This is a genomic window from Gilvimarinus sp. F26214L (assembly GCF_054401055.1).
Map to the genome: position 1 here is coordinate 228487 of NZ_JBTIYG010000004.1, position 57671 is coordinate 286157.

General features: G+C 60.0%; 49 protein-coding genes and 2 tRNA genes (2 of these 51 only partly in view). 20 read left to right on the forward strand and 31 right to left on the reverse strand.

What is annotated here, in order from left to right; genetic code table 11:
- Positions 1-1142, reverse strand: the 5' portion of a protein-coding gene (locus tag ACURWW_RS06485; protein WP_458618450.1) for an acetyl-CoA carboxylase biotin carboxylase subunit. 274 nt of this gene lie to the left of the window's left edge; the window shows 1142 of its 1416 coding nt (coding positions 1-1142); its start codon is at positions 1140-1142; its stop codon lies beyond the left edge, outside the window.
- Positions 1143-1414: 272 nt separating this feature from the next.
- On the opposite strand from ACURWW_RS06485, the gene ACURWW_RS06490 reads away from it, so the two are divergent.
- The 4 genes from ACURWW_RS06490 (at position 1415) to ACURWW_RS06505 (ending at position 5335) form a co-directional block, all read left to right on the forward strand.
- Entirely contained in the window at positions 1415-2356 is a 942-nt protein-coding gene (locus ACURWW_RS06490) for a LysR family transcriptional regulator (RefSeq protein ID WP_445615822.1), read from the forward strand.
- Positions 2357-2563: 207 nt separating this feature from the next.
- On the forward strand, positions 2564-3217 hold the full coding sequence (locus tag ACURWW_RS06495; protein WP_445615821.1) for a class I SAM-dependent methyltransferase: 654 nt from the start codon (positions 2564-2566) through the stop codon (positions 3215-3217).
- Between the two features lie 10 nt (positions 3218-3227).
- Positions 3228-3956: a ZIP family metal transporter gene (locus tag ACURWW_RS06500; protein WP_445615819.1), complete on the forward strand. Its 729-nt coding sequence runs from the start codon at positions 3228-3230 to the stop codon at positions 3954-3956.
- 191 nt (positions 3957-4147) lie between these two features.
- Positions 4148-5335 carry a glycosyltransferase family 4 protein gene (locus tag ACURWW_RS06505; protein WP_445615817.1) on the forward strand — a complete coding sequence of 396 codons (1188 nt, stop codon included), beginning with the start codon at positions 4148-4150 and terminating at the stop codon, positions 5333-5335.
- Between the two features lie 72 nt (positions 5336-5407).
- Here ACURWW_RS06505 and ACURWW_RS06510 read toward each other — a convergent pair whose 3' ends face one another.
- The 4 genes from ACURWW_RS06510 to ACURWW_RS06525 all read right to left on the reverse strand — a co-directional run bounded on the left by ACURWW_RS06510 (position 5408) and on the right by ACURWW_RS06525 (position 8641).
- On the reverse strand, positions 5408-6499 hold the full coding sequence (locus tag ACURWW_RS06510; RefSeq protein ID WP_445615816.1) for a glycosyltransferase: 1092 nt from the start codon (positions 6497-6499) through the stop codon (positions 5408-5410).
- A gap of 224 nt (positions 6500-6723) precedes the next feature.
- Entirely contained in the window at positions 6724-7686 is a 963-nt protein-coding gene (locus tag ACURWW_RS06515; RefSeq protein ID WP_445615815.1) for a hypothetical protein, read from the reverse strand.
- A 754-nt stretch (positions 7687-8440) separates the two neighbouring features.
- A tRNA-Asp gene (locus ACURWW_RS06520) sits at positions 8441-8517 on the reverse strand.
- A gap of 48 nt (positions 8518-8565) precedes the next feature.
- A tRNA-Val gene (locus ACURWW_RS06525) sits at positions 8566-8641 on the reverse strand.
- A 122-nt stretch (positions 8642-8763) separates the two neighbouring features.
- Here ACURWW_RS06525 and ACURWW_RS06530 point away from each other — a divergent pair.
- Together ACURWW_RS06530 and trmA are read left to right on the forward strand one after the other, a co-directional pair.
- Entirely contained in the window at positions 8764-10434 is a 1671-nt protein-coding gene (locus ACURWW_RS06530; RefSeq protein ID WP_445615814.1) for a two-component system sensor histidine kinase NtrB, read from the forward strand.
- A gap of 35 nt (positions 10435-10469) precedes the next feature.
- Positions 10470-11564, forward strand: coding sequence for a tRNA (uridine(54)-C5)-methyltransferase TrmA (trmA, locus tag ACURWW_RS06535; protein WP_445615813.1), 1095 nt, complete (start codon positions 10470-10472; stop codon positions 11562-11564).
- Positions 11565-11573: 9 nt separating this feature from the next.
- Here trmA and ACURWW_RS06540 read toward each other — a convergent pair whose 3' ends face one another.
- Positions 11574-12305: a hypothetical protein gene (locus tag ACURWW_RS06540; RefSeq protein ID WP_445615811.1), complete on the reverse strand. Its 732-nt coding sequence runs from the start codon at positions 12303-12305 to the stop codon at positions 11574-11576.
- A 167-nt stretch (positions 12306-12472) separates the two neighbouring features.
- Here ACURWW_RS06540 and ACURWW_RS06545 point away from each other — a divergent pair, with 167 nt between their 5' ends.
- On the forward strand, positions 12473-12838 hold the full coding sequence (locus ACURWW_RS06545) for a hypothetical protein (RefSeq protein WP_445615809.1): 366 nt from the start codon (positions 12473-12475) through the stop codon (positions 12836-12838).
- Between the two features lie 113 nt (positions 12839-12951).
- Here ACURWW_RS06545 and ACURWW_RS06550 read toward each other — a convergent pair whose 3' ends face one another.
- The 3 genes from ACURWW_RS06550 to ACURWW_RS06560 all read right to left on the reverse strand — a co-directional run bounded on the left by ACURWW_RS06550 (position 12952) and on the right by ACURWW_RS06560 (position 14757).
- Entirely contained in the window at positions 12952-13227 is a 276-nt protein-coding gene (locus tag ACURWW_RS06550; RefSeq protein WP_445615808.1) for a TFIIB-type zinc ribbon-containing protein, read from the reverse strand.
- A gap of 133 nt (positions 13228-13360) precedes the next feature.
- Positions 13361-14509 (reverse strand): NAD(P)/FAD-dependent oxidoreductase, encoded by a 1149-nt coding sequence (locus ACURWW_RS06555; RefSeq protein WP_445615807.1) that lies wholly within the window; start codon positions 14507-14509, stop codon positions 13361-13363.
- Positions 14509-14757: a YkoF family thiamine/hydroxymethylpyrimidine-binding protein gene (locus tag ACURWW_RS06560; protein WP_445615806.1), complete on the reverse strand. Its 249-nt coding sequence runs from the start codon at positions 14755-14757 to the stop codon at positions 14509-14511. The genes ACURWW_RS06555 and ACURWW_RS06560 overlap by 1 nt, the downstream gene beginning before the upstream one ends.
- Positions 14758-15268: 511 nt before the next feature.
- On the opposite strand from ACURWW_RS06560, the gene ACURWW_RS06565 reads away from it, so the two are divergent.
- The 8 genes from ACURWW_RS06565 to ACURWW_RS06600 all read left to right on the forward strand — a co-directional run bounded on the left by ACURWW_RS06565 (position 15269) and on the right by ACURWW_RS06600 (position 26578).
- On the forward strand, positions 15269-17149 hold the full coding sequence (locus ACURWW_RS06565) for an ATP-binding cassette domain-containing protein (protein ID WP_445615804.1): 1881 nt from the start codon (positions 15269-15271) through the stop codon (positions 17147-17149).
- A gap of 348 nt (positions 17150-17497) precedes the next feature.
- On the forward strand, positions 17498-17890 hold the full coding sequence (locus ACURWW_RS06570) for a MerR family transcriptional regulator (RefSeq protein WP_445615803.1): 393 nt from the start codon (positions 17498-17500) through the stop codon (positions 17888-17890).
- 157 nt (positions 17891-18047) lie between these two features.
- A complete protein-coding gene (locus tag ACURWW_RS06575; RefSeq protein ID WP_445615801.1) occupies positions 18048-19217 on the forward strand; it encodes an isovaleryl-CoA dehydrogenase in 1170 nt (389 codons plus the stop codon).
- Positions 19218-19547: 330 nt separating this feature from the next.
- A complete protein-coding gene (locus ACURWW_RS06580) occupies positions 19548-21158 on the forward strand; it encodes a carboxyl transferase domain-containing protein (protein WP_445615800.1) in 1611 nt (536 codons plus the stop codon).
- A gap of 69 nt (positions 21159-21227) precedes the next feature.
- Positions 21228-22031: an enoyl-CoA hydratase/isomerase family protein gene (locus ACURWW_RS06585; protein ID WP_445615799.1), complete on the forward strand. Its 804-nt coding sequence runs from the start codon at positions 21228-21230 to the stop codon at positions 22029-22031.
- Positions 22028-24010, forward strand: coding sequence for an acetyl/propionyl/methylcrotonyl-CoA carboxylase subunit alpha (locus ACURWW_RS06590; RefSeq protein WP_445615797.1), 1983 nt, complete (start codon positions 22028-22030; stop codon positions 24008-24010). The genes ACURWW_RS06585 and ACURWW_RS06590 overlap by 4 nt, the downstream gene beginning before the upstream one ends.
- Before the next feature lie 94 nt (positions 24011-24104).
- A complete protein-coding gene (locus ACURWW_RS06595; protein WP_445615796.1) occupies positions 24105-26093 on the forward strand; it encodes an acetoacetate--CoA ligase in 1989 nt (662 codons plus the stop codon).
- A 71-nt stretch (positions 26094-26164) separates the two neighbouring features.
- A complete protein-coding gene (locus ACURWW_RS06600; RefSeq protein WP_445615795.1) occupies positions 26165-26578 on the forward strand; it encodes a DUF2147 domain-containing protein in 414 nt (137 codons plus the stop codon).
- Positions 26579-26621: 43 nt separating this feature from the next.
- On the opposite strand, the gene ACURWW_RS06605 is transcribed toward ACURWW_RS06600, so the two are convergent.
- The 8 genes from ACURWW_RS06605 to ACURWW_RS06640 form a co-directional block, all read right to left on the reverse strand.
- The gene (locus ACURWW_RS06605) at positions 26622-27713 is read right to left on the reverse strand and encodes a 2Fe-2S iron-sulfur cluster-binding protein (protein ID WP_445615794.1); all 1092 of its coding nucleotides are present in this window, start codon (positions 27711-27713) and stop codon (positions 26622-26624) included.
- Between the two features lie 19 nt (positions 27714-27732).
- Positions 27733-28248 (reverse strand): 1,2-phenylacetyl-CoA epoxidase subunit PaaD, encoded by a 516-nt coding sequence (gene paaD, locus ACURWW_RS06610; protein ID WP_445615793.1) that lies wholly within the window; start codon positions 28246-28248, stop codon positions 27733-27735.
- A 5-nt stretch (positions 28249-28253) separates the two neighbouring features.
- Complete coding sequence (gene paaC / locus ACURWW_RS06615; RefSeq protein ID WP_445615792.1) at positions 28254-29015, reverse strand: 1,2-phenylacetyl-CoA epoxidase subunit PaaC; 762 nt, start codon at positions 29013-29015, stop codon at positions 28254-28256.
- Between the two features lie 37 nt (positions 29016-29052).
- Positions 29053-29337, reverse strand: coding sequence for a 1,2-phenylacetyl-CoA epoxidase subunit PaaB (gene paaB / locus ACURWW_RS06620; RefSeq protein WP_445615790.1), 285 nt, complete (start codon positions 29335-29337; stop codon positions 29053-29055).
- Entirely contained in the window at positions 29312-30304 is a 993-nt protein-coding gene (gene paaA, locus ACURWW_RS06625; protein WP_445615788.1) for a 1,2-phenylacetyl-CoA epoxidase subunit PaaA, read from the reverse strand. Before paaA ends, paaB begins: the two co-directional genes overlap by 26 nt.
- A 45-nt stretch (positions 30305-30349) precedes the next feature.
- Complete coding sequence (paaG, locus tag ACURWW_RS06630) at positions 30350-31138, reverse strand: 2-(1,2-epoxy-1,2-dihydrophenyl)acetyl-CoA isomerase PaaG (protein ID WP_445615787.1); 789 nt, start codon at positions 31136-31138, stop codon at positions 30350-30352.
- A 24-nt stretch (positions 31139-31162) separates the two neighbouring features.
- A complete protein-coding gene (paaZ, locus tag ACURWW_RS06635; protein WP_445615786.1) occupies positions 31163-33205 on the reverse strand; it encodes a phenylacetic acid degradation bifunctional protein PaaZ in 2043 nt (680 codons plus the stop codon).
- Between the two features lie 126 nt (positions 33206-33331).
- Positions 33332-36826, reverse strand: coding sequence for an indolepyruvate ferredoxin oxidoreductase family protein (locus tag ACURWW_RS06640; RefSeq protein ID WP_445615784.1), 3495 nt, complete (start codon positions 36824-36826; stop codon positions 33332-33334).
- A gap of 205 nt (positions 36827-37031) precedes the next feature.
- On the opposite strand from ACURWW_RS06640, the gene ACURWW_RS06645 reads away from it, so the two are divergent.
- Positions 37032-37484, forward strand: a complete 453-nt coding sequence (locus ACURWW_RS06645; RefSeq protein ID WP_458618453.1) for an Lrp/AsnC family transcriptional regulator — start codon at positions 37032-37034, stop codon at positions 37482-37484.
- 279 nt (positions 37485-37763) lie between these two features.
- Here the strand turns inward: ACURWW_RS06645 and rdgC are convergent, their stop codons facing one another.
- The 3 genes from rdgC to selD form a co-directional block, all read right to left on the reverse strand.
- Positions 37764-38720, reverse strand: a complete 957-nt coding sequence (rdgC, locus tag ACURWW_RS06650) for a recombination-associated protein RdgC (RefSeq protein WP_445615782.1) — start codon at positions 38718-38720, stop codon at positions 37764-37766.
- A 141-nt stretch (positions 38721-38861) separates the two neighbouring features.
- Complete coding sequence (gene mnmH, locus ACURWW_RS06655; RefSeq protein WP_445615781.1) at positions 38862-39962, reverse strand: tRNA 2-selenouridine(34) synthase MnmH; 1101 nt, start codon at positions 39960-39962, stop codon at positions 38862-38864.
- The gene (selD, locus tag ACURWW_RS06660; protein ID WP_445615780.1) at positions 39962-41002 is read right to left on the reverse strand and encodes a selenide, water dikinase SelD; all 1041 of its coding nucleotides are present in this window, start codon (positions 41000-41002) and stop codon (positions 39962-39964) included. The genes mnmH and selD overlap by 1 nt, the downstream gene beginning before the upstream one ends.
- A gap of 315 nt (positions 41003-41317) precedes the next feature.
- Here selD and ACURWW_RS06665 point away from each other — a divergent pair, with 315 nt between their 5' ends.
- Positions 41318-41527 carry a cold-shock protein gene (locus tag ACURWW_RS06665; RefSeq protein ID WP_445615779.1) on the forward strand — a complete coding sequence of 70 codons (210 nt, stop codon included), beginning with the start codon at positions 41318-41320 and terminating at the stop codon, positions 41525-41527.
- A 120-nt stretch (positions 41528-41647) separates the two neighbouring features.
- Here the strand turns inward: ACURWW_RS06665 and ACURWW_RS06670 are convergent, their stop codons facing one another.
- The 10 genes from ACURWW_RS06670 to ACURWW_RS06715 form a co-directional block, all read right to left on the reverse strand.
- Positions 41648-42055: a TM2 domain-containing protein gene (locus ACURWW_RS06670; protein WP_445615778.1), complete on the reverse strand. Its 408-nt coding sequence runs from the start codon at positions 42053-42055 to the stop codon at positions 41648-41650.
- Positions 42052-42285, reverse strand: a complete 234-nt coding sequence (gene yidD / locus ACURWW_RS06675; protein WP_445615776.1) for a membrane protein insertion efficiency factor YidD — start codon at positions 42283-42285, stop codon at positions 42052-42054. The genes ACURWW_RS06670 and yidD overlap by 4 nt, the downstream gene beginning before the upstream one ends.
- A 2-nt stretch (positions 42286-42287) precedes the next feature.
- Positions 42288-42509: a DUF4177 domain-containing protein gene (locus tag ACURWW_RS06680; RefSeq protein WP_445615775.1), complete on the reverse strand. Its 222-nt coding sequence runs from the start codon at positions 42507-42509 to the stop codon at positions 42288-42290.
- Positions 42510-42532: 23 nt separating this feature from the next.
- Positions 42533-43690: a S41 family peptidase gene (locus ACURWW_RS06685; protein WP_445615774.1), complete on the reverse strand. Its 1158-nt coding sequence runs from the start codon at positions 43688-43690 to the stop codon at positions 42533-42535.
- Between the two features lie 71 nt (positions 43691-43761).
- Positions 43762-44637, reverse strand: a complete 876-nt coding sequence (locus ACURWW_RS06690) for a dienelactone hydrolase family protein (RefSeq protein WP_445615773.1) — start codon at positions 44635-44637, stop codon at positions 43762-43764.
- Between the two features lie 185 nt (positions 44638-44822).
- Positions 44823-48443 (reverse strand): ABC transporter permease/M1 family aminopeptidase, encoded by a 3621-nt coding sequence (locus ACURWW_RS06695; protein ID WP_445615772.1) that lies wholly within the window; start codon positions 48441-48443, stop codon positions 44823-44825.
- Positions 48444-48466: 23 nt separating this feature from the next.
- Positions 48467-49351, reverse strand: a complete 885-nt coding sequence (locus ACURWW_RS06700; RefSeq protein ID WP_445615771.1) for an ABC transporter ATP-binding protein — start codon at positions 49349-49351, stop codon at positions 48467-48469.
- A gap of 114 nt (positions 49352-49465) precedes the next feature.
- On the reverse strand, positions 49466-52285 hold the full coding sequence (locus ACURWW_RS06705) for an AMP-binding protein (RefSeq protein WP_445615770.1): 2820 nt from the start codon (positions 52283-52285) through the stop codon (positions 49466-49468).
- Between the two features lie 184 nt (positions 52286-52469).
- The gene (locus ACURWW_RS06710) at positions 52470-52832 is read right to left on the reverse strand and encodes a hypothetical protein (RefSeq protein WP_445615769.1); all 363 of its coding nucleotides are present in this window, start codon (positions 52830-52832) and stop codon (positions 52470-52472) included.
- A 244-nt stretch (positions 52833-53076) separates the two neighbouring features.
- Positions 53077-54003 (reverse strand): alpha/beta hydrolase, encoded by a 927-nt coding sequence (locus ACURWW_RS06715; protein ID WP_445615768.1) that lies wholly within the window; start codon positions 54001-54003, stop codon positions 53077-53079.
- 228 nt (positions 54004-54231) lie between these two features.
- Between ACURWW_RS06715 and ACURWW_RS06720 the strand changes: the two genes are divergently transcribed.
- Positions 54232-55323 (forward strand): class I SAM-dependent methyltransferase, encoded by a 1092-nt coding sequence (locus ACURWW_RS06720; RefSeq protein WP_445615767.1) that lies wholly within the window; start codon positions 54232-54234, stop codon positions 55321-55323.
- Positions 55324-55658: 335 nt separating this feature from the next.
- On the opposite strand, the gene ACURWW_RS06725 is transcribed toward ACURWW_RS06720, so the two are convergent.
- Complete coding sequence (locus ACURWW_RS06725) at positions 55659-56828, reverse strand: AI-2E family transporter (RefSeq protein WP_445615766.1); 1170 nt, start codon at positions 56826-56828, stop codon at positions 55659-55661.
- A gap of 169 nt (positions 56829-56997) precedes the next feature.
- On the opposite strand from ACURWW_RS06725, the gene ACURWW_RS06730 reads away from it, so the two are divergent.
- Entirely contained in the window at positions 56998-57504 is a 507-nt protein-coding gene (locus ACURWW_RS06730; protein ID WP_445615765.1) for a DUF4112 domain-containing protein, read from the forward strand.
- Between the two features lie 74 nt (positions 57505-57578).
- Positions 57579-57671, forward strand: the beginning of a protein-coding gene (locus ACURWW_RS06735; protein WP_445615764.1) for a hypothetical protein. The gene runs 240 nt beyond the window's last position; the window shows 93 of its 333 coding nt (coding positions 1-93); it begins with the start codon at positions 57579-57581; its stop codon lies off the right edge, out of view.

A 57671-nucleotide genomic window follows, 5' to 3' on the forward strand; every position in this document is an offset into this window, starting at 1 on the left:
TCAAAGTACGGAGGAATGGTGTAACCGGTAAAGATGGCCGTGTCGGTGCGCACCCCCGGACCGCCCGGTGCGTAGTAGCGGGTGATGCGCCCGAAGCTGGGCAGGAAGTCGTTCTTCGGGTCCTCCGCATTGATGCGGAACTGGAGGGCGAAGCCCCGATGGCTGATGTCCTCCTGGCGGAAGCTTAAGGGCAGCCCGGCGGCAATGCGCATCTGCTCGCGCACAATGTCCACCCCGGTGATCTCCTCGGAGATGGTGTGTTCCACCTGCACCCGCGTGTTCATTTCCATAAAGTACACATCGTTGCCGCTGAGCAGAAATTCCACGGTGCCGGAATTTTCATAGCCCACGGCCTGGGCGGCGCGTACGGCCAGTTCGCCCACGTAGTTGCGCTGCTCCGGCGTCAACTGAGGGCTTGGGGCAATTTCGATGAGTTTCTGGTTGCGGCGCTGGATGGAGCAATCGCGCTCGTAAAGGTGGATGGCGTTGCCCTGGCTGTCCGCCAGGATCTGCACTTCGATGTGCTTGGGGTCAACGATGCATTTTTCGAGAAAGACTTCGGCCGAACCGAAGGCCTTGCTGGCTTCGGAAATCACCCGCGGGTACTGGGCCCGCAACTCGGCGGGGCTGTCGCAGCGACGAATGCCTCGCCCGCCGCCACCGGAGGTGGCCTTCAGCATCACCGGATAGCCAATCCGCCCCGCCACCTCGAGTGCTTCGTCGAGATCGGCCAGATTGCCTTCGGAACCGGGCGTGACCGGGACCCCTGCAGCGATCATGCTGGATCGCGCGGCGGTCTTGTCCCCCATTCGGGCGATGACTTCGGCAGATGGGCCGATAAAGGTGATGCCCCGCTCCGCGCATATGCGCGCGAACTCGGCATTTTCAGAAAGGAATCCGTAGCCTGGGTGGATGGCGTCGCAGCCAGTCTCTACGGCCAGGCTCACCAGCCGACGGGGGTCCAGATATCCCCCGAGAGGGTCCTCGCCGAGCCCGTAGGCTTCGTCCGCCCGCTTTACGTGGAGGGCGTGGCGATCAGGTTCCGTGAATACGGCCACGGAGCGGATATTCATTTCGGCACAGGCCCGAACGATCCGCACCGCAATTTCGCCGCGGTTCGCGATCAGCACTTTCTTCAACATCATTATTCTCCTTAGCCCGGAAATTCCGCGAACCCCAATCTGCCAGGGCGACGCCTCGCCTTGTGAGCGGGCTCGCCACTGCCAGCCTTGAACGTCCGTCCCCGTGACCAGCGTGTGAGGCCGATTCATCTGAGTCCTGAAATCGACCGATCAGCGCACAATAGAGCAGGCTGAGCTCGGAAAAAAATTGATATTCTTTGTTTCAGCTATAAGCTTAAACTTATAGGCGGTTGAAACCCGTGACAGCCCTGCCCGATTGGAGTCGTTTTTCTGTGCCATACACCTTTACTCAGTTACTGAATCGCCTGTCCTTCCGGCAATTGCAGATCTTTCGGACCGTCCACGAGCTCAAGAGTTACAGCAACGCAGCCCGGGAGCTGGGCCTGACCCAGCCCGCGGTGAGCGCCCAGATTCGCCAGCTCGAGCACTCTCTGGGCCAACCGGTATTCGAGTATGTGGGCAAGCAGCTCTACACCACTTCCGCCGGCGAGCAACTGCTGCGGACCGTGAATTCCATGTTCGCGGACCTGGAACGCTTGCAGATGGAGTTAGCGGAGTTGCAGGGCCAGGTCCGGGGAGAGCTGCGCCTGGCGGCCGTGAGTACAGCCCAGTATGTGGTGCCCTACCTGCTGGAAGGCTTTCTGCAGGAATACCCCAAGGTCAACGTGCGCCTGCAGGTGGTCAATCGGGCCCAGGCACTGGAGCGCCTCACCGCAAACCAGGACGACCTGGTGATCATGGGCATGGTCCCGGAATCCCGGGCCCTGAACATCATTCCGTTTCTCGACAACCTCCTGGTGCCGGTGGTGCGATCCGACGACCCCCTCCTGGATCGAAAGGACCTGAGCGCCGAGGAATTCTTCCAGGCGCGTCTGCTCATTCGTGAACCGGGTTCGGGCACCCGCTACGCCCTGGAAGACTGGTGCTCCCGCCATCGGCTCAGCCTGAACCCCTGCATGGAGCTGGGCTCAAATACCGCAATCAAACACGGCGTGCTCGCAGGGCTGGGCGTCGCTGTTCTGCCCCGGGTCTGCATCAACCCGGAGCTGCGGCTGGGCGACCTCGCCGTCCCGGAACTGAACGGGTTCCCCCTGCGCCGCTCCTGGTGCACCGTCCACCCTTCGGCCAAACACCCGACGCCGGTGATGCAGGCCCTGATGGATTACGTGCGGCGACGAACCACGGAGCTCCACGACCGCGTGTACCCGGGATAATCGCCACCTCCACGGGCTGTTGGCACCCCAGCTCTGCACCGATCGCCGCCCGCACCCACCTGTCGGCCCTGATCGTGCACATTGGGTTTGAGCCTGTCCCGCATCAACCCGGGTGTGACCGAGGCAGCGATACCCAGGAACTATTTGGTGTACGCGGCACACCGGAGAACCCGGCCACAATCACGTGCAGGCCTGCAGGTGGTCACCATGCCCAGAAGCGCACCGTTTGAGTCACATCACCAGCATTACGACGACTGGTTCGTGCGCAACGACCCGGCCTATCACTCGGAGCTGCTGGCGGTTCGCGCCCAACTGCCCTGGCACGGCCCCGGCTTGTCCATCGGAGTCGGAACCGGGCGCTTCGCCGCCCCGCTCGGAGTGCAGGTGGGTATCGACCCGGCCCATGCCGTGCTGCGCTATGCGGATCAGCGGGGCATCAGCACTGTGCAGGCAGTGGCCGAAGCACTGCCTTTCCCCGACAGTGTGTTCGAGCGGGCTTTGTGCGTGACCACCATCTGTTTCGTTGACGACGCCGCTGCCATGCTGAGTGAAGCCCGACGAGTGCTCAAAGACCGCGGGGTACTGGTCGTGGGGTTCATCGATCGCAACAGCGACCTGGGTCAACACTATCTGGCTCATCAGGCTGAGAATGTGTTCTACCGTGATTCGAATTTTTTCGCCGCTGCGGAAGTGAAGCAACTGCTCCACGACGCCGGCTTCGGCGAACTCCGGTGGGTCCAGACTCTGGTCAAACCGCTGGAGCAAACAAACGAGATTGAATGCTTGAGCAGCGGTTACGGTCGAGGAGCCTTTGTCGCCGTCAGAGCAGAGCGGCGGCAAACCCGACGGGAGAGCCTTTGAAGGAAGGCCCATGGAGACTGTATTCTGGACAACGTTCGGCGCCAGCTTGCTGGCGGCGCTCGTCACGGGCAGCGGGATCTACACGATCCGCCACTTTGAAGCCTGGGGCCGCAAGTACAGTATCTATTTTGTCTGCTTCGCTGCGGGCGTGCTGATTTCCGTCTCCTTCCTCCACATCATCCCCAAATCCTTTCAGCTGAGCTCACGCTCGCCCGTTTTCCTCCTCACCGGCTTCCTGCTGATGCACCTTTTCAATCGCTTTGTGACCACCTTCGTCTGCGAACGCGATCCCGATTCAGACTACGGCATCGGCCTGGTCCCCATGATCGGAATCGCCTTCCATTCGTTCATCGACGGCTTCGTTTACTCGATCACCTTCTCGGTGGACATCTTTACCGGCGCCCTGGCCGCCACCGGCATGGTGCTGCACGAATTTCCCGAGGGGATCATTACCTACATGCTGTTGCTGCGCGGGGGCTTCAGAAAGAAAACGGCGCTGGTCCTTGCGATTGTTGCCGCCTCGATTTCCACCCCGCTGGGCATGCTCGTCTCCTGGCCTTTCATCAGCCGCATCGATCAGCCCTTACTCGGCATTCTGCTCTCACTGTCCGCCGGCATGCTGGTTTACGTGGGCGCCACCCATTTATTGCCACAGGCGGAGCAGGAACATCGGCGTTACAGCCTGTGCGCCCTCGGCGCGGGCATCCTGGTTGCCGTGCTGATTGTTGTTTCCAAGTGATGGTGCATCGGCAGCACGGTGAGAGCCTTCTCACCCAAGATCCTGCATCGAACTTCGACACGTATCGCGTCGGTCAACGGCGGCCGCGATCGAAGTGCGGCTCGACGAAGAACTTAATGGGAACTTTGAAGACTAACCCGAAGCGACCGCCACACCCGCCATGCAAAACCACCTAAGAAGGAGCCCTCAACTTGCCTGGGATACTAGTGTTCTTCCATTGCGAGTCAAATCCTGGATATGCTGCTGCAAGCCATGAGATCACGTTCTATCAGGTCGCTAAGCGAATCGCAGGTTCAAATGAAAATATCCATTTCGCATATCCGACGCTCAGGAACGGGCTCTCTCCCACTCTTCCGAAGGAGCTGACAAATATCATAGAATTTGATGCTCGCTCCCGCTCCCGGGAGTATCTAAGCCACATAGAAACTTACGTCCGTGAGAACAATATTCAGATTGCATTTGGTTTCGATCAACCGGTGAACCGACTCTCGCATCGATATTTGCGCCGTGGCGGCGTACACACGATCATTTCTTATCTCGGGGCTCCCATGAGTAGCATAAATCACGGTCTGAAACTGGCAATGAAGAAGATGTACGTTCGCTTATGCAGGGATCGACCGGACCATTTTATTTTTCAATCGGAAGGGATGCGTCGAACTGCCACCCACGGCCAGGGCATCCCTGAAGCGGCCACCAGCGTCGTTCGAACCGGTATTGACGTTCAAAGATTCAGCCCTTCCTCTCAGCAAAGCTGGTATGCGCACCAACGATTCCAAATACCCCAAAACAGAAGAATCATCTTTTTCTCAGGGCATATGGAAGAACGCAAAGGAGTGGACGTTATCATTCGATGTGCCGTCCACATGATAGAGCACATGGGACATCGTGACATTCACTTCCTCATCGTTGGAAACAAGGAGGGGGAAGAGAAGCATTTTGAGCCTCTATATAAGGATTCTAAAGCGGCCGCCCACATCACCTTCGGCGGCTACCGTAGCGATATTCCTCATATTTTGAAATCCTGCACAGTCGGTTATATTGCCTCTACCGTATGGGATTCGTTCCCAATGTCTTCCATTGAAATGGCGGCAACCGGACTGCCACTCGTTGTTTCTGATCTGGACGGTCTCCGAGAAGTGATATCCCCCGAAACAGGATTCCTTTACCCTCCTGGCAATCACCGGGATGCGGCCGACAGGATACACACCTTGCTGGTTGACAAAGACCTGAGGGCACGCATGTCCCGGAAAGCACGACAGCGGGCGGTACGAGAGTTCGCGGTCGACCAGCAAGTTAGCGGCCTGGAAGCAATCATCCGGAAAGTCGCTGCTCAAAATCTAACGGATGGGTCGGGACTGGAGCCGGCGCCAGTTCATTGAACTGAGGGGTTTGGGGAAACCGTATCGCGGAATAACTCCCATGCATATTCCGCGAATTTGTATCACGCAGAGTTATCTGTGCTCTGCATCTCCAGATGCCTCTTCGACCGATAACGCCCCCGCAACTGAGTGACCAGCTACCAAAGTGACGCTATCCTCGCGCGGGAAGACAGGCACCGATTCGTCGGCCCGGAGCGAAACCTCAACGTCGGAACAACCGGCCCTGGTATCGCTTCGCCAAGCGTCGAACATTGATACAAGTCTTGCGTTGAAATAAACAAAATAAAGGACCACCCCGGCAGCACAGGAGACGATTCCCGCTTTCCAAAATTTCGCCAAACTTGCCAAACTGCAAAGCGCAAGAATGGCAGCAGCGCATGCGGCGCTCATGACTCGAAAACCGTCCCATGGATCATACCAAGCGAAGGGAAGCAGGATTAGAATCGCCAAGTAACAGCAACCAACAAGTGCGGTGATCTGCGCAACCTTCGATCGCAAAAAGTATGTCCAACTCGTGAAATCTCCCAGTCCGTGCCAGCGTTCACGCCGGAAGAAGCTTCTCAAATTTTTTGGAAATCCTTCATGGTAAACAACAAGCTCTGGATTCAAATCGACGCTTACACCCTCCTGCATAGCCCGCTCTGAAAAATCAACGTCTTCACCGGTTTCGAGATGCGGATTAAACCCGCCGATCGCATCAAAAGCGGACCTGGAGATAATCATATTAGCTCCGTTCAAAAATTTGCGACCTTGCCGAGCTAATGGTTGGAACCAATACTTTTCAATCCAAGAAGGGCGATCTGGAATTCGGCAACTTTCGCCCATCACGGACGATCCGCGCAGAAAGTTGTCATCGCAGATAACTCGTTCGACCTCCCGGGCCCACTGTGGTGTCACGATCACGTCGGCGTCGAGAAAGGCCAGAACCGGAGATCTACTGGATCTCGCGCCGATGTTTCGCGCCTGAGAGGGATACATCGGATTGGGCGATTGCACAACCTGACAACCGAGTTGTCTGGCAATCTCCCCAGTACCATCGTTGGAGCCATTATCAACAACAACTATCTCGAAGTTGATCTTCAGGTTGCTCTTGATGCTGTTGACTAGGTTCGGGAGATCTTCGGATTCGTTATAGGCGGGTATCACAACGGAAAGGTCGACCATGCACTCACCCCTTGTTCAGTAATCCTTCCTTGGATTTGCATGATTCATGTCGTCTGTAACGTTCGGGAGTTGACGACTGGCAACGTTCGAACTCGAATCTCGGACTCTTCTATTTTTTCTTTGTTCCGTTTTCCGCGTTAGCGGTCTTCAGGTCCGGGGATGTTGTACCTACTGCAAATCCCTTCGCGAGATCGGCAGCAGGGGTGTGATTAACATCCCAACCGTCAGTATAGCGGCATGAAGACTGTGGGAACCTGGGACGACACACATTCTCCCGGGTCGCCGGGCTGTGGAGCAGGTTCGGGTTCCGGCTCGGGCTCGGGTCCTTCAACATCCAGCAGGCTTGTTGTGGAGAGTACTACGTCGTCCATCAACCAGTCCGTATCTTCGGCGTACGCCGGGTTACTCCAACCCAGAAAATATCCCGCTTTCCAGCCGGCCGGGCCGCTTGTCGGGATGGCGATATCCGCTTGCCGGTGGTCATGTATCAGTGTGAATGACGACTCGTTCTCCCACCTCCTGTAGAATTGCATGATGCCATCATTCCTCGATGCGCCACTCGCGGCTTTTACGCGCATTACAATCTGCATCCATCGTCCCTGGTCTTCGGGATAACGAATGAAGGACTTGAGTTCCTTGGGCGCGTTCGCGGTTTTGTACCCTCCCGGACTGTAATGATAGGCGAGCTTACTGCCACTGGCGCCGTCATGCCAGAATGTCCAGAAGGCCGTGGGCCCCGCACCTTTTGCGGAGTATTGGTCCATCCACAGAGCAAATAGCTTGTTATTGGTGGGAGAGTTAGAAGAATGTTTGAAATTGATCGGGACCTTTAGCCAGAATCGGATCCACAGTTCGGGATATGGGCGCGAGAGGCTGAATCGCTGTTCGGACCAGAACTCTCCCGCTGGATAGTGAAACATCATCGAGATGTCGCCGTCTTTCGCTTGCCACTCGCGGTCGAAACCCTTTTGCTGTTCAACTTTACCTGTTTTGTCGTAAACGATCAGATCTCCCATCTGCGAGTCCCGTTTGACCAGGAAGGTCCGAACCGAATCATGCCAGTCGAAGACGCCGGAATTATTAGCCCCCATGTCACCCGACTCAAAAGAATCGGAGAAAATAGTCTGGCTGAATGCAGGCGCTGAAATTCCCAGCGCCAGAGAAACAATAGTTGCTACATACTTCATTATGCAATCTGTCCTAGTCAGAGATACGACGTGTTGAGAATGCGAAAAAGTATAGTAGTTGGGCTGGCGCACGCTCGACCACAAGCCTGTAATCGGAGTCCTTGGCGTCTAAATTTGCGAGTTTTGTGACGATTAGCACTCGGCGAACTCGAACTGTCACCACCAACCAGCCACTGAGGGCCACCCTCGTTTGCAGGTCCAACACGAATGCAAACCGCGCAAGCACAACCGCGACCATTTTTTACTGAGTCCACAGTACGGCCTTGGTTCCAAGGATCGCCTCCTACCGGAGGACTCGTCGCACTCAACTATCGCGCGCGAGACCTCCCACGACCTGTTGGGACGAGTATCATCTGCTTCGCTTTGTGGTGATGTGATTCTGGATGGCCGACTCACAGGCTGGCCCTGGGTATCGTCACGCAGTCCCCCAGCCGGCGATCCGGGCTTTTGAGGACCACAAACATGCGCCTGCCTATAAACGGTAGTGCGCGCCTTCGAACTGGAGCCAAGGAAATCCCGAGCGGATCGAGGCGATGCCGGCGAGCCGAAGCGGCTAAGTATCTGCGCAGCGCGCGCCGACCGTTGACGAGTTCATCAGGAGCGAAGGGGTGTACTCGGAAGAAATGTACTTCGAGCGTCCGATATAACAGAAAGAAAGTGCTGACTTGCCCCGTAGGAGTTGGACTGCCCCGTAGCGGCTGCGTCCAGGTCGGACAAGAAATGACCACTCCAACCAATTGGTCATTGAAGAAAATGGCGGACCGGACGGGACTCGAACCCGCGACCTCCGGCGTGACAGGCCGGCATTCTAACCAGCTGAACTACCGGTCCGCTGAAAATTGCGCGAATCCTGCCAGAGGCAACATTGCGGGCAATCTTTGGTGGGTGGTGCAGGGATCGAACCTGCGACCTACGGCTTGTAAGGCCGTCGCTCTCCCAACTGAGCTAACCACCCCCGGTGAAGAGCTGCGCATTCTACCCAAAAGTTTAGGCATGTCAAACGTTTTTGCTCAAGTTTGAAAGCACCCTATCGAGCCGATCAATTTTTCGCCGCAGGGACGTCGCGGAAAGTTTTGCATGGCAATACTTGCCCGCCGGGAGTCGCTACAATGGCGGCTCACCCCCAACCCCCGACGGAGCCGCATGCCCAGCACAGCCGAGTCCGCAACGCCCGATGGAAGCCGCCGAATCGCGCGGCTTCGCCACGCTCCGGCCCTCGCCTTCGCCGTGCTGGCCCTGACTCTTTCGGTGCCGGCGGCGTTGGCGCAATCCCCCCGGCCCGGCGCAGAAGAGCCAGCGCTGGCTCAGCAGGAGCCCCTGGAAGAGGACGAACGCAACTACCTGCTCGGCATCATTGTGGCTTTGCTTGTGCTGCAAACCGCGCTGATCATCGGTCTCCAGCACAGTCGCATTCGCTACAAGCATGCCAAGGAAAATCTCAAACGCTCCCAGCGAGCGCTCGAAGAGCGTGTCATCGAGCGCACCAATCGGCTGCGTACTATCAACAACCAGTTGTACGAGGAAATTGCCCGGCATGAGCTTACGGAAGAGCGACTGCAGGAGACCCAGAATTACCTGCAGAGCGTGGTGGACTCCATGCCCTCTGTGCTGATCGGCGTCACCCGGGAAGGCACCATCACGCACTGGAACTCGGCCGCAGAGGGAGCCACGGACATCTCCGCCGACAAGGCCATTGGCAGGAACCTCAACGATGTCTCGCCGGACCTGAACGTGGACATGGAGATGATCCGCAACGCCATTGATCAGGGAGTGGCCCAGGCCAAGGAAGCCATTCGCCACGAGTTTGGCGGACAGGTGGGATACACCGACCTGGTGATTTATCCGCTCATGGCCGAGGACATGACCGGCGCAGTGATCCGCATCGACGACGTCACCATGCGGGTGCGCTTTGAGAACATGATGATCCAGAACGAGAAGATGATGTCCCTCGGCGAGCTGGCGGCGGGAATGGCTCACGAGATCAACAACCCCCTCAGCGCCATCCTTCATGCAGTGCAGAACGTCTATCGCCGCACCTCTCCCGAGCTTCCCGCCAATGTGGAAGCGGCCAAAAAGGTAGGCATCAGCACGGAGCAGTTGCAGGCGTATTTGCAGGCCCGGGGCATCTACCAGTTCATCGACAGCATCAAGGAAGCGGGCGAGCGCTCCGCGAGCATTGTCACCAACATGCTGGAATTTTCCCGCAGCAACAGCCGCGGGCACGAATTGGTGGAGCTGGTGGAACTGCTGGAACAAAGTCTGGAGCTCTCCCACCAGAGCTTTGACCTGCGCACTGCCCAGGGGGGCAAACCGGTGCGAATCTTCAAGGAGTTTCAGCCGGACCTGCCGCGGGTGCCCTGCTCCCCGGCAGAGATTCAGCAGGTGATCCTGAACATTCTGCGCAATGCGGCCCAGGCATTCGTGAAAAGCGATGGCGACAAGGGCCCGCCGTCCATTACACTGCGCGCCTTCAGGGAAAACGGCATGGTCAAGATCCAGGTGGAGGACAACGGGCCCGGTATGTCGGAAGCCACCCGCCGCCATATATTCGAGCCCTTCTATACCACCAAGGAGGTGGGAAAAGGCACGGGGCTCGGATTGTCCGTGTCCTACTTCATCGTAACCGAACACCACAGTGGCCAGATCGAAGTGGACTCCACCGAAGGCCGGGGTACCGTCTTCACCATCAGCCTGCCCCTGACCGAAGGCGACAGCCTCCGGGAAGGCTCACCTACCCGACTCGCCTGAACCCGACCCCATTCCATATAGCAACGCAGCCCTACATGATTGCCATCAAACCCGACCCGAATCACTACGCCGCGCAACTGGCCCGGAAAGAGCAGGCTTTTGCAGACTTGCTGAAGCCCTTCGAGATGCCGCCGGTGGAAGTCTTTGATTCACCGCCCCTGCATTATCGCGTTCGCGCCGAATTCAAGATCTGGCACGAGGGGGACCGGTCTCATTATGCGGTCTTCGACAAGGGAGCCGGTGAACCACCGACCTTCGTCGACGACTTTCCCGTTGCCTCCAGGCGGATCACTGAGGTGATGCCGTCACTGTTGGAGCGCCTGCAAGGGGCCGAAATCCTGCGCCGCAAACTGTTCCAGGTGGAATTTCTGTCCACCCTGCACGGTGAACTGCTGGTGACGCTGGTCTACCACAAACCGCTCACCGATCCGTGGATCGAGGCGGCCAGGGCCCTTGAAGCGGCATTGGGGATTTTTGTCATCGGGCGCAGCCGCAAGCAGAAGGAGGTACTCAGCCGCGACTATGTGACCGAGGTATTTACCGTGCGCGGCCGCGAGTTTCGCTACCGGCAACTGGAGGGCTGCTTCTCCCAGCCCAATGGCAAAGTGTGCGAGCAGATGCTGAACTGGGCCAGTGCAGCGGTGGAAGGCAGCATGGGCAGTCTGCTGGAACTGTATTGCGGCAACGGTAATTTTACCCTGCCCCTCGCGCTCCACTTCGACAAGGTGCTGGCCACCGAAATCTCCAAGCCCCTGACCCGGGTGGCGGAACATAATTGTGAAGCGAATGATATACACAACATCGCATTCGCGCGCATGTCGGCCGAAGAGGTGTCCGAAGCAATCGCGGGAGTGAGGCCATTTCGCCGGATGCAGCACGTGAACCTGCCCGAGTACGATTTTCAAACCGTGTTCGTGGACCCGCCCCGGGCCGGCCTCGATCCGAAGACCCTGGCCATGGTGCAGGGTTTCGCAAATATTCTCTACGTTTCCTGCAATCCGCACACCCTTGCGGATAACCTGAAAACGCTGAACAAAACCCACCGGATCAAGCGAGCGGCCCTGTTCGACCAGTTCCCCTATACGGATCACATGGAATGCGGGGTTTATCTGCAGCGCAGATCGTCGTGAAGGCCGGAATCACCGCGCCAGGTAAAACTCCCGGTCCGGAATATCATCGAAGCTGACTTCTTCGATGATCACCCGGCTGGTTTGCTCCGGGGTAACTTCTGTCACCTCGGTGGCCAACCTGATTCCGTCGAATTCCTTGTACTCTTCAAAGTATTGCGTCACCTGCAGGCCGCCCATCTCCCGGGGCAAGCGCCAGGTGCCACCCAGCCAGAGACCGCTTTCTCGATCGAAGTACCAGGTGTCCTGCAGGCCGTTGTGACGGACCAGACGCAGAACATTGGCCTGCTTGCCATTGAATTCCGCGGTACCGCCCGCTTCCATGTGTCGGTAATAGCGGCGCAGATTTTCCAGCCGCTTGAAGTCCGACAATTCCTGCATGAACTCCAACTGGGCGCCGCCCAGCGACTGCAGTTCCGCATTCAACTCACGCGTCCAGCAGCGTCCTTCCGCACAGCTGCGAATCACTTTCTGCCCCATCACGTCCGACGCGAAGGATCGCTTGTCGGGCGCTTCCATCTTCATGACAACGGGCGCGTCTACATCGAACTCTTCGATCACCAGGCGCCCTTCCATGGTGATTGAAGATTGCGCATCCAATCCTTCGTCACCGTAGGCTGCCTGAATGTGACGCTGGATCATCTCCTCCGGCGACGGGGACCCGATGCCCACACCAGTGCAACCACTCAGCACTGCCGCAATACCGCTCAACAGCACAATCAGGCCACGACAGGATTGTTCCATGCTCTCTCCTTTGCTTTCCTTTACATGAAATCCGGACTTTGCTCGAATGGAGGGTTACCGCACACGGGATTAACGGTTCATCACAAAAAAGGTGACTCCTGTAGATTGTGCCGAGCGGGTACCGACATTTACAATCGCCGCTCCTGTACACCATTGAGGATTGAACAATGCAAGGAATCACCAAGCAAGCCACCCTATTCTGTTTTGCCATGCTGCTGAGCGGCGCCAGCCTCGCGGCGGACCTGAGCGGGACCTGGGTACTTAACGTCGACTCTCCCCAGGGCGCTTCTACTCCCACAATGACCCTTACCCAGGACGGCGACAAGGTCAGCGGCACCTATGAAGGCTCACTGGGCTCCTCGGACATTTCCGGCACCGTGGACGGCGATGAGTTCACTTTGGTGGCCAACCTGTCCATGCAAGGTCAGGATTTTGCCCTCACCTACACCGGCACCCAGAACGGCGACTCTGTCAGCGGCAACGTGGATGTGGCCGGCATGGGCGGCGCGCCCTTTACGGGCAAACGCCAGTAATCCGACCCGTGTTCCGATGTGTGGTCGCCTGGTTGACCACACATCTGCCCGCGCTTCGCCTGACTGATCCGCCCGCTCCACATCCTTTCACAACGCCTTCGAACCACTTCCACTCAGAAATCGAAAATCTCCGACAATATACTCTTGCGCTTTTTCTTCCGGTGGCTTGGAGAGGGCTCGCTGTAACCGTGTGAGTAATCGCCACCGACGGCGGGACCGCCTTGGGATTGTGGCGGGGCAGGCGACGCCTCGGATTGACTTCGCTCTATGATCTTGTCCAATTCGCCGCGATCCAGCCAAACGCCGCGACATTGAGGGCAGTAATCGATCTCGATACCCTGCCGTTCGGTCATCATCAGCTCCCGGTTCTTGCAGACGGGACAGTCCATACTTCATCTCCATTCGTGCTGCGGGTTCGACAGTGGGCAATGCATCAGAGCGGTCCTTCTGCTTGGGTTGGGCCAGGCGCCGCCCCTTGTGAGACCATCGAAGAGGAGAGAGGTTTTTGGAGCCGGATAAGCTTCAGGAGCGATACTGGCGCAGAAAACGCCGATCCAGATGATTCTTCAAAATCAGGGGGACGCGCCCGCCCCACCAGAGTCCGCCCCAAGTGGAAAGACCGGTGCCATCTCCCAGATTGAGAATGGAAAGGTAGCGCTGCTGGGGCCTATAAACTCGCAGAGCCTCGCCATCCAGACCGGCCAGCAGATTGCGATGAACATACTGGGCCTGGCGCACGCCGAACACCCCGAGCTTGGGCAAATCATGCCCCTCCATGCTCGCGCAATCCCCCGCCGCGAACACCCGGGCATCAGCCGGTGAATGCAGAAACCCATTGACGCGCAGGCCGCTGCTCCCATCCGCCGGCAGGCCCAGTGTTGTCACAAGGGGATTGGCTTTCAGGCCGGTTGCCAGAATCACCCAATCAGCCGGGATCTTCTCGCCCGTGTCCGTCACAAGTGCAGCCCCGTCACGCCTCACCACCCGAGTGGCGCAGCGCACCTCCAACCCGCGCCGGCGCAAGCGGCGCTCCATATAATCGGACGCCCTCTTCGGAGCCCCCGCTAACAGCGTCCCGCTACCGCTCACCAACGTAACCTTCAGCGCACGCTCTCGCCGCGCGCCCTGGTCCGCTCCCGCTTGCTGCTCCAGCCGCACCGACAGCGCCAGCAAATTTGCCGCCACCTCACAGCCCGAGGGGCCCCCGCCCAACACGGCAATCCTCGGCGCCTCACCATTGGCCACCGCGGATTCCAGATCCTGACGCAGCCGCCAGAGGTTCTCGATCGGTTTAATGGCCCAGACCGTCCTATCCTCCTCCGCACCCGGCAACGAGCCGCGATCAACAATGCTGCCCGCATTGAGCGAAAGAAAGTCATACCCCAACTCAGCGCCGCTGGCCAGACGAACCCGGCGCACACCCACATCCACCGCCACGACCCGGTCCCGGATAAACTCACCACCGCCGGCCTCCACCAGCGCCTTCGGATCCACCTGATCATCGGCAGCGTCATACATGCCGCCCAACATCCCCGTCGCCAGACCGGAATACCAGAACATCCCCGGATCAACCAGCACCAGCCGGCAACCCCGGCGCCGGAAATCCGCCGCCCGCGCCGCCACATACAGGTGCGCGTGCCCGGCTCCAATCAATACAACCGTGCGCTGCACTAATCCGCCACATGGCCAGGCAGGAGCTTGGCAACAAACACACCCTTGCCGTACTCCGAATAACTCCAGGCCACCACATCCTTGATGACCTCCATTACCCGCTCGAAATCACCCACCAGAATGGTAGCCGTTGGAAACGTCCGAACTTTAACGTCCGGGTAACTGTTGAGCTTCTTGACCGTGGCACGAATCACATCCAGGTAATCGTCCTTCAACGGATAGAAACTCAATTCCGCACTCATCTGCATAACTGCTCACCTCCAGATTGGAAACACAACGATAATGCCTGCAGCCGCCCCAGAGCTCAATCCACCCGACAAGCCAGAATTCCACTCCGATGCGAGTTCGCCGGGAGGGGGAAGGCCTTTCAAAACCCTCGCGCCATGGATGCCGCGCGGGAGCTATAGGGACATATTCATGCGTTTTTGAAAGGCCTTCCCCTTCCCGGCGAACGGATTAAGAACCCTTCCGCTCACCAAACAGAAGTTCAACCCCGGCATTCCAGTCCCACCACCACCCGACCCCATGAGCGAATCCACTCCGATAAGAGTTCGCCGGGAGGGGCAAGGCCTTTCAAAACCCTCGCGGCATGGATGCCGCGCGGGAGCTATAGGGACATATTCACGCGTTTTTGAAAGGCCTTGCCCCTCCCGGCGAACGGGTAAACAACTCCCAAATAACCCCCCGCACCAATCAACTGGACAACCCAACCCCAAACCGGTACAACACCCTCCCTTTGAAACATACGCCCTGCTTCCTATGCCACTGTACCGCCTCACCGACGTCCAACTCGCCTTCGGCCCCCAAATCCTGCTCGACAAAGTTCAACTGGCCGTGCGCGCCGGCGAACGCTTCGGCCTGCTGGGCAGAAATGGCGCCGGCAAATCCACCTTCCTGAAACTACTGGCCGGCGAAGTCCACGCCGACGACGGAGAAGTCTGGCGCCGCCCCGGCGTCCGGGTCAGCTACCTGTCCCAGGACCTCCCCGAAGCCCGCGACGAAAGCATCTACGACTTCGCGGCCCAAGGGCTGGGTGAAGCCGGCGCGGCTCTCAAGGAATTCCACCGCCTTACCCAATCCGGCGACAGCGCCTCCATGGACGCACTCAGCCAGGTTCAGCAAAAACTCGACGCCCTCGACGGATGGACCCTGCAACAGCAAGTGGAAACCGTCCTGAGCCGCCTGGACCTGGACGCCGATACCCGCCTGGCCGAACTGTCCGGCGGCTGGCGACGGCGCGCCGCCCTGGCCCGCGCCCTCGTGGGACAACCCGAACTGCTGCTGCTTGACGAACCCACCAACCACCTGGACATCGCCGCCATCGAATGGCTGGAAAACTTCCTGCGCGAATACCGCGGCGCCATCATCCTCATCACCCACGACCGCAGCTTCCTGCAAGCCGTGGCCAACGAAATTCTCGAACTCGACCGCGGGCAATTGCGCCACTGGCATGGGGACTACCGCGGCTTCCTGCAATTTCGTGAGCAGCAACTGGCCGCCGAAGAAACCGCCAATGCCGAGTTCGACAAAAAGCTCGCCAAGGAAGAAGCCTGGATTCGTCAGGGAATCAAAGCGCGCCGCACCCGCAACGAAGGCCGCGTGCGCGCCCTCAAAAAGATGCGCGAGGAACGAAGCCAGCGCAGGGAGCGGCAAGGCAGCGCCAACATCGAAGTGGAGCAAGGGCAGCGCTCCGGCAAGATCGTCGTCGAAGCCGAACACATCGCCAAATCCTACGAGGGACGGCCGGTGATCCGGGATTTTTCCACCACCATTATGCGCGGTGACAAAATCGGCGTGATCGGCCCCAACGGCGCGGGCAAGACCACCCTGCTCAAAATCCTACTGGGGGAACTGCCGCCCGACAGCGGCAAGCTGAAACTGGGCACAAAGGTGGAAGTCGCCTATTTCGATCAACTGCGCAGCGCCCTCGACCCCGAGCAGAGCGTCATCGACAACATTGCCGAAGGCCGGGAATTCATCACCATCAACGGCAAGCAGAGGCACGTCATCAGCTACCTCCAGGACTTCCTCTTTACCCCCGACCGCACCCGACAGCCGGTAAAATCCCTTTCCGGCGGAGAGCAGAACCGGCTCATCCTGGCCCACCTGTTCAGCAAGCCCGCCAACGTCCTGGTCCTGGACGAACCCACCAACGACCTGGACCTGGAAACCCTGGAACTGCTGGAGGAAATCCTCGTGGAGTTCAGCGGCACCCTGCTGCTGGTCAGCCACGATCGAAGCTTCATCGACAACGTAGTCACCAGCACCTTCGCCTTCGAGGGCGACGGTGTCGTGAATGAATACGTTGGCGGCTATGAGGACTGGCTGCGCCAGCGCCCGGAGCCGGGCAAGGCCGAAAAAGCGGGCAAGCCCCGGAACCCGGTGGAGAAGCCAAAGCCCGCGCCGGCGCCCAAAAAGCTCTCCTACAAGCTGCAACGGGAACTGGAACAACTGCCCCAACAGATCGAGCAAAAAGAAACAGCTGTCGCAGAGCTGGAGGGAAAGATCGCCGACCCGGGCTTTTACCAGCAGGACCAGACCGCAATGGACACAACGTTCAAGGAACTGGCCGCCCTGCAGAGCGAGTTGGAGGTTCTCTACGCCCGATGGGAGGAGTTGGAGTTGCAGTCTGGCAGTTGAAACCCACGAGCTGTTGGGTTACGGCCTGGCGGCCTAACCCAACCTACGGGGCAGAGCTCGCATTGGCGTGTTTTATTCGACGCGAGTAGGTTGGGTTAGCGCAGCGTAACCCAACAAAGGGGTTCAGCTCCGCTATGAACAGAGCTGTTGGGTTACGGCCTGGCGGCCCAACCCAACCTACGGGTACAGAGCTCGCATTGGCGTGTCTTTATCCGGCATGCGTAGGTTGGGTTAGCGCAGCGTAACCCAACACCAGGGTTCGGTACGGGCTGTGCGCGGCAATCCAGCCTTGTTCCCCGCCCGCATCCCCGGTAAAGTTTACGTAAACGTAAACCTCAGGACCCTCTCGTGAGCGCAACCGGACACAAGACCTTCTCCATCCGCGATCTGGCCGAAGAATTCGGTGTGACCACCCGGACCATCCGCTTCTACGAGGAGGCCGGCCTCCTTCAACCCCGGCGCGAGGGGCAAACCCGGGTGTACCGGGAGCAGGACCGGGTCCGCCTGAAGCTTATTTTGCGGGGCAAGCGTCTGGGCCTGAGTCTGGCTGAATCCCGCGAACTCATCGAGATGTACGACCCCGCCACCGGCAACCGCAAGCAGCTTCAGGCCCTGCTGGACAAGATCCAGCAACGCCAGGCCATGCTCGACCGGCAGCTGGCGGACATCAAGGCCATGCGCACCGAGCTGGACGAAGCCGCCCGGCGCTGTGTCGACGCAATGAACCAGAAAGCCCGCTAATCAGTCTCTGATGAACCCTCCTTTCTTACGGGTTGCCGGTTCGAATGTCAGCTTACCTTTACGTTAACGTCAACTTTGGGTAGATTATGGGCCAAAGGCCCCGGCCAGCCACTCGCCGGCCCAATCCGTCAATGCCACATTACAAGAGGCTCTCGCGATGAATAGCCAGTACCGCTCTCTCAATTTCAACCTGGGCGAAACCATCGACATGCTCCGTGACCAGGTGCGCAGCTTCGCGCTCAAGGAGATTGCTCCACTTGCCGCCCGAACGGATCGGGATAATCAATTCCCCAATGAGTTGTGGCCGAAGCTTGGTGAGATGGGTCTCCTGGGTATGACGGTCAGCGAGGAATATGGCGGCAGCGACATGGGTTATCTGGCTCATGTTGTGGCCATGGAGGAGATCAGCCGCGCGTCCGCATCCATCGGCCTCAGTTATGGGGCCCATTCCAATCTTTGTGTGAACCAGATTTTCCGCAATGGCAATGAAGAACAACGGGCCCGCTATCTGCCGAAGCTGGTGAGCGGGGAGCATATTGGCGCACTGGCCATGAGTGAGCCCAACGCGGGCTCGGATGTGGTGAGCATGAAGCTGCGCGCGGAAAAACAGGGCGATCGTTACATTCTGAACGGTAACAAGATGTGGATTACCAACGGGCCGGATGCGCACACCTATGTGATTTATGCAAAAACGGACACGAGCAAAGGCCCCCACGGTATTACGGCGTTTATTGTGGAGCGGGACTGGACGGGCTTTTCCCGCGGTCCAAAACTGGACAAGCTGGGGATGCGCGGGTCGAACACTTGCGAGCTTATTTTCGAGAATGTGGAGGTTCCCGCGGAGAATATTCTGGGCCGGGAGAATGAGGGTGTTAAGGTTTTGATGTCCGGGCTGGATTATGAGCGCGTGGTATTGTCCGGCGGTCCAACGGGGATTATGCAGGCCTGTCTGGATATTGTGGTTCCGTATGTTCATGAGCGCACTCAGTTCGATCAGCCTATTGGTGAGTTTCAGCTGATTCAGGCGAAGCTTGCGGATATGTATACGGAGTTGAATGCGAGTCGCGCTTATCTTTATGCGGTTGCTGCGGCTTGCGATCGCGGGGAAACGACGCGGAAGGATGCGGCCGGGGTGATTCTGTATTCGTCGGAGCGTGCGACGCGGCTGGCCCTGGAGGCGATTCAGATTCTGGGGGGCAATGGTTATATCAATGATTTTGACACGGGCCGCCTGTTGCGCGATGCGAAGCTGTATGAGATCGGCGCGGGGACTCAGGAAATCCGCAGAATGTTGATCGGTCGGGAATTGTTCAAAGAAACCCAATAGGATTTTTGGCGAACATTTGGTAAGACCCTTTGGGGTCTTGAATCCGTCCACCAGGCGGGGAAGGTGTTTCAAAATCGCGGTGAATACATCCCGGGCAGATTTTTGCTCCTGCAAGATCTGCACTTCCGCCATCCATGGCGGTCGTACCTCCCTCACGGCTTCCCTGCCGTGAGGGTTTTGAAACACCTCCCCCACCCGGCGGACTCCATCGGAGTGCAACCTAACGCCGAGGTGAATGAAATTGCAGGTTACGCCTTGTAAGTCCTAGACGACGCTGCAGTCGGCTAACGACAAACCTCAACAGATCCTAAAAGACGAGCTGGAATCAATATGACGATTCTGAGAACCAAAGTTCAGACCAACAGCCCCGAGTTTCGTGAGCGCGATGAATTCCATCGTGGTCTGATGAATGAGCTGCGGGAACAACTCGGAAAAATCCACAAAGGCGGTGGCGATGCCGCGCAGGAGCGGCACCGGTCCAAAGGTAAGCTGTTGCCGCGCGAGCGTGCCAACCGGCTGCTGGATCCGGGTTCGGCCTTTCTGGAGATTGCGCCGCTAGCCGCTGAGGAGGTTTACGAAGACGTGGTTCCCGCAGCGGGCGTGATTGCGGGGATCGGGCGGGTGGAAGGTGTGGAGTGCATGGTGCTCGCCAACGATTCCACTGTAAAGGGCGGTACTTACTATCCGCTGACGGTGAAGAAGCACATTCGCGCGCAGACCATTGCGGAGGAAAACCGCCTGCCCTGTATCTATCTGGTGGATTCGGGAGGCGCGAACCTGCCTCAGCAGGACGAGGTGTTTCCGGACAAGGAGGACTTTGGCCATATCTTTTATCGCCAGGCGCAGATGTCCGCGAAGGGCATTCCGCAGATTGCGGTGGTGATGGGCCTGTGTACTGCAGGCGGCGCCTACGTTCCGGCCATGGCTGATGAGAGCATCATGGTTCGGGAGCAGAGTTCGATTTTTCTGGCAGGGCCGCCGCTGGTGAAGGCGGCCACCGGAGAGACTGTTACCGCGGAGGAGTTGGGCGGAGCGGATGTGCACTGCGGAATTTCCGGGGTTGCAGATCATTATGCGCACAATGAAGAGGAAGCGCTGGAGAAGGCGCGTACCTGTATTCGCAATCTGAACTGGAGGAAGTCTCTGGATCAGATTGCATTGAAAAATCCTCGCGATCCGCTTTTCGCGCCGGAGGAGATTTACGGGGTGCTGCCCACGGATTTGCGTACACCCTACGACGTGCGGGAGATCATTGCGCGCATTGTGGACGGCTCGGAGCTGGACGAGTTCAAGGCCAGTTATGGCAACACCCTGGTCTGCGGCTTTGCGCACATTCATGGCATGCCTGTGGGTATTCTGGCGAATAACGGGATTCTGTTTTCCGAGTCCGCCCAGAAAGGCGCGCACTTTATCGAGCTGTGCTGCCAGCGCAAGATTCCCCTGCTTTTCCTGCAAAATATTACGGGCTTCATGGTGGGCCGCAAGGCGGAGCACGAAGGCATTGCCAAGCACGGGGCAAAGCTGGTGACGGCAGTTGCCTGTGCCGAGGTTCCCAAGCTGACGGTGATTATCGGGGGCAGCTTTGGGGCCGGTAATTACGGTATGTGCGGCCGCGCTTATAATCCGCGCTTTCTGTGGATGTGGCCCAATGCCCGGATTGCGGTGATGGGCGGTGAGCAGGCAGCCGGGGTGATGGCCCAGGTGCGCGAAGCGGGTCTGGCACGCAAAGGGGTTGAGTGGAGCGAGGAGGAAGCGAAGGCGTTCAAGCAGCCTATCATCGACCAGTTCGAACGGCAATCGCAGCCGGTGTACGCCAGCGCCCGGTTGTGGGACGACGGCATTATCGATCCGGCGCAGACGCGTACGGTTCTCGCACTGGGTCTGTCTGCCGCTCTGAACGCGGAAATCCCGGACACGAAGTTTGGCGTGTTCCGGATGTAGCTGTTCCGAATGAAGATGCGGGCGTTTTTTTCAGCGCCCCTAAGTTCACTCAGGGTCCAGGAGCTGGATATGAGCAATGAGTTTGTAGGTTACACAGTGGATGAGCGAGGCATCGCCCGCATCACTCTGAACCGACCGGATAAAAGCAATGCTTTTGATGACGGGGTTATTGCGCAACTGACCGATGCGCTTAAGAAGGCGCAGTCGGATCACGGGGTTCGGGTGGTGGTTCTGGCGGCAAACGGCAAGCATTTTTCCGCAGGCGCGGATCTGGAATGGATGAAGCGCACAGCGCAGATGAGTGAGGCGGAGAACCTCAGCGATGCCCGTCAGCTCGCGGAGTTGATGCTGACGCTGGATCGGCTTGGCAAGCCGACTGTGGCCCGGGTTCAGGGCGCGGCCTTCGGGGGCGCGCTGGGTTTGATCTGCTGCTGCGATATCGCCCTGGCCAGCGACACGGCTCGGTTCTGCCTGAGCGAGGCGCGTCTGGGGCTCGCTCCCGCCGCTATCAGCCCTTATGTGGTTCGCGCCATGGGGCCGCGGGCGGCGCGGCGCTATTTTCTCACCACGGAGGTCATGTCAGCCCAAACCGCTCTGGAACTGAATGTGGTGCACGAAGTATTGCCGGAGCCGGATCTGGACGCGAAGGTTGACGAAATTGCGGGGCACCTGCTCAACAGCGGCCCGCAGGCGCTGGCCGCATCCAAGGAGCTGGTGCATCAGGTGGAGGCGAACTTCCCTGATCGGGACTTGCAGGAATACACCGCGCGCCTGATTGCGAAACTGCGCACCGGTGAGGAGGGGCAGGAAGGCTTGAGTGCCTTCCTGGAAAAACGAAAACCCCGCTGGTCCAACGAGGCGGAGCAGGCATGAGCGCACGAAACATGAACACTTTGCTGATTGCCAATCGCGGCGAGATAGCCTGCCGCATTATGCGCACCGCACAACGTATGGGCATTCGCTGTATTGCCGTGTATTCGGAGGCCGACCGCCTGGCACCGCACGTGAAGGCCGCGGATGCGGCCTACTGCATTGGCCCGGCTCCCGCGAGCGAAAGCTACCTGCGGGTGGACAAGATTCTTGCGGTCGCCCGGGAAGCGGGCGCAGATGCGATCCATCCCGGATACGGTTTCCTTTCAGAGAACACCGAGCTGGCTAGTGCCTGCGACGAGGCCGGCATCATTTTTGTGGGCCCGCCCGCAAACGCGATCCGCGACATGGGTTCAAAGAGCGCGGCCAAGGCGTTGATGGCTCAGGCCCGGGTTCCGCTGGTTCCCGGCTACCATGGCGAGGACCAGTCCCCTGCCCTGCTGTGCAAGGAAGCGGAGAAGATCGGCTTTCCGGTTCTGGTCAAAGCCAGCGCCGGCGGCGGCGGCAAGGGCATGCGGGTGGTCTGGGAAGCTGGCGAGCTTGACGAGAACATCGCCGCGGCACAGCGGGAAGCCCAGTCGTCCTTTGGCGATTCACGCCTGCTGTTGGAAAAGTACGTGCTTCAGCCCCGCCATGTGGAAGTGCAGATTCTCTTCGACCAGCACGGCAAAGGGGTTTACCTTTTTGACCGGGATTGCTCTCTCCAGCGTCGCCATCAGAAAATCATCGAAGAAGCCCCGGCGCCCGGTCTCAGCGCGGAGCTGCGCACCCAGATGGGAGAGGCCGCGTTGCGCTGTGGCGAGGCCACAGGATATGTGGGTGCGGGCACTGTGGAGTTCCTGCTCGACAAGGACCACAACTTCTACTTCATGGAAATGAATACCCGGTTGCAGGTGGAGCACCCGGTAACGGAAGCGGTGACTGGCCTCGACCTGGTGGAGTGGCAACTGCGGGTCGCCCAGGGGGAGGCCCTGCCCTGGTCCCAGGCGCAACTGCAATGCAGTGGTCACGCGATGGAAGCGCGCCTTTACGCAGAGGATCCGGATCGGGATTTTCTGCCCACCAGTGGCTTCATAGACCACCTGCAAATGCCGGAAGGTGAAAAGGTCCGGGTGGATTCGGGGATCGAGCAGGGTCTCGCCGTCGGCAGCCACTATGACCCAATGCTGGCCAAGATCATCGCCTGGGGTGACACACGAAATGAGGCGCGGCGGAACCTGATCGCGGCGCTGGCGAGCACGGAGCTGGTGGGTTTTACCACCAACCTGCCCTTCCTTTCCCGCGCCCTGAAAACCCCGGCCTTCGCGGCGGGGGAACTGAGCACCGATTTCGTAGACCTGCACGCGGAAGATCTGCAGCGGGAGTCACTGGACGCTGAACACCAGGCGGTTCTGACCTGGTTGCTGTGGTTTGTGGATTATCAAAAGCGTAGCGCCTCCGCCGACCCCTGGACCAGCGCGCCCGGATGGCGGCTCGCGGTGCCCGATGACCAGCAATGCGAAGTTCGCGTCGGCGAGCGGGAGTTGCGCCTTCGCTATCGGCTGCTCGCAGGGGATCGCGCAGAACTGATGGGCGAGCAGAACTATCAGCTTCAGTGGACACCCGGTAACGGGCACATTGAAGTGCGGCTGGCCGGCGAGCGCCTGCGCGTTTCCGGCTACAGCGACAGCACCGTCTGGACCGTTTTCAGTGGCGGCGAGACCTGGCAGGCGCGCATCAACCACCCGGAACTGACGGAAGCCGCGGAAGACGAACATGCCCTCACCGCTCCCATGCACGGCCGGGTCACCACCGTGCTGTGTCAGACAGGCGACGCCGTCAGTGCCGGACAGCCACTGGTCGTGATGGAGGCCATGAAGATGGAACACACCATCAAGGCGCCCGCGGATGGGGTGGTGGTGGCGGTACTCTGTGAGGAACACGAGAACGTAAGCGCGGATCAACCACTGGTAGAGTTCGAAGCGACCGGCGACAGCGACTGAGAACCGGGCCCCGCGTGTTCGCCACCGCTGGTGAGAACCCGCGATGCTCGAGTCCGGGACCGACTGAAAACAACAACCGGTCAGGAGTTAAGGTATGACAACCAATAGCGAAAACAAGCTGCTGTGGGCGCCCTCTCCCGAGCGCATCGAGACTGCGAACCTCACCGCCTTCGTCCGCTACCTGCAGAGCCGCGGACATGCTGTGCCCGAGGAATACGAAGGGCTCTGGCAATGGTCGGTGGATAACAAGGAGCTGTTCTGGGATTCCGTCTGGCAATTCAACAAGGTCCAGGGCATTTACGATTCGGCGCGCATTCTCGAAGACGCCGATCGCATGCCCGGAGCCCGGTGGTTTCCTGCAGCCAAACTCAACTTTGCCGAAAACCTTCTGCGCGGCGACGACAACAAGACTGCACTCGTTGAACACCGGGAAGACGGCCGTCGTCGCAGCCTGACCTACGGCGAGCTGCGCGCATTGAGCGAAAGGCTGGCGGGCACCCTCAGGGCCGCCGGCGTACAAGCAGGCGACCGGGTCGCCGGCTTCGTTCCCAACGGTCTGGAGGCGGTGGTCGGTATGCTCGCTGCCGCACGCCTTGGCGCCGTATGGTCGTCCTGCTCTCCGGATTTCGGCTTCCAGGGGGTGCTGGATCGCTTCGGGCAGATCGAACCCAAGGTGCTGATCGGCATCAACGGTTATCGCTACGATGGCAAGTGCATCGATACCCGGGAACGGATGCTGGCCATTGTTGACTCCCTGCCCAAGCTGGAACGCTGGATCGCCATCGACAACCACGGCGACTGCCCCTGGTTGAACCTCGACGAGAGAGCAATCACCTGGGATGAGGCCATTGCCGGCGACGCGGTGGTGGAGTTCGCGTCCATGGACTTCGACTCGCCCCAGTACATTCTCTATTCCTCCGGCACCACCGGCGCACCCAAGTGCATCGTGCACGGGATCGGCGGCACTCTGCTCCAGCACCTCAAGGAACTGAGCCTGCACACGGACATCACCGCGGATGACGTGGTCTTCTACTACACCACTTGCGGCTGGATGATGTGGAACTGGCTGGTGAGCACCCTGGCGCTGGGCGCGACAATTGTGCTGTACGACGGCTCGCCGTTCGCCGGCGGCCCCAAGCGTCTCTGGCAACTGGCAGAAAAGGAAGGAATCAGCGTATTCGGCGCCAGTGCAAAATACTACGCAGCCTGCGAAAAAGCCCGCTTGCGGCCCGGCCACCAGTTCGACCTCGGCCAACTGCGCGCCCTGCTCTCAACGGGCAGCCCCCTCGCCCACGAGAGTTTTGACTATGTGTACCGGGAGATCAAGGCCGACCTCTGCCTCGCGAGCATTTCCGGTGGCACGGACATCGTCTCCTGCTTCGCCCTGGGCAACCCCTGCCTGCCCGTGTACCGGGGCGAACTGCAGTGCGTGGGCCTGGGCATGGACGTGGATTTTGTGGACGACCAGGGCAATCCCCTGAGCGAAGGCAAGGGGGAATTGGTGTGTCGCAGCCCCTTTCCCTCCATGCCCGTGGGGTTCTGGAACGACGAGGACGGCTCCCGGTTTCGCGGGGCCTACTTCGAACGCTTTCCCGGGCTTTGGGCCCATGGGGATTTTGGCGAGTTCAAACCGCACCCTGTCAGCGATGAACATCCGGCGCAACGAGGGGTGATCATTCACGGACGCTCCGATGCGGTACTGAACCCGGGCGGTGTGCGCATTGGCACCGCGGAAATCTATCGGCAGGTGGAAAAGATTGACGAGGTGCTGGAATCCATCGCGGTGGGCCAGAACTGGCGCGACGATGTGCGCGTGGTTCTGTTCGTGCGCCTGCGCCCCGGCGTCGCACTGGACGACGCTCTGATCACCCGCATCCGCCAGACCATCCGCCAGAACACCACGCCGCGCCACGTCCCGGCCAAAATCCTGCAGGTGGACGATATTCCGCGCACCATCAGCGGCAAGATTGTGGAGCTCGCCGTGCGGAACGTCATTCATGGCGAAGACGTGAAGAACAAGGACGCTCTGGCAAACCCCGAGGCTCTGGACCTGTTCCGGGACCGAGAGGAATTGCAGAGCTGACGGCGGGACGCTGCTCATTGTTAACAGCCGCCGTGCGGCTGTATGTGAAAAGAGGATACCGGGAGAGGCCCATGAAAAATCTGGTACTGCTGTTTATGACATTTGCCATTTTCCCCCTGGCTCACGGGGAGATTACTGGCACCTGGCAAACCATCGACGACGAGAGCGGCGAGGCCAAATCAATCGTCGAGATCTACGAGCGCGAAGGCAAGTACTTCGGCAAGGTGAAGGACCTGCTTCTCAAGCCGGACGACACGGTCTGCGAAGAGTGTGATGGTTCCCTGAAGGACCAGCCGGTGGTGGGGATGGAGATCATTACCGACATGGAGAAAGACGGCGAGGAATTGACCGGCGGTGAGATTCTCGACCCGGAAACGGGCAAGGTCTACCGCGCAAAGTTGTGGCTCGAGGATGACAATACTCTCAAGGTGCGCGGCTATGTGGGCTTCCTCTACCGGACCCAGACCTGGAACCGGGTGCCTTGACCGCCCGACTGCCCGTCCCGAACCAACGCGCCCGCCAGCCGGTTCAGGTCTGATCGTAATCCAGTAGCACGCTCTGACTCACCGGGTGGGCCTGGCAGGTCAGAACCATGCCTTGCGCCACCTCCTCCGGGCTCAAAGAGTGATTCACATCCATCTCGACCTGCCCTTCGATGAGTCGTGCCTTGCAGGTGGCGCACACACCACTCTTGCAGGAAAACGGCAGATCCGCGCCGTTGCTCAAAGCCCCGTCCAGGATATTCTCGCCATCGGCCGTGAGTTCGAACTGCAGGGAGCGACCGGCGACCCGCACTTCCACCGCGCTCACCTGACCCGAGTAACGCGTAGCCCGGGCGCGATGTTTTGCGATCGCCATCCTTGCGTCCTCGGCGGAGGCAAAGAACAGCTCGTAGTGAATGCGCTCTTCGGGCACACCGCTGTCGCGCAGGCCACGCGAGACTTCGGAGATCATGGACTCCGGGCCGCAGAGGAAAAATTCGTCCGTCTGGCCGATGTCGATCAGGCGCTTGCGACTCAGCTCCGCGCCCTTGCGGTTGTCGAGCCGTCCGAAGAGCACGTCCGCGTCCTGGCGCTCGCGACTGAGAATGTTCAGCCACTCGAAACGCGCCATGTAGCGGTTTTTCAGAAATGCCAACTCCTCGCGGAACATGATCGTCCCGGAATTTCGATTGCCGAACAGCAGGGTCACACGGCTTTGCGGCTCACGACTGAGCACGGATTTGATGATGGACAGGATCGGTGTGATGCCACTCCCCGCACAGATGCACATGTAGTGCTTCTCCTGGGCGGGATCGAGCTCTGTATAGAACCGCCCGGCGGGTGGCGCCACCTCGATCTGGTCACCGGGCCGGAGAACATCGTTGGCGAAATTTGAAAACACACCGTTCTCAACGCGCTTGATACCCACCTGAAGTTTGCCATCGTCTACACCCGAGCAGATCGAGTAGGAACGCTGGATGTATTCGTCATTGACGCGAGCGCGCAAGGTGAGGTGCTGGCCCTGCACAAAGGCGAACTCCCGAGCTTTCTCAGGGGGCACATCCAGGGTCAGGCAAACAGCGCTGTCTGTTTCCGGGCGTAGATCGGCGATGGTCAAGTTATGGAATCGGTTGCTCATAAGTCGCGGCGGTCGTGCCTCATAATCGTTTGAAGAAGTCGAAGGGCTCGCGACAGTCCTCGCACCTGAACAATGCCTTGCAGGCTGTTGAGCCGAATTCGCTGACGAGTGTGGTAGTGCCGGAGCCGCACTGTGGGCAGACCGGCTGGCCGGCGGCATCCCGCTGGGGCGGTGCGATGCCGTACTGTCGCAGCGCCTGTTTTCCTTCCGGGCTCATCCAGTCGGTGCTCCAGGCCGGCGACAAACGAACTTCCACCGCCACTGGCCCATTCACGTGCGCCGTCAACAGCGCGCGAATGTCCTGTTCGATTTCCGCCATGGCCGGGCAACCTGAATAGGTCGGTGTAATCACCACCCGTGTGCCCGTTTCATCGGACGTGACGTCCTGCAGTACGCCCAGATCCCAGATGGAAAGCACGGGGATTTCCGGGTCCTTGACCTGATCCAGCAACTGCCACAAACGGGCATGGGGCGAATCCGCCCGCTGCCGAACGCGCTGGGCAAATTCCGCCGATACCGTTGGAATGGTTACCATGACGTTTACCATTCAAGGTTGGGATAGGTTCGCTGCAGGAACTGCATTTCCGCCAGCAGATAACCCAGATGCTCGGTATGTATGCCGGCCCGGCCACCGCTGATCTCACGGCTTTCATCCGGGCGCTGCAGTCGCCCTTCCCCCAGGGTGGCATCAATGACCTGATCCCAGGCCGGCCGGAGCGCGCTCCGGTCAACCGCAATGCCCTCGTCCAGCAGCGCTGCTTCGCTGGCGCTCACCTGGAACAGTTCGGGCACATAGGCCCACAGATCGTCGAAGGCCTTCTGAATCCGCTCATGGCTTTCGGCGGTGCCGTCGCCCAACCGGACCACCCAGGCTCGACTGCGCCGCAGGTGATAGAGACTTTCCTTGAGAGCCTTTTCGGCGACCCCGGCGATATGTTCATCGGTTGAACGCTGGAGTTTCTGCAGAAATTCCACATTGAAAGCGTCCACCAAGAACTGACGTGCCATGGTGAAGGCAAAGTCGCCTTTCGGCAGTTCATTGATCAACAGGTTGGTGTAATCCCGGCAATCGCGGCCAAAGGCCAGTTGGTCGGCGCTGCGCCCCGCCGCGTCGATGGTGGCTGCATATTCGTAAAAAAGGTTGGCGCGTCCGATCATGTCCAGGGCAACATTGGCGAGCGCCAGTTCCTCTTCGAGAAAGGGAGCGTTCGAACACCATTCGGACAGGCGCTGCCCCAGGATCAATGCGTCGTCCGCCAGGGCGATGCAGTAGTCCGTCTTCTGCTGCGCAATGTTTGTCATTGTTTATGTTTACTCCGGCTGTTCGTTGCCACGGGCGCTACATGTTCTTGACCGGGTCTGGCAGTTGATAGTGGGACGCGTGCCGGTAGGGTTTGTCGTCCATGGGGTCGTAGAAGCTTTCCGCATCACTCTCCTGGGATGCGACGATGTCGCTGGACTTCACCACCCAGATGCTCACCCCTTCGCTGCGCCGGGTGTAGCAATCCCGCGCATACTCAAGTGCCTGTTCGTGGTTCTCCGCGTGCAGGCTGCCGACGTGCCGATGATCGATGCCGCGTTTGGAGCGCACGAAAACTTCAAACAAGGGACTGTGAATGCTCATTACTCTCACCATTTTCCGGGGATTTGCGTGCTTCCTGTTTGGCCTCATAGGCGCGGACGGCCGCCCGCACCCATTCGCCCTCCTCGTGGGCGCGACGATGATGGGTCAGGCGCTGACGGTTGCACGGGCCGTTGCCACTGATCACCCGATCGAATTCCTCCCAGTCGATCTCGCCGAAGTCATAGTGACCGCGCTCCTCGTTCCACTTCAGATCCGGATCTGGAATCTTCAGCCCCAGATATTCCGCCTGGGGAACCGTCTGATCCACAAAGGCCTGCCGCAGCTCATCGTTGCTCTTGCGTTTAATCTTCCATTGCATGGATCGCGCGCTGTGGGCGGAACCCGCATCGTGCGGCCCGAACATCATGAGCGTGGGCCACCACCACCGGTCCAGCGCATCCTGGGCCATGGCCTTCTGCTCCGGGCTGCCAAAGGCGAGCGCCATGAGGCTTTCGTAACCCTGTCGCTGGTGAAAGCTCTCCTCCATACACACGCGCACCATGGCCCGGGCGTAGGGACCATAGGAGGTACGCTGCAGCGAGATCTGGTTGACGATGGCCGCCCCATCCACCAGCCAGCCGATAGTGCCCACATCAGCCCAGGTCAGGCTTGGATAGTTGAAGATCGACGCATACTTGGCCCTGCCCTGTTGGAGCGCCTCCACCATTTCCTCCCGGCTCGCACCCAGGGTTTCAGCCGCGCTGTACAGGTAGAGACCGTGACCCGCCTCATCCTGAACCTTGGCAAGCAGCACCATTTTGCGACGCAGGGTCGGAGCCCGGGTAATCCAGTTGCCCTCCGGCTGCATGCCGATCACTTCCGAATGGGCGTGCTGGGAAATCTGCCGAATCAGGTTTTTGCGATAGGCATCCGGCATCCAGTCCTTGGGTTCGATTTTTTCCTCGCGATCCACCCGCGCCTGGAAGACACCCTCAAGATCTGTTTCTGTTGCATTGGCCATGGTCATGGCAAACTCCTCATCCCCCGTTGGGGGTCATCATCCACATGCCCCTTACCGCCCTTTGAACTCGGGCTTGCGTTTCTCCAAGAAGGCCGCGACGCCCTCCTGGTAGTCCTCACTGCGCCCCAGTTCCTGCATAAGTGCCTTTTCTCCTTCGAGTTGCTGGTGCAAAGGAGTGTTGAAAGCCTCGTTGAGCAAGCGCTTGGTCGCGGCGAGGGCTCGCGTGGGTTGAGTGGCCAGGTGTTCGGCCATCTTCCGCGCTTCCGGAAGCAGCGCCTCGTCGTCCACACAATCCCAGATCATTCCCCAATCGGCCGCTTTGGTAGCGGGCAGCTTGTCGCCCAGCAGGGCCAGGCCCTTGGCCCGGGGTAGTCCCACCGCTCGGGGCAGATTCCAGGAGCCACCGGAGTCCGGAATCAGTCCGATCTTGCAGAACACTTCGGCAAACGCCGCGGACCGGGCCGCCAGCACAATGTCGCAGGCCAGCGCGAGATTGGCGCCGGCGCCCGCTGCGATGCCATTCACCGCGCAGACAACCGGTTTGTCCAGGGTCATGATGGCGCGGATCATCGGGTTATAGTTTTTCTCTACAGACTCGCCCAGGTCCGGGCCGCCTGCGCCAGAAACCGCCCGATCGTTCAGGTCCTGTCCGGCGCAAAAGCCCCGACCCTCGCCGGTAATCAACAGACAGCGAACGTCCGGGTTCTCCCGCACGTCCTTCAGAGCTTTTCGCACCTCCTCGTGCATTTGCGTATTGAAGCTGTTGAGGGTGTCCGGCCGGTTCAGGGTCAGCAGGGCCACGCCTCGGGCCACTTCGTAGCGGATGGTTTCGAAGTCCATGTACTCTCCTCGCGGGTCGTTCGCTCAGTTTTTTTTCTGCACCAGCGTCAGAATGTCGTATGTGGCGCAGAGCCCACCGGTCTGGTTGGTCACCTCCACGTTCCACACAACCACGCCCGTCCCCTGCTCCCGGGGTCGCGCTTGTTTCTCGATCTTCTGTTTGACAGTGATGCGGGCCCCGATGGTGTCGCCGATGCCGACGGGCTCCACAAAGCGCAGGTTCTCAAGGCCGTAGTTCGCCAGCACCGGGCCCGGCGCGGGCTCCACGAACAAACCAGCAGCGGCGGAGATCACGAAGTATCCGTGGGCCACCCGCTTGCCGAACAGCGACTCTTTTGCCGCAATCTCGTCGAAGTGCGCGTAGAAGTGGTCGCCCGTCAGACAGCCGAAGTTGACAATGTCCGCTTCGGTTACGGTGCGCCGATGAGTCGTCAGGCTTTCGCCAACCGCCAGCTCTTCGAAGTGTTTTCTGAAGGGGTGAACCGGCGTGCTTGTGGTCAGGGCACCCGGCATGTACTCGCGCGTTACGGCCGTGAGAGTCGTTGGCGAACCCTGCAGGGAACAGCGCTGCATGTAGTGTTTTACCGCCCGGACGCCGCCCAGTTCCTCACCGCCGCCCGCGCGCCCGGGCCCCCCGTGAACAAGCTGGGGCAGTGGTGAGCCATGGCCCGTGGACGCGGCGGCGCAGTCCCGGTTCACCACCAGCAGGCGCCCGTGGTAAGGGGCGCATTCGAAGACCAGTTCACTGGCCTCGGTATCATCGTTGGTAAACACCGAGGTCACCAGACTGCCGCGCCCGAAGGCCGCAATCTGCGCAGCCTGTTCACTGGTAGTGTAAGGCATGAGAGTGCTGACCGGCCCGAAGGCTTCGAGCCGGTGCGCTTGTGCCTCCGGGTTCATGGGATTGTTGCAGTAGAGAAGCGTGGGCGGAAAGAACGCATCTCTCGCCGCACGCTCCCCAACCAGATCAAAGTCGTCATTGCCACCCAGCAACAGAGCACACTCGCCCGTCAGTGCCTCCACCGTCGCCTGTACGTTGCACTTCTGCGCGGCACTCACCAGGGGGCCCATGGTCACGCCCTCTGCTGCGGGGTCGCCGATGGTGACCTTTGCGAGGGCCTCGCGCAGGGCGGCAACCACTGCGTCCACTTTATCTTCGGGCACCAGCACGCGGCGGATGGCCGTACACTTTTGCCCGGCCTTGACCGTCATCTCGCGAACCACTTCGCGGACGAAGAGGTCGAATTCCGGGTCTCCAGGCTCCACCGCGCGGCCCAGGATGCAGCAGTTCAGTGAATCCGCTTCCGCGTTGAAGCGAATATTGCGGGCGACAACATTGGGGTGCTGCCGCACATGGTTTGCAGTGGCCGCCGAGCCGGTAAGCGTCAGGCAGTCCTGGTCCTCCAACCGGTCCAACAGGTCGCCGACCGACCCACAAACCAACTGCAGGGCACCTTCCGGCAGAATGCCCGATGCAATTATCTCCCGCACCATCGCTTCGGTCAGATAAGCCGTGTCCGTCGCCGGTTTCACCACTACGGGCATGCCGGCAAGAAAGCTGGGGGCCAGCTTCTCGAGCATCCCCCAGCAGGGAAAATTGAAGGCATTGATGTGAAGCGCTACGCCGCGCCGGGGAACCAGAAGGTGCCGGCCGGCAAAGGTGCCGTCGCCCGACAGGCGCTCCGCCTCTCCCTCCACCACGAAGCGCTCATTGGCAAACTCCCGCCGGGCGATGCTGGCATAGCTGAACAGGGTTCCGATACCGCCGTCCACATCGACCATGGCGTCCCGCCGTGTGGTCCCGGAGCGGGCCGAGATCTCGTAGAACTCGTCCTTCCTCGCCGTCAAATGCTTTGCCAGCGCCTTCAGCGCAGCGGCCCGCTGGTGCATGGTCAGTGCGCGCAGGGCAGGGCCGCCCCTCTTGCGGCCGTAGTCCAGTACTCGGCCGAAGTCCATGCCCTCGCTGCTGACCCGGGCAATGCGCTCGCCCGTCACAGCATGGAATACGTCGCGACCGTTACCCTCCCCCTCGAACCATTCGCCATATACATAGCTGTTGGTATTCATGACCGGTCTCCGTTTGCAGGCGGCCTGATCTTCAACCGCCGGGTTTGCGATACAGCATCGCTCATTGTTTTTATGCCTGGGATAGCGTCGTCGTTATGGATGTAGACGGCACCGATCACCAGAAATTCATGCGGCGTTCCGCTCCCGCTGCCCAGCCACCGCGTCGTCGTCGGATTGAAGGCGGGAAAGAATGCGCGCGCTATCCCGATAAAAAGCCGCGATCGCCTCCTCTTTGACCGGACCGAACCCGCGCACCGCCATGGGTAGTCGGGCAAGTTCTATTGCCGTTTTCATTGTGTCGGGCTGAAGATGGGATCGCGCGCTTTCCAGCATGGCAAGAAAATCGCTCAACAGTTTGCGCTCCATGCGGCGCTCGCGGGTGTAGCCAAAGAAATCGAAGGGCGTGCCGCGCAGTCGGCGTAAACGGGCAAGCCCACGGAACACCGGCAGCATCCAGGGCCCAAAACTGATTTTTCGCGGGCGACCGGCTGCATCCTTGCGCCATCCCAGCAACGGTGGCGCCAGATTGAAACTCAACCGGTAATTACCTTCGAACTCGCGGGCAATCTGTTCCGCGAAATCCGTTTCCGCATATAGACGGGCCACTTCGTACTCGTCCTTGTAGCTCATCAGGCGGAACAGGGAGTTGCGAACAGCGTTGTGAAAAACCTGCTGGTCCCGGGTGGTGCCCTCCGGTGCGATGCGCCGGACCCGATCCGCAAACAACTCGGCGTAGCGCCGATCCTGATACCGGGCCAGGTACTGCTGCTGCTCCTCGAAGCTCAGAGGTTCCGTTCGCGGTGCCGGCCCGCCTGCGGCGTCAAGAGTGGTCTGGACGAACTCCGGATCGGCCGCTGCCAGACGGCCCCAGCGCAGAGCGGCCAGATTATTCTCGACGGCAACGTCGTTGAGCACGATGGCTCGCTCCAGTGCGGCGAGGCTGACGGGCACCAGGCCGCGCTGCCACGCATAACCGAGCATGATCATGTTGCTGAACACCGTATCGCCCATGAGCGTGCGCGCCAGCCGATTCGCATCCATACTGCTTACGTTCTCGTTGCCTGCAGCGCTGCGCAGCACATTCATGCGGCGCTGCACGTCCGTGTCCGCGTCGCGAAACAGAACGTGGTCCGCCGTGGGAATATCCTCTTCGTTTGCCACTATGCTGGTTTGCCCATGGCGCAATGTGGGGAGCACTTTCTCCGAGCTGCCTACCACCAGGTCGCAGGCGATCAGCACGTCGGCCGTTCCCCGGTCGATTCGGATCTGATGGAGATCGTCCGGTCGGGGAGCCAACCGCACATAACTGAGCACCGTGCCGCCCTTTTGGGCGAAGCCCATGAAGTCGAGAACGGAGCTGCCTTTTCCTTCCAGGTGGGCGGCCATGGTAATGATGGCGCCCACCGTAACCACGCCGGTTCCCCCGACGCCACCCACCAGCAGATTGCAGGATTTGCCAAGCTCGATGGAGGGAGCTGGCAGCGCGGCAGCGCGCTGTGCGAACGCACTACCGGTTTGCGCGCCCGGCTTGCGAAGCTGGCCTCCTTCTACAGTGACAAAGCTGGGGCAAAAACCCTTGAGGCAGGAGTAATCCTTGTTGCAACTGTTCTGATCGATTCGGCGTTTGCGGCCCAGTGGAGTCTGGAAAGGAACGACCGACAGACAGTTGGACTGCACGGAACAATCGCCGCAGCCTTCGCAGACATGGTGGTTGATGAAGACCCGCTTGGCCGGATCGGGATATTGCCCGCGCTTGCGACGGCGGCGCTTTTCCGCCGCGCAGGTCTGGTCAAAGATGAGGACGCTCACTCCGGGAATCTCGCGCAACTCCAACTGAACGGTTTGCAACTCATCCCGATGGTGCAGGGTTGTTCCGGCGGGGAAAACTTTCGGCTCGGAATACTTCTCCGGTTCGTCGCTGAGCACCGCAATACGCTGCACCCCTTCCGCCCGCACCTGTTGCGCTATGGCCGGTACGGTGAGCTGCCCGTCCACGGGCTGGCCGCCGGTCATGGCTACCGCGTCATTGAACAGGATCTTGTAAGTGATATTGGTGCCCGCTGCCACCGCCTGGCGCAATGCCATGTGGCCCGAGTGGAAGTAGGTTCCTTCGCCCAGGTTCTGGAAGATGTGTTTGTTGCCGGTAAATCGCGATTTGCCCGCCCAGTTCGCCCCTTCACCCCCCATCTGAATCAGGGAGCCGGTATCGCGGTTCATCCAGGAGGCCATGAAGTGGCAGCCGATGCCAGCCAGTGCCTTGCTGCCGTCCGGCACTTTTGTGGACGTGTTGTGCGGACAACCGGAGCAGAAGTAAGGCAGGCGGCGCACACCGGCGACAGGTTCCACCTGCGCACCGCTGTTGAGTATGTCCCCGAGTTTGTCAGCGAAATCAATCCCGAACATCCGCCCGATGCGCTGGGCAATAAAGGGTGCAAGCAGGGACGGTGAAAGCTCACCCACAAAGGGAATCAGAGGTTCGCCCTTTTCGTCCTGTTTGCCGGTAAAAATCACCTCCCCCGGGTGATCCACCTCGGACATGTATTCCTTGATCTGGGATTCCACAATCCCGCGTTTTTCCTCGATAACCAGCACTTCGCTCTTGCCGTGAACGAAGTCGAGCACGCCGCTGCGCTCGAGGGGCCAGACCATCCCCACCTTGTACACATCGATTCCCAGCTCGCGGCAGGTATCCGGGCCAAGACCAAGGCGCTCCATGGCTTCCAGAGTGTCCAGGTGAGCCTTGCCTGTAGTGACGATACCAAAGCGCGCTCGATCAGGATTGTAGAGGCGGTAGTCCAACGGGTTGGCGCGCGCAAAAGCGGCCACCGCTTTGAGCTTGGCCTCCATGCGCGTTTCGATCTGCGGGCCCGGAAGATCGGGCCAGCGATAGTGGAGCCCTCCGGGCGGTGGCGTAAAATCGGTTGGGGTTCGGAACTCGGGGAGCGGCTTCAACTCAATCGATGCCGCGCTCTCCACGGTCTCGGAAATGGCCTTGAACCCCACCCACATGCCACTGTAGCGAGACAGTGCAAAACCATACAGACCATAGTCCAGATATTCGGCGACACTGGCCGGGTTCAGGACGGGGATGAACGAGGCCATGAAAGCCACGTCCGATTGATGGGGCATACTCGACGACACACATCCGTGGTCGTCTCCGGCCACCACCAGCACGCCGCCATGGGGCGAACTGCCATAGGTGTTCCCGTGCTTGAGCGCGTCCCCCGCCCTGTCCACCCCGGGGCCCTTGCCGTACCAGAGGGCAAACACCCCGTCCACCTCCCGGTCCTCATCCGTTTCCACCTGCTGGGTGCCCAGGACCATGGTTGCGGCGAGGTCTTCATTAATTGCAGGAACAAACTCGATGGCCGCATCGGCGAGTTCCCCGCTGGCGCGCCACAACTGCTGATCGTATCCGCCGAGGGGCGAGCCCCGATAGCCGGAGATAAAGCCACCAGTGGTCAAACCGGCACGCCGGTCCATCTCCCGCTGCATCAGCGGAATGCGCACCAGCGCCTGGGTGCCGGTCAGGAACACCCGCCCGCGGGAGCGGCGGTAGCGATCTTCCAGTTGGTAGTCGTCCAGCTTCGCAGCTGTCTGAAGCCCTTCAGCGCCAGTCATTAGCGGCAACCCGTCTCGGAATGGGAGCCCCAGTGTAGGTAAAAGCCGGGGAAATAGGCTTGTTATTGATTTGCCATTCACAGCGAGTGCTGCAAGAATAATCCCAGCTTGGGCCACCTGCATCAAGATTCTTTCGCCAGGCGGTCGAACCGATAAATCAGAGTCTGGATACACCGGACCGCTCGCGGCCGGACTGGAGAAGAGCCTGGACAATTTTGATCGCAAGATCCTGCGCATCCTGCAACGGGATGGCCGGTTGAAGAATCAGCAACTCGCCGAAGAGGTGGGGCTCTCACCCGCCGCAAGTTGGCGGCGGATGAAGGCCATGGAGGAGGCAGGTATTATTCGGGGATACGGTGCCCACGTGGAGCCGGAAGCGGTGAACCTGAGTCTGTGCGTGCTGCTGAATGTCTCCCTCACCCGCCACTCGCGGGAAGCGACTCAGGGATTCATAGACGCCATCAAGGACCGTCCGGAAGTTCTGCAGTGCTGGGCTCTGACCGGTGAATACGATTTCACCCTGCGAGTCGTGGCGCCCGACATTGCCGCCTTCGATCACTTCCTGGAAGACTTCATCTTTACCCTGCCCGGTGTATCGCAGGTGAAATCCAATATCGCGCTTCGGGAGATCAAAAACGAAACCGTGTTGCCGGTTTAGAGGGTTCCGGTGTTGGGTTACGCTGCGCTAACCCAACCTACGCAGGCCCAAAATTCGTGGGCGTACGCAGCCCCGTAGGTTGGGTTAGGCCGCAGGCCGTAACCCAACATCGTGCCGCTTGGAGGTTCCGCTGTTGGGTTACGCTGCGGTAACCCAACCTACGCAGGCCCAAGCTTCGTGGGTGTACGCAGCCCCGTAGGTTGGGTTAGGCCGCAGGCCGTAACCCAACATCGTGCCGCTTGGAGGTTCCATTGTTGGGTTACGCTGCGCTAACCCAACCTACAATGCCGGGGCACTCTGCAGCTTCTCGCCGTCGCCGGTCACCGACTGGCCGTTTTCCGGACCGCCGAAGGCGTCCACCAGGGCGGGAATGAATCGTTCGAACTCCGCAGCCATCAGGGCAAAGTCCGCATCAAAGCGCTCCGCCACGGTGTCCGCCTGAATGTCGTCCAGTTGATCGAGAATCAGGTCGTCAAAGCGCAGGCGTTTGATCGCCATATTCTCATCCACGATAAACTCGATGCCGCCGTCCCACGCCAGCTCCAACTTTTTCACCACCATGCCGCTATTCACGTGGCTCTTGATCTCGCTGGCTTGCAGGTCCAGGTTCTTGCCTTTCACCACCGTGGCGGTGTCGCTTCTATCCTGGAGTTCGCATTCTCCACCAATGGCAAATTTCTCCGGGCCGATCGATTCAGCGAGCCAGCGGGTCATGCACTGAGTCATATCATTGTGCGGGCGAAGCGGCACCACAGGGACTGTATCGATAGTCTCCCGCAACGTGACAATAAACTCCTCGGCCTGCTTGCTGGAGCCGCTGTTCACAACCAGAAGCTGCTGCCGGGTATCGATGTAGGCGAACTGCTTGCGACTGCGAACAAAGGCCCGGGGCAACAGCTCGAACACAGTCTGCTCTTTGATCTCCGCCTTCTCCTTGCGGCTCACATGGCGGTCTTCCCGCTCTTTGATCTCGGCCACTTTTTCATCAACGAACTCGTTGACCACCGCGGCGGGCAACACCTTCTCCTGGCGCTGCAGGCACAGCATCATGCAACTGCCCGCCGCGTGAACCAGAGGCGCGCCCTCCTGGCTGAGAGGTGCCGTCCAGCCACGACTGACCATGTCCTGACTGCCGCAGCCGGTGAACGGTTTTTCGGCCAGTTGCTGATCCAGTTGCTCGGGGGTCAGAGTGAAGGGCTTGGTAAAACGATAGATGAGCAGATTTTTAAACCACATGTACGCCTCGGGTCCGGTGTGCGGGCGCGGTATTGTAGTGGCGTGGCGGGGAAAACTCACGCGACGGAATCGGCAGATTGAGGAGGATCGGACCCGCGCCCGACATCCCGTGGTGCCCGCATAGCACGCACCCCAGCGGCGCTAACCCGGTACTGCCTCCAGCAGCCTGGCCCGCACCGCCGCGGGTCCGCCCCGGAAGGCGACCCGTTCACGTTTACGGCTTAACTGGTAGTCGTACATGGGATCGTAGTAATCCCGCAGCAGAATCCGGATCCATTCCCTGTGCAGACTGCTGTCTCCGCTTGCATGGGCACGGATTGCGGTTTCGAGGATCTCGCTCACCTCCCCATACCGCTGGCCACCCAGACGCTTCTGCAGGCGGCCCAGGGATTCCCGAAGCTCACTGGCGAAACGCCGAAAGCCCGCCTCCTCCCCGAGCGTCTGCCTCCAATCGGTGAGATTGTGAAGGATGTAATTGGTGAAGGAATGGTCCACCCGGGATTCCAGATCCGCATCCACCACGATCAGGGGTGCCGTGGCCATTGCTGTGCGCAGTGCTTCCGGAATGGTGTTGGAGCCGATATACCCGCTTTCATCCTCCAGCACGATGGGGGCACCGGGCCAGGCGTGTTCCGTGCGCAGGAGTTGAATCGCCAGAGCGTTTTCGAAATTGATCTGGCTGGGCTGGCCGCCGACCCGGCGCCCGAAGGCGCTGCCACGGTGCCGGGCAAGCTCCTCCAGGTCGACGCTGTTGGGAACCTGACGCAGCAACTCGGTTTTGGCCGCACCCGTACGGCCCGCCAGAATGACGAATTGCCCCTGCTGGCTGATTCGCTCCAGAGTATCAATGAGAAAGCGGCGCATGGCTTTGTAGCCGCCGAGGACCCGCGGGTAATCGCAACCCGCCTCCCTGAGCCAATCCTGGCAGATCCGGGAGCGAAGCCCCCCGCGGAAGCAATAAAGATAGCCCTGCGGGTTGTGCTCTGCGAAGTCCCGCCAGGCCTGCACCCGCGCCTCCTTCACCGCACCGTGTACCAGTTGGTGGCCCAGATCGATGGCCGCCGCCTGACCGTGCTCTTTATAGCAGGTGCCGACCCGGGCCCGCTCGTCGTCAGTCATCAAAGGTAGATTGACGGCCGTCGGGAAGGCTCCTTTGGCAAATTCCACCGGCGCCCGCGTATCGATCATGGGCACATCCTCCAGGAACAGGGCCCGGTAGTTGGCGGTATCCGGGCAGTCCACTACCGCACCTCGATTCGCGGTCCGGATGCGCTGGCGGGCGTCAACTCGCCGATGGGCTCCGCGTACAGACCTGCAGCACTCAGTTTGTCCCGCAACTCGGCCTCTCCCCCCGCTTCCACGGCGATCAGCAAGCCTCCGCTGGTCTGGGGATCACAGAGCAGGTTGCGTTGCTCATCGGTGAGAGGGCCGACCCTGTGACCATAGCTCTCGAAATTGCGGCTGGTCCCCCCGGGAACGCAGCCCCTGGCCAGGTAGTCCTTGACGAGTTCCAGGGAGGGAATGGATGCATAGTCCAGCCTGGCGTTCACACCACTGCCCTCGCAGATTTCCAGCAAATGGCCGAGCAGACCAAAGCCCGTCACATCGGTGATGGCCGTAACTGCGGGCAGGATGGCCACCTCCGCACCGATTCGATTGAGCTGGCACATAACATCCCTCGCCAGCGTGCTGTGTTCCGGCAAAAGTTTCTGCTGCTTCTGGGCGGTGGTGAGAATGCCCACCCCCAGGGGCTTGGTGAGATAAAGCCTGCAACCGGGCGTGGCAGTGTTGTTCTGCTTCAGGTGTTCCTTTGCCACCTGCCCGGTGACCGCAAGCCCGAAAATGGGCTCGGGGGAGTCGATGCTGTGGCCGCCCGCCAGGGGAATCCCCGCGTCGGCGCAGGCCTGGCGCCCGCCTTCCACCACCTGCTGGGCCACCTCCGGCGGGAGGACGTTCACCGGCCAGCCGAGAATGGCGATCGCCATCAGGGGCCTGCCGCCCATGGCGTAGATGTCGCTGATGGCATTGGTCGCGGCAATCCGGCCAAAGTCCAGGGGATCGTCCGCGATGGGCATGAAAAAGTCCGTGGTGCTGAGGACCACCTGGCCATTACCCATGTCGTATGCGGCAGCATCATCCTTGCTGCTGTTACCCACCAGCAGGCGCGGATCTGGAGCGAAGGTCTGGCTGGAGCCAAGGATAACTTCCAGCACCCTGGGCGAGATTTTGCAGCCACAGCCGGCGCCGTGGCTGAATTCGGTGAGTCTGACGTTTACGGACATGGTTTCTCCTCCCGGATCGCGGGGGACGATTATAGGGTTTCGGCGTACTGAGGTGCCAGAGGGTGCGAGCCGCCGAGCGCGAGTGGCTGTGTTCGGGCAAAACCGCAACGTTCTGTTCTTTATTTCAGCGGCGCCACCGAAAGGCTTTGACTTCGGTGTGAGGGACCTATACTGTGGGCCCAGCTTGAAAAGAATTCTCGTTTAAATACTACATTTCGCTGCGTTATCTGTCTTCGTCCTGTCGTAAGTCCAAGAGTTTTTTCCCGCTAAATCCCGCCCTCAAGGGCATCTATTTATTAATACCAGGATATGACTATGTCTAATACCGTCAGCGGAACCGTCAAGTGGTTCAACGAAGCAAAAGGCTTTGGTTTCATCGAGCAGGAGTCCGGCCCGGACGTATTTGCGCACTTCAGCGCAATCTCCGCCTCAGGATTCAAGACTCTGGCCGAAGGCCAGCGCGTTGAATTCACTGTGACTCAGGGCCAGAAAGGTCCTCAGGCAGAGAATATCGTCGCTCTGTAAGGCGCTTGCCCCGGCTCTTCCGGGGCTGAAGCTCTAAAAAAAGCGGGCTCCGAAAGGGGCCCGTTTTTTTTGTGATATCGCTTTTGTGATGTGGCCGACTGGCAGACTGATGATCAAGAGTTATAACTGCCTGCCAGTACCTGAATAGCGCCGCAGCAGCCGGCGATAAACGCCATTATTCCAGTCCTGTACGATAATCTGCGCCCTGAACAGGGCCCAGAGTTCCAGGATCGAAATCAGCGCGATCAGCAGAATGCCGATCAGATACTGCTGAGCCACAATAAAGCCGACGCCCAACAGGAAGATACTGAGGTCCAGCAATCCCCAGGTCCAGCGGCCCAGGTAAAAGTGGTGGATCCCCGCCAGGAACAGCCAATTGAGTGCCGCGTAAGTATCCGGGTCGCGCAACTCTCTGCTGGCCTCCTTGAAAAAAGCCTTGCGCTGATCATCCGGTAGTGCCGACGCCTGCTCGCGCAGGCGATCCTCCTCCGCGCCCACCTGCTCCTGTTTCAACAACACGGGAATCATAAGTCTTCCGGGACCGGCTCCAGACACTTGCAAAAACTGTCGCGAACGCTGCAGCGCCGGATTCTGTTCCAGCTCATGACCGCGCCCCGCCAGATTCCATAGCGCACGATGGCTTGCTCCGCATAAGCGGAACAACTCGGCTCGAAGTTGCAGTCGATTCCGAACCAGCGCTTGCCGCCACCGGTGCGGCGGTAGAACGCGATGGCCTTTGCCGCCCCGCGACCTAACATCCCTATCGACCCAGGGTCACGATCATTGCTTCGCGGTCCCAGAACAGCCAGAAGCGTTTCTGTTCGAGCACCTGAAACACAACCTGCCAGCCATCCGCCGCGTAGGCGTTCAGCTCCGCTTCTATCTTCTTCATGGGCAGCCCGGAGGCCCCCAACAAGATGGTCCCGCAACCACCTTCAGCAATATGAACGACCTTGTACTCCCGAAAACGCCCCTCAACCATAACTCAGCTCCTGTTGATAATATCTATTGATTGTTTCGCTCTTCTTCGTCCCCTCCGGGCTCTCCGCCTTTCGGGCTGAGGCTTCCGCCTTCCAGCCAGTTCCTGACCCGCCCCACTTCCGCTTCCCACTCAGCCGTGCTCTCGGGCTTGGGCAGGAAAATATCCGGCATCACTCCCGCCAGATCGACGGGCATTTCCGGAAGCCGATAGCTTCGGGAGGTTGCATACAACAGTTGTCGCTTTCCGGAGGGAAGCAGGTGCGGACGCAAATTACTGTAGTCCAGATTGCCGGAGGTGGGCCGCCCGATCAGTTTGACGCTAAAGCTCTGTCGGGCGGTCAGCAGAAACTGCTCGCAGGAACTGATGCAGTTTTCATCAATGAGAATTGCCACGCGCTCCGGCTGCTTGTGGACCGGGTCGGGAATGGGGATGAACTCCACTTCGTCCTCACTGGTGCGAACGTAGCTGCCCGGCCGGGCCAGTTGCATGCTCGCCACCACCGGCTTCATGAATTCCACACAGCTATCGTCGCCGGGGGCGTACAGTTCGCAGGCTTCCAGCGTAGCCCGGATATTGTCCTTGGTGGCGAGAAAGGCCAGTTGAACCTCGACAATATCCTCGCTCAGCAGCCAGGGCAGTAAAGGCTGATAGGCGCTGTCGGAACCGCCGTGGTTGCTGCGCACGTCAATTATCCAGTTCTTCCGGCTGGACAGTTCATCGCGCAGCTGAAACAGGGCCCGCCGCAGGTAAACACCTGCGGTGGGGTGGAAGCTGTTGATTTCCAGCAGGGCTGTATCTTCAGAAAGATAGAACACCCTGGGCTTGTACTCGCTTTCGGGATCGCCGACGGCAATGGAGCGATCATGAGTTTCGGGGTTCAAGGTCTGAACCGTCAGATGGCCCTCGCGCCAGTTGGATAGATAATCCTTCAAGGCAAATTCACAGGATCTTTCGGTCTCGGCCCGGCGCACCCGTTCGCGGGCAGTCTCAAGGGCCCGGTCCAGTGTGTTCTTGCCGACGCGCTTGATCCGGTCCCGGCCGCCTGCGTCGTTCTCCTGCAGGAACCGGGGCAGATAATTCAAATCCTCGAGGCAGCTCTCCGCAACATTACCGGCAAAGGCGTTCAGTGAAAAAAGAAGGACTGTGCAAGCGATTGTCAGGCGGGTCAGCAGACTTCTCATTACTACCTCTGTTAACGCGAGCTCCCAGGCGCCGCGGGCGAAACCGCCAGCGGCCCTGAGCCAGGTCACTGTCAGGCCAGCGCAGTATCAAACAGCGCGAGCAGTCGACTCCAGGCCCGTTCGGCCTGAGCTTCGTGATAAACCGCCGAATCCGGCGGACACCAGCCGTGCATGGCGCCTTCATAGACCTCGATTTCCGCGGGCAGATTCGCCTTGGCAAAGGTTTCCTTGAGCACTTCTTTGGCTTCCGGGTCCCGCTGGTCGTCGTTCTCCGCAATGGCGATCAGAAAGTGCGCCTGCATGTCGGGAATGAGCAGGTGCGGGCTGTCTTCACTGTCGGTTACCAGACCGCCACCATGGAAGGACGCGGCGCCACGCACACGCTCCGGTACCGCAGCCGCAGTGCGCATGACAATGGGGCCGCCCATGCAGTAGCCGGTGGTGCCGACACCGCGCGAGGTGTCCACCGCGTCCTGCTCATCGAGCCAGGCAATGAACGCCTTCGCGTCCGTGTTGTGAGTCTCGGGCGTCAGGGAGCGCATCAGGGGAATCACCTTGTTGCGCACGGACTCGTCCTGAAAGCTGGCGCCGTCCGGGACCACCGGAGACTTTTCCTTACGGTAGAACGGGTTGACCACCAGAACTGAATAACCGGATTCCGCCAGGCGCTTGCCCATCATGCGAAAGGCCGGACGCAGGCCCAAAATGTCCGGCCAGATCACCACCGCAGCGTGCTTCCCTTCGGAAGGGTGAACGAAATAGCAGTCCGCCTCTCCGTCCGGGGTCTTGACCACCACGTCGCGCTCACTCACTGCGGCGGCATTGGCCACCGGTGGCAGCATCGCAGTCAGGGCGGCACCCGCGGTGGCCTTGCTGAACTGGCGACGGGTCAGGCCGGTCGAGCCCAGGGCACGCCGGTTGTCTTCAAGGGTATGCTCGTCACACATTATTGTTCTCCTCGCCTTCCAAGTGAATTGTTCCATGACGGACTATAACACTTCAGCTTTGGACCTACAGCGAAGGAGGAATGCGCGCATTCCCGTTTAAGAAAGTTTCGATTAAGAAAGTTTCGGTTAAGAAAGGTTAGCCGCCGGCACCGCTCGCTCCCGCGAGGGGCCGACGGGCCCTCGCCTCACGATTTGGCGGCCAGTCGAGGCACCTCCTCGGAAACGGATTTCTGATTGTCCCGGGGATTGCGGTCCACCAGTTTATTGTAGGGATCGATCCCCACCTTCTGCGGCCGTTGGTCGACTTGGATCGTGAAGCGCTCACTCTCCCGGGTGATGCGGTGTTTCTTCAGATAGAGCACTTCGGGAACCTTCGCTTCCCCCTGGGGCTCACCGAGCACCGCGATATCGATCAGGCCGGAAACCGGCACCGGCTTCTCTTCGCCTCGGCCGTTCGCTTCGTACTTGCGCGCGGCCACGTCGAAGGTCACTTCATACCGACCGTCGGCAGTGCGGGTGTAGGCGCCGTCCTCCACTTTGAGATCGTAGATCACGATCTTCTCGAACAGATCGGTGATCGTCTCCTGGTACTCGGGGCCTGCGGCCTCCCGCAAGCGCGCAACCAGATGGCGACTGGTTGGAAATGGCGCGCTTTTAAACCCCCATTCAGAAATAAACTCACTCAGCACTTCGTTGATCACATCCGCGCCGAGGTAGTCCTGCAGGGCGTAAAGCACCAGGCTGCCCTTGCGGTAATGAATGTAGGGTTGATTCTCTACCAGCGCCAGCGGCAACTCCTCGATCAGCTCACTCCCCCGCTCACTGAGATAACGATCCAGTTCGTAACGGAGAAAGCGTTGCATGACGTGCTCGCCATATTCCTGCTCCATGACCATGAGCGCCGAATATTGCGCCAGGGTTTCCGTCAGCACCGTTGCCCCCTGAACATCCGCGCCGATCACCTGGTGGGCCCACCACTGATGGGCGAGCTCATGGGCCGTGACATAGAACACGTAGTCGATGTCCTCCGGGTCGCGAATGTCTGCAACAAAGCCGATGGACTCGGAAAATGGAATGGTATTGGGAAAGGCCTGCGCCATGGACCCGATCGGCGCCGGGAATTCGAAGATGCGGTACTGCTGATACTGATAAGGGCTGAAGCTTTCCGAGAAGTAGGCAAGCGACTTCTGCGATGCTTCCAGCATCCGTTGTACGTTGTAGTCGTGGTGGTAATACACCTCCAGGTTCACATCCTGCCACTTCGACTGTACCGTTTTGTACCGCCCGGACATGAAGGACACAAAGGGCCAGATCGGCTCCTCCATCCGGTAGTGGAAGTAGCGGCGTCCGCCCTCTTCCCAGTCCTTCACCAGGTAGCCCGGCGTCACCGCAATCTGGTCGGCGGCGGTGCTGACAACGGCCTCATAGGTGCTTCGGCGGGACGCACCCAGTTGGGAAAATTGCCAGGCCGCCTCGTCGTCGATGGACGGCTGGCGGGCCACGGGCCCGAGTTCGTATTTGCGCCGGCGGTTGTTATCTTCCAACTCGATGCTGCGGTTATAACCGATTATGGGCAGCGCATCGGAGTTGTCGAAGAAGGTACCATTACTGAGCAACTTGGGTGTGCGGATCTCATTGGCGAAGCCGGGGGTAAGCCAATCGAGATCGAAGGACAGGCGGCGGCTCTCGCCGGGCTGAAGTGCGGGTTCCAGCGTGTAGATTGCATACCCCAGATTGCGATCGTCCAGCTTCACCGCGCCGCCCTCCACTTCAAGGGCGTTGACAGTGATATTTCGTCGCAGACTCACATGCAGCTCGGACAGTGCCTCGTCGCGATCGTTGACCAGGGTATACCAGCCTTCCAGGTGCGCTTCCTTGCGCTCCGGATAGATGTCCGCCTCCACAAACATGTGGGCAATGGAAGGTTGCGCAAGCTTCTCGTGGCGTTTGTAGGCCTTCTCATACTCCGCCTGCAGGCGCTCGCGATCCAGGCTCCCCACGTGTTCATTGAGGATGTGAATATTGTAGTAACTGAACGCACCCGTGGCCCCGAACCCCAGCACCAGAACTGCTGCAGCCGCCCCAACTGGCCGTGAGAACCGGTTGCGGATGGAACTCAGCCGAAAGCGCGCCCCCAGATCGGTTCCCCGCGGCCACAGCAGCAGGGTCACTATCAGGAGCAGGCCGGCAAAGAATCCCCAGTAGGCGGCGAACGCGGTAAACCGTTCCAGCCCCAGGTCATAGCCGGTGAAGTCCGAATACAACGCCGGCGGAATATTGGGAATATAAAGGTACTGGTCGTAACCCGCATCCGGAAGAAACACCAGGGCCACCAGATACAACACGGTGAACAGCATCCCCAGGTATTTGTTGCCGGTGAGCACCTGGAAAAACAGCGCGATAACACACGTCAACCAGAGCGGGAGCTGGAAAAACAGGAACAGGCCCACCAGGTACTGGAGTGGATCGATATCCGTAAACCCTTTGGCCAATTGCACCAGCATCGCGCCGGCGATTACCGCCAACAGCATGGCTGCCACGACGGCCATCAGGGCGAGCAGTTTGCCCGCAAGAGCCAACCCGTTCGGGTAGGGCATGCTGTCCACCAGCTCGTTCATACCCGCGCTGCAGTCGCGGCTGAGTAGTTCGGAGGAATAGAACACCAGCACGATCAGAAGCGGAAGACTGAAAGCGCCGTTGATAAGCGAGACCAGGGCGGCTGTGGTGGGATAGACCGCAGTGCCAAACAGGCTGTCCATTCCCGCGGCGGCGTTGGCCACCACCAGCAGGATGCCGAGGGAGGCGAACACCAGGAAGGTCTTGCCCATAAAAATGTTGCGCACTTCCATGCCCGCGATCGCGAGCAGTTGCTGCCACAGCGCCCTGCCGCCAAAAGCCTGTTTCGCGGGTTTGAAGCGTGGCAATTCCACCACTGCGCCACCCTGATCGGTCGCGGATCGCTCCGCCTCAGCCTTTGCGACTGCCCGGCGCGACGCCTTGCGGCTGAGGCCTTCGAGGGAGAAGCGAAAACGCGTATAACCCAATACCGCAAGAGCGATCGTGAGCGCCACAACGAGGATTCGATTGGCCAGCAGGTTGCCGCTCAGGGGCGCGAGCTGGCTGTTCTGTTCGAACGGCGTCCAGTACCGGGTCTCGACGGCAATTGCCTCCATCCCGAAGGGATCGAGCATGCTCAACAGGCGAATCTGCTCCGGGTCCACCAGATTGCCCACCAGCGCACTGGCCATCAGCAGCGCAATGACCGCCGCATAGCAGGCCATGACGCTGCGCATCAGAACCGCGATCACGAACACCAGGGTCGAAACAAACAGAATATTCGGAAGCGCCACCAGCCAGGTTCCACGCCAGTAGGCGTCCAGCCTGAGCGGACCGAGGCGCTCCGGGTCCAGCCAGGGCATGAACTCTCCAATGAACATGCCCAGCAGCGCGGCCAGGTAGAGCCACACACAGAACACCAGTGCAGCGCTGAAGCGGCCGACCAGGTAATCGAACTTGCCGATTCCGGTGGTCAGAAACAGCTCGGCCACCTTGAATTCGTGATCGCGCAGGACCGGGCTCGTCGCGTAGGCAACGCAGCCGAACATCGCGAGAAAACTCCACACTCCAAGAGTGAGGATGATGTTCATGGGTGAGTTGATGTTGATGTTTTCCGCGGCCATACCGACAGTGATGGTGTCGGTAACGGTGCTTGCGAAGGCCAGCAGAAAAAAGATCAGACTTACCACGTAAATCATCGGTTGGCGGGCATGGAAGCCCAGCTCAAACCGGAAAATTGGCCAGAACATATCGAGGACTCCTTGCGCCGGGATCAAACCGCTGCCTGAATGCGGTGCGCCTGCAGGGTAGAGAAGTAGACGTCTTCCAGACCCGCTTCGATGGCCTCGAAGTCCGCCCCGGGACGATCATCGGCCAGCACGTGAATGTGTACTCCACCTCCGGCAAGTTGTGAAAAGAGCACCTGATGTTCACTGTTGTAGCGGGCCAGATGTTCGCGATCGATCATCTTCTTCCAGACCTTGCCGCGCAGCGTGTGGATGACATCCTGCGGTTGGCCCTGCAGGAGGATGCGCCCGTTGCCGAGCATGGCCATCTGGGTGCACAGGTCCGCCACATCTTCCACAATATGCGTGGAGAGAATGACGATGGTGTTCTCACCGATGCCCGCGAGCAGGTTGTGAAAGCGCCTGCGCTCGGCGGGGTCCAGGCCCGCGGTGGGCTCGTCCACGATCACCAGCCGGGGGTTGCCGAGCAGAGCCTGGGCGATGCCAAAGCGCTGCTTCATCCCGCCGGAGTATGTGTTGACGGCCTTTTTGCGGTCCTTCCACAAGTTCACCTGGTGCAGCAAGGCTTCCACGGTATCCTTGCGCTCGCCACGGTCCACGATGCCTTTCAGCGTGGCGAAGTGGTCGAGCATCTTCTGAGCCGATATCCGCGGATAACTGCCGAATTCCTGGGGCAGATAACCGAGGACCTGGCGCAGGCGATGTTTCTCGTTCAGTACATCGATTTCGTCCAGAGTAATGGTTCCGGAGTCCGGATCCTGCAACGTGGCCAGTGTGCGCATCAGGCTGGACTTCCCGGCCCCGTTGGGTCCGAGCAATCCATACATTCCGCGGTCGATGGTAAGGGAAACACCGTCCAGCGCGCGCACGCCGTTTGGATAGGTTTTGGTCAGATTCTCGATGACAAGCATGGGATCACCTTATCGTGTTCTAATAGCACCGGGGCAGCATAGCGCCGGCCGTGACCGGGGCAATGTAAACTCCTGTTAATTTTTCGGGTACGGGTCAGTGCCCAGGCGGCAAGATCACCAGATGGGGGGACGTTCGGCGACAAGATCGGCCTCTCCGCTGTTGCGGAGAATGGATGCGCGCGCCTGATCGCGCAATGCGATCGCCGCCTCCCAGGCTGCGGCGGCGGGAAGGCTGCTGTGATTGCGGGGCGCATGGATGGGCGAGTCCACCACGATGTCGATTGGGCCGGGCCGGGGCAACCAGCTATCGGGATGCAGAATCTCCCGTGTACCGCGAATGGCGAGCGGCACCACGGGCGACCCGGCATGAACGGCAGTAATGAAGGCGCCCATGTGGAAGGGGTAGAGGCCACTCACTCCGGTCAGCGTGCCCTCCGGGAAGAACAACAGGGAGTTGCCCTGGCGGGCGCGAACCACCAATCGCTCCGCATCCGTGGCGCTTTGCTGGCGATCGAAGCGATCTACATACTCCACCTGCACCTTGCGCAGAAGGGTTCGAATCCACCACCCTTTCGACAACTCGGCCTTGGCCACAAAAATCACGGGACGACCCATCGCCGTGATCAGTGCAAAAACATCCACGTAACTGGAATGATTGCCCACGAAAACGGCCGGGCGACGGGCCGGCGGAAGGTGCTCCTCACCATGCAGCCTGATGCGAATGCCCAGTACGGAAAACAGAAGCCGCCCCCAGTTGCGCATAATAATCCAGCGCCAGCGGGGCCTGGGTGCAAGCACCACACTCAGCCAGATCACCGGCGTCAGCACGGCACTCACACCCCAGAACCAGATTGTGTACAGCCAGGATGCCCCCAGGCGCAGAGTGCGCCGGGTCTGAGGCACCACGGCGGATGCAAGCAGGCGCGCGATCTGCCAGGCGAGCGGGCGTTGCTTCGGCCCCAGTTGCCCTTTCTCGTATTCCGCGCGGGTGGCGGCCCGTCGCACCTTGCCGGACGATGTTTTCAAAACGCTGTGGGGGGCTGCAAGTACCACGTCATCCGGCGGTGTACCCACTACATCGGCCGTCTTCTGATTGACCGCCGATTCAAGTTCGTAGCGCTCGCGCTCCTGCTCGGATCGCGTTTCCGCCACCACCACCAACTTCTCCGTGCCGCTGCGCGGATCCTTGCTGCCGAACACGGCAACGCAGCCTTTGCGAATACCCGGGATGTTGCCCACAGCTTCTTCCAGTTGCTCCGGGTACAGGTTTCGTCCACCGTGAATGATGATGTCCTTGACCCGCCCGGTGATGTAGATGTCGGCTCCGACCCGATAGGCCCGATCGCCCGAATTGAGCCAGGTACCGTGAAAGAGCTTGCGACTCTCGTCGGGGTTGTGAAAATAGCCCTGAGTGGCCGAGGTACCGCGGAACTGCAGCAAACCCTCCTGGCGCTGGGGCAGTTCCCGATTCAGTTCGTCCACAATGCGCACTTCGCAACCCGCAATCGGCGTTCCGCAGGCGACAAATTCCAGCGTATCGGGCTCGCCCTCCGGCGCCGCTACCGCGCGTCCGCTGCGACGAAATTCCTCGGCCCGGATCCGGTCGGTTACAAATGGCCTGGGGAACGGCGGAAAAGCGAGCCCCACGCTGTTTTCCGCAAGGCCGTACACCGGCGCGAGTGTCTGGCCCCGCAACCCGTAGAGTTCGAAACGCTCCTGGAAGCGTCGCAGGGTTTGTGCGCTCACTGCCTCCGCCCCGTTGAATGCAACCCGCCACGAACTGAGATCCAGCCCTTCAATCTGCGCATCGTCTACACGCTTCATGCACAGTTCGAACGCGAAATTGGGAGCAGCCGAGATGGTGCCGCGGTAGCGATGGATGGCCCACAACCAGCGTTCCGGGCGGGCAATGAATTCCAGCGGAGACATGACCACGAAGAGCGAGGAGTAGTACATCGCCCCGAGCCAACAGCCGATCAGGCCCATGTCGTGGTACAGGGGCAGCCAGCTCACGATCACATCCTTACTGCTGACCCTGATGCGCTCCCCCATGGCCCGTACGTTGGCCAGCAGGTTGGCGTGGGTAAGGATTACTCCCTTGGGATTCCCGGTGCTGCCGGAGGTGTATTGAAGAAAGGCAATATCCTGATCGCGCAAATGCGGGAAGGCCACCTCCGTCGGCTCACTCAGGTCTTCCATACTGTACACATTACGCAGCGAGCCCAGTTGGGCCTTGAGCAGGCGGGTAAAAGCGCGCACTTCGCGGAAGGCGATCATGGCCGACGCGCCGCTGTTTTCCAGGATGTTGCGATGCCGCCGCAGGTGATCTTCCAGCTGACTGGGCCGCGTTGGAGGATACAGTGAAACCGGTATTCCGCCGGCCAGCAACACACCCATGAATGCGAAAAAATAATCCCGCCCCGTCGGGAGCATGAGGGCGACCCGGTCGCCCTGGCGGAGGCCGCGCTGCTGGAGTCCTCCCGCGACTCGCGCCGCACCCTGATGGAGTTGTCGGAAGCTGAGCTGCTCCCCTTCCCCGTGTTCGTCGAAGAGTTTGATATGAGGTCGGTCCGGGTGCTTCTCCAGATGCCATTGCAGCACCTCGCCCCAGGTCTGGCAGACGTCCGGGTTGCTCTCGGTCTGCTCCAGAACGAGACCGCTCAGGGAACGCTCCAGCCCCGCAACCCCACCCGACATGGCCTCAACAATTTCGTTGCGCAGATCGCCCAACGTGGCGATTTCGGACAGGCGTTCCTCGGGGATATCAACGGAAAAGTGGCGTTCCACGCGGGCCAGCAGTTCGATACGCGTCAGACTGTCCAGGCCCAGCTCCGCTTCCAGGGAAGTGCCCATGGACAGTTCGTTGAGCACCGATTCCCGCAGGTGCATTTCGTCGCCGAGCGATGCCACAATCTGCAACAGCTGACTTTCCACTGCAGCGGCTGATCGTGGCGATGTCGTCGCCTGCACCATTGTCCACATCCTTCCCGGGGCGCGACCCGGGCAGTGAGGAGAACCTCGCGCGCCTGGATGTTCTTCCAGCGCCTCGTCTTGGACAACGGAATCAGGCCCCGTGTTGTGCAGTACACAAGTTCAGGACGGGCTTTTTCAGCAGCTGCTAGTCGCGCCGGGCCAGATTGAGATCGAAGTTCAGTCCGGCCTGGGTCCATTGACCGCTCATGCCGTCCTCCTCCAGGGTGGCCTCATAGCGAGCACCCACCATGGGCAACTCAACCAGAACCGCATCGCCGTCCTTCGCCACTTCCGAGCAGGGGATGTTTACGCTGCGCTCGGCCGCACCATCCATGGTGCAGTCGAAGCCTTCTTCGGTTTCGTAAAAGTGGAAGACCACGGGCAGGTTGCCGAGCGGTGTTTCCAGTTCGCCGTTCCAGTCGCCCGCGATGGACTCGCGCTCGACGGTGGCACAGGAGGAGGCAAGCACAATAAGGGTGAAAATGGAGGTCCTTTGCAACAACAGCATGAGCAAATTCCTTTTGCTGAAAATGAGCACTCGGCAACCGAATCCGGCACGGCCGGCGGGCGGGACCCACGCATTCCCTGCACCCGGGTTCCGATAATTCGTCCACAATTTGCTCAGACCACGCTCGGAGCGCTTTGTTGAGGCCGCCCCCCGCCATGATCACTAACGCCAGCCCACTGCGAGAGAGTGCCCTCTTCAGGACCATGCTCAAGACAGCCCCAAAGCGGAACACCCCGGGTCTCGTTCAGGTGGTTTGCAGCTGCTCAGCGGGACTCGGCTCCCCAAGGTGCTGTTGGGCAAAACTCTCCGCCTCCCGGAGGGATTTCCTGCCTTCCGGAATAATGGGATGAAAAAGTTGCCACACGTGGGGCACAGCAGGCCAGAGCTGGAAGCTGACGGTAACCCCCTGCTCCTTTGCGCGCTGTGCGAGGCGCACGGAATCATCCCGCAGGCATTCATGTTCGCTGGCATGAATCAGGAGAGGCGGCAAGCCCTTGAGGTCGGCGAACAGGGGGCTGGCCAGCGGGTTGCGTGGGTCCGCGTCCGCCAGATACAACGCGGCCCCCCTGGGAATGCCTTCGGGCGTGAACATGGCGCAGGTCTTCGCGTTGCGTTGTACCGATTCGCCGCTGACGCTCAGATCCGTCCAGGGCGAGAACAGCAGAGCTGCTTTTGGCAGCGGATGACCCGCGTCCCGCTCGGCCACCATCAGCGCCAGCGACAGCCCGCCACCGGCGGAATCGCCGGCCAGCAACAAACGCGTGGTGGAGCCCAGCTCTTCCCGCAAGGACTTGTAGACGGCCCGGGCGTCGTCCAGCGCCGCCGGAAATGGATGCTCTGGAGCGAGCCGGTAATCAGGCACGAACACCCGCATCCCCCGGCGCGCGAACCAGCAACTCACCGAGCGGTGGGTGCGGGGCGAACAGGCAAAGTAACCGCCCCCATGCAGGTAAAGAAGGGTGATATCCGGCTCGCTGCCGCGCACCTGCACCCACTCGCCGGGCACTCCACCCACTTCCGCCCCCGTAATCTCGATGTCCGCCGGCACCTTGTAGCGACCGGAGGCCATGACCTTGCGCAGCCGCGGGACATCGTCCACAGCCTTGTTCAGATTCTTCTTCAATGTATGCCGCAATAGAAACGACATCGCGTGTGTCTGCAAACTGGCCATGGCCCCTCCCCTCTTGTTGTTTACCTGGTTGCTTCCGCCTGGTACCCGGCGGCACACCTGTTACAATCCAACAGTCTAGCAGGACATGGATGGCATTCGGCCGGTTCGTCGTTGTGCGGAGCGAACAGTTTTCAGCCAATGACAATCAGTGTCCCGAGTAACCTGGTCCAAGCTCCGGGAGCGACGGTATCCAAGGTTGTCCACTTTTACCGAAACATCGGAGATACCGTGTCGATATACGAAAATCCGCAAGTCGCCCCCAAGCAGAAGAACAAGCCCATGACCGCGGTCAAGGCCCGCTCACGCGCACAGCAACTGGCCTTTGCGCCCGTCATTTTTTACGCGGCCGTAGTAATGCGCAACACAGGTCTGCTGAAATCCCTTGAGGAAGCCAACGGGCACGGAGCGACCCGGGCGCAGCTGGGTGAGCAGTGCGGCCTGTCCGAGTACGCGGTATCGGTGCTGCTGGAACTGGCGGCGGACGCGGAGATTGTCAGTCGCGACGACGACCGGTTCGTGCTGGATGACCTTGGCTATTTTCTGCTGAACGATACCATGACCCAGGTGAACATGGATTTCGTGCGGGACATTTGCTTCCAGGCCCTGCCCTTTCTGGAGCAGTCCCTGGTTGAGGGCCGGCCGGCAGGATTGCACACGCTGGGCGAGTGGAGCAACGTCTACGAGGGCTTGTCCAAGCTCAGTGAGCCGGCCCGATCGAGCTGGTTCCGTTTCGATCATTACTATTCCGATGCGGTCTTCGACAGCCTGCTGGACACGGTGTTTGCCCGCGGGGTTACCCGCCTGATGGATATCGGGGCCAATACAGGTCGCTGGGCCCTGAAGTGCCTTCATCATGATCCCGATGTCCAGGTGACCATGGTCGACCTGCCGGGCCAGTTGGAGATCGCGGAAAGGCATCTTGCTGAACAGGGCCTCCGTGACCGGGCAACGCTCTGTCCTATGGATGTACTCAATCAGGACGCGCAGTTTCCCGGCGGCGCGGAGGCCATTTGGATGAGCCAGTTTCTCGATTGCTTCAGCCCTGAAAACATTGTGAGTATTCTGGAGCGGGTGGCTCGACAAATGGACCATAATACCCGCGCCTACATTCTGGAACCTTTTTCGGACAAGCAGCAATTTCCGGCCGGGTCACTCAGCCTGAACGCGACGTCCCTTTATTTTACCTGTGTTGCCAACGGCTCCAGCCGCATGTACCGCTATGATGAGTTCCGCCCGCTGGTGGAACAATCCGGCTTGATCATTGAAAGCGAACAGCACCTGAACTTTGGGCACAGTCTGCTGGTGTGCAGGCTTGGATGATCACATCGACATGGAGCAGGTGGATCGGCATCAGGTAAGTCGCAAAGTCAACGCAGCGCTATGTGCCCTCGATCCGTTTGCCGCAGGGGCGGGGGATTTCAAAAACGCGTGAATACTTCCCTGTAGCTCCCTCGCGGCATCCCTGCCGCCAGGGTTTTGAAATCCCCCGCCCCTGCGGCAAACTCCCATCGCAGCAAGTTGTGACCGCTGTTCTACCGGGAGGTTTTTGTTGTTGGGTTACGGCCTTCGGCCTAACCCAACCTACGTCTGCCGCACGGTCGATTGTCGCACCGGTTCGTAGGTTGGGTTAGCGAAGCGTAACCCAACAACAGCCCTCAGCTACGCTCCAGGGTTTTTGCCAGCCCTTCCAAAGGCGGCACGTTCTCGAAAATAATCTTCAAGCTCGCCACGATGGGCACTGCCATCAGAGCGCCGGCAACACCCCATAGCCACCCCCAGACCACCACCGATACAAATACCGTCGCCGGACTCATGGCCAGTCTGCGACCCACTACCATGGGGGTAATCAATTGGCCCTCCAGAACCGTGAGGACCAGGAACACCAGCGGTACCGCCATGGCCGCGGTGAGCGTGTCGAACGTACTGATACCTACCAGCCCCAGAATGACCAGAGTGACAGCGGGCCCCAGGTAGGGGGCGAAGTTCAGCACACCAGCCACCATCCCCCACAGTAGTGGGTTGGGAACCTCCAGCAGGTGCATGGCGATGGTGACCACCACTCCCAGTGTAATGTTGATGACGGTGACGGTCGCCAGGTAGTGGGCGACCCCGGCGCGGATGCGGTGAACGGTGGATACAATGCGGCGCCGGGTGCTCCAGGTGGGCCCCAGGCGGGTGATCTTGCGCAGCATCTGGTCGCCCGTAGCGAGCAGGAAAAAGGTGAGGAAAACAACGATGGCAGTGGCGGTGACAAGCGAAGGAAGGTAGCCAATGACGGCATCGCGCAGCACGTTCTCCTCCGCGATCTGCACTTCGATGGCTTCGGATTCGTCCTCGTCCAGCTCGGCCAACTCCCCCACCTCCCGGGTCACTTCCTTCAGCTCGGAGAGCGCCCCTTCCACAGACATGAGCTGGGCCCGAAGCCGCTGCAGGGTTTCCGGCAGATCGCGGACCCATTGCAGCGCCGGGTCCATGACCAGTAACGCGAGCAGAGCAAACCCGCCCACGGTGAGCGCGACGATGACGCCCGCTGTCAGAACCGGTGGGATTTTCAAGCGCGAGGCGTAGTGAACCACAGGGTGAAACAGAGTGCTGAGCAACCAGGAAAACACAATGGGCACGAGAAGCAGCGCGGCCGCCTGGACGAAGTAAAAGGCCATGATCAGAACGATCAGAAAGAGCAGAACGACGATCACGCGGTTGGTTTCGCTCTGGTCCTGGAGCCGCCGAACCCAGGACACGGGCGAGCGGGTCGCGAGCGGGTCGGCGGCAATTACCGGGTCTTGTGGCTCCCCGTGGGTATCGTGTGAACCATCCTCTGCCATCCTGCACCCGAAGTTTTGTCCGGAAAGTAAAAGTTGCGTGTGATGAAAAGTGTGAAGACGGAAAGATGCAATCGTTGCGCCAGCGCTTCCAGTCGAAGCCAGCGGCTAGTGGCCCGGCTCTTGCCTGAATGAACTCACTCAGGACAACTTTGGCATTCCAGGATTTCTCATGCCCGACCCCACTTTTGCTGATAACGGAGATCGCACTCAGATCACGGACGATCACGACAGTCGCTTCAAACAGCGCCATCGGCTGAGTTGGCTCCTGGATAGCAGCATTCCCCTGCCCGGCGGCTACCGTATTGGACTGGACGGGTTGCTTGGGTTGATTCCCGGCGTCGGTGATCTGATCGGGGGCGGGCTGTCCACGTTGCTGCTTTTTCAAGCCTGGCAGAACAATGTGCCAAAGATGGTGATCGCCCGGATGGTCATCAACATTCTGATCGACGCAGCGGTGGGAGCCATCCCCATTCTCGGTGATCTGTTCGATTTCGTCTGGAAAGCCAATCTGCGTAACGCCCGGTTGCTCGACAATTATCAGCGCAATCCCCATCAGGTCTACCGGCGCAGCACGGCGGCGACGCTGGGCTTTGTAGTCGGTGTGTTGCTGCTGGTGGCGCTGGTGATATTCGCAGTGGTATCACTGATCGGCGCACTTTTAACCGCGTTAGGATAAGCGGGGAATTTCCGGGGATTACGGCGCTCCATCAATCGGGTGGCAATGTTTTCAGTGCAGGTCAGGAGGTAGCAATGACACGCCCACGAGATTACGAACAAAATCAGGCTCGACCGCGGGACAACAGCGATCGAGCAGCGGGCACGTCCGTGGATGACCCGGCCAGT

Excerpts from the sequence above, each read along its gene's own strand:
- ACURWW_RS06495 (WP_445615821.1), top strand. The coding sequence starts at position 2,564 with ATGCCCAGAAGCGCACCGTTTGAGTCACATCACCAGCATTACGACGAC.
- ACURWW_RS06500 (WP_445615819.1), top strand. The coding sequence starts at position 3,228 with ATGGAGACTGTATTCTGGACAACGTTCGGCGCCAGCTTGCTGGCGGCG.
- ACURWW_RS06510 (WP_445615816.1), bottom strand. The coding sequence starts at position 6,499 with ATGGTCGACCTTTCCGTTGTGATACCCGCCTATAACGAATCCGAAGAT.
- ACURWW_RS06515 (WP_445615815.1), bottom strand. The coding sequence starts at position 7,686 with ATGAAGTATGTAGCAACTATTGTTTCTCTGGCGCTGGGAATTTCAGCG.
- ACURWW_RS06530 (WP_445615814.1), top strand. The coding sequence starts at position 8,764 with ATGGCAATACTTGCCCGCCGGGAGTCGCTACAATGGCGGCTCACCCCC.
- trmA (WP_445615813.1), top strand. The coding sequence starts at position 10,470 with ATGATTGCCATCAAACCCGACCCGAATCACTACGCCGCGCAACTGGCC.
- ACURWW_RS06540 (WP_445615811.1), bottom strand. The coding sequence starts at position 12,305 with ATGGAACAATCCTGTCGTGGCCTGATTGTGCTGTTGAGCGGTATTGCG.
- ACURWW_RS06545 (WP_445615809.1), top strand. The coding sequence starts at position 12,473 with ATGCAAGGAATCACCAAGCAAGCCACCCTATTCTGTTTTGCCATGCTG.
- ACURWW_RS06550 (WP_445615808.1), bottom strand. The coding sequence starts at position 13,227 with ATGGACTGTCCCGTCTGCAAGAACCGGGAGCTGATGATGACCGAACGG.
- ACURWW_RS06560 (WP_445615806.1), bottom strand. The coding sequence starts at position 14,757 with ATGCAGATGAGTGCGGAATTGAGTTTCTATCCGTTGAAGGACGATTAC.
- ACURWW_RS06565 (WP_445615804.1), top strand. The coding sequence starts at position 15,269 with ATGCCACTGTACCGCCTCACCGACGTCCAACTCGCCTTCGGCCCCCAA.
- ACURWW_RS06575 (WP_445615801.1), top strand. The coding sequence starts at position 18,048 with ATGAATAGCCAGTACCGCTCTCTCAATTTCAACCTGGGCGAAACCATC.
- ACURWW_RS06580 (WP_445615800.1), top strand. The coding sequence starts at position 19,548 with ATGACGATTCTGAGAACCAAAGTTCAGACCAACAGCCCCGAGTTTCGT.
- ACURWW_RS06585 (WP_445615799.1), top strand. The coding sequence starts at position 21,228 with ATGAGCAATGAGTTTGTAGGTTACACAGTGGATGAGCGAGGCATCGCC.
- ACURWW_RS06590 (WP_445615797.1), top strand. The coding sequence starts at position 22,028 with ATGAGCGCACGAAACATGAACACTTTGCTGATTGCCAATCGCGGCGAG.
- ACURWW_RS06595 (WP_445615796.1), top strand. The coding sequence starts at position 24,105 with ATGACAACCAATAGCGAAAACAAGCTGCTGTGGGCGCCCTCTCCCGAG.
- ACURWW_RS06600 (WP_445615795.1), top strand. The coding sequence starts at position 26,165 with ATGAAAAATCTGGTACTGCTGTTTATGACATTTGCCATTTTCCCCCTG.
- ACURWW_RS06605 (WP_445615794.1), bottom strand. The coding sequence starts at position 27,713 with ATGAGCAACCGATTCCATAACTTGACCATCGCCGATCTACGCCCGGAA.
- paaD (WP_445615793.1), bottom strand. The coding sequence starts at position 28,248 with ATGGTAACCATTCCAACGGTATCGGCGGAATTTGCCCAGCGCGTTCGG.
- paaC (WP_445615792.1), bottom strand. The coding sequence starts at position 29,015 with ATGACAAACATTGCGCAGCAGAAGACGGACTACTGCATCGCCCTGGCG.
- paaB (WP_445615790.1), bottom strand. The coding sequence starts at position 29,337 with ATGAGCATTCACAGTCCCTTGTTTGAAGTTTTCGTGCGCTCCAAACGC.
- paaA (WP_445615788.1), bottom strand. The coding sequence starts at position 30,304 with ATGACCATGGCCAATGCAACAGAAACAGATCTTGAGGGTGTCTTCCAG.
- paaG (WP_445615787.1), bottom strand. The coding sequence starts at position 31,138 with ATGGACTTCGAAACCATCCGCTACGAAGTGGCCCGAGGCGTGGCCCTG.
- paaZ (WP_445615786.1), bottom strand. The coding sequence starts at position 33,205 with ATGAATACCAACAGCTATGTATATGGCGAATGGTTCGAGGGGGAGGGT.
- ACURWW_RS06640 (WP_445615784.1), bottom strand. The coding sequence starts at position 36,826 with ATGACTGGCGCTGAAGGGCTTCAGACAGCTGCGAAGCTGGACGACTAC.
- rdgC (WP_445615782.1), bottom strand. The coding sequence starts at position 38,720 with ATGTGGTTTAAAAATCTGCTCATCTATCGTTTTACCAAGCCCTTCACT.
- selD (WP_445615780.1), bottom strand. The coding sequence starts at position 41,002 with ATGTCCGTAAACGTCAGACTCACCGAATTCAGCCACGGCGCCGGCTGT.
- ACURWW_RS06665 (WP_445615779.1), top strand. The coding sequence starts at position 41,318 with ATGTCTAATACCGTCAGCGGAACCGTCAAGTGGTTCAACGAAGCAAAA.
- ACURWW_RS06670 (WP_445615778.1), bottom strand. The coding sequence starts at position 42,055 with ATGATTCCCGTGTTGTTGAAACAGGAGCAGGTGGGCGCGGAGGAGGAT.
- yidD (WP_445615776.1), bottom strand. The coding sequence starts at position 42,285 with ATGTTAGGTCGCGGGGCGGCAAAGGCCATCGCGTTCTACCGCCGCACC.
- ACURWW_RS06680 (WP_445615775.1), bottom strand. The coding sequence starts at position 42,509 with ATGGTTGAGGGGCGTTTTCGGGAGTACAAGGTCGTTCATATTGCTGAA.
- ACURWW_RS06685 (WP_445615774.1), bottom strand. The coding sequence starts at position 43,690 with ATGAGAAGTCTGCTGACCCGCCTGACAATCGCTTGCACAGTCCTTCTT.
- ACURWW_RS06690 (WP_445615773.1), bottom strand. The coding sequence starts at position 44,637 with ATGTGTGACGAGCATACCCTTGAAGACAACCGGCGTGCCCTGGGCTCG.
- ACURWW_RS06695 (WP_445615772.1), bottom strand. The coding sequence starts at position 48,443 with ATGTTCTGGCCAATTTTCCGGTTTGAGCTGGGCTTCCATGCCCGCCAA.
- ACURWW_RS06700 (WP_445615771.1), bottom strand. The coding sequence starts at position 49,351 with ATGCTTGTCATCGAGAATCTGACCAAAACCTATCCAAACGGCGTGCGC.
- ACURWW_RS06710 (WP_445615769.1), bottom strand. The coding sequence starts at position 52,832 with ATGCTGTTGTTGCAAAGGACCTCCATTTTCACCCTTATTGTGCTTGCC.
- ACURWW_RS06715 (WP_445615768.1), bottom strand. The coding sequence starts at position 54,003 with ATGGCCAGTTTGCAGACACACGCGATGTCGTTTCTATTGCGGCATACA.
- ACURWW_RS06725 (WP_445615766.1), bottom strand. The coding sequence starts at position 56,828 with ATGGCAGAGGATGGTTCACACGATACCCACGGGGAGCCACAAGACCCG.
- ACURWW_RS06730 (WP_445615765.1), top strand. The coding sequence starts at position 56,998 with ATGCCCGACCCCACTTTTGCTGATAACGGAGATCGCACTCAGATCACG.